A 55,170-nucleotide genomic window follows, 5' to 3' on the forward strand; every position below is an offset into this window, starting at 1 on the left:
GAAGCGGGTAGGACTCATGCCTTGGAGCCGTCCGTGAGGCGGCTCGATGTCCCCGCCTCTTTCCGGCGGGGCCCTCTCGGCCGGGTGATCTTCCGGAGCGCGTCCGACGAACCGGACCCCGCTCATGACGGAGTCGCCGGTCGGGTGACCTCACCGTCCCGGGTGACCTCACCGTCCGGATATGCGCTCCGGCTCGCCCCGCCCGCTCTCGCCTCCTGGGCGACCGCCTCGATACTGCTGGGCTGTACGGCCTCGGCCGGGGTCGTCGTGAGTGTCGTCGCGGTGGCCGGCGCGCTCTTCACCGCGGTGGCGGTCCGCCTCGCCGGCGGGCAACGGGCACCCCATGCCCATGCGATCCCGTCCGGGGAGCCGCGCGCGAGAGCGCGGCGTCTCCGGGCCTGGCGCGGGTGGTCGTTTCAGGTCGGAGGCGGGCGGTTCCTCGCGCTCTGGGGGAACGTCATGGTCGTCGTGCTGGGATGTGTGGCGGCGACGGGGGCCACCGTGGCGTTCCGGGTGCACGCCGTCGGCACCGGGCCCGTGGCGGACCTCGTGGAGAGGCAGGTCTCGGCCACGGCGGAGGCGGTGCTGACGGGCGACCCCCGGGAGATGAGGCAGCGCGGCGGGCCGTACCGCAGGGAGAGCTTCGTGGTGGCGGCGCGGATCGAGGTGATCGGGACACCGGCGGGCCGGGTGCGGGTGAGAGCCCCGGTGATGTTGCTCGCCTCGGGAGAGGAATGGCGGCCCCTGCTGCCCAGCCAGCGGGTCGAGATCAGGGGAAGGTTCGTTCCAGCCGAACCCGGCGAGCTCCTCGCCGCGACGGTTCTCGTGCGGGGTTCGCCGCGCGTCCTGAGCGGGCCCTCCTGGATGCAGGGCGTCGCGGGCGAGCTCAGGGCCGGACTGAGAGAGGCGGCGGAGGTGCTGCCCCCGGCCCAGCGCGGTCTGCTGCCCGGCCTGGTCGCCGGCGACCTGTCCCGGATGGACGAGCAGGTCAGGTCCGATTTCAAAGAGGCGGGACTCAGCCATCTGCTGGCCGTGAGCGGAACCAACCTGACGATCGTGGCCGGGGCCGCGGTGGTGCTGGCACGGACGGCCGGGCTGCCGCTCGCGGTCAGGGCGGTGTTCGCGGTGTTCGCGATGGTCGCTTTCGCCGTCGTCGCCCGCCCGTCGCCCAGCGTGCTCCGCGCCCTTCTCATGGGCACCGTCGCCGCCGTGGCGCTCGGCACCGGACGCTCCCGTGACGGCGTGGCGGCCCTGTCGGCGACCGTCCTCGGGCTGATCCTGTTCGACCCCGAGCTCGCGCGTTCCCCCGGCTTCACCCTTTCGGCGTGCGCCACCGGAGGCATCCTGCTGCTCGCCCCACGGTGGCGTGACCGGATGGCCGGGCGGATGCCCCGCTGGGCCGCCGAGGCGGTCGCCGTCCCGGCCGCCGCGCAGGCCGCCGTCACCCCCGTCCTGGTCTTCATGTCCGGGCAGCTCAACCCGGTGGCGGTTCCCGCCAATCTCCTCGCGGGTCCCGCCGTCGCCCCGGCGACCGTCCTCGGATTCGCCGCCGCCCTGGTCGCGCCGGTGCTGATGCCGGCGGCCCGGCTTCTGGTCCGTCCGGCGGGCCTGGCCACCGGCTGGATCATCGAGGTCGCGCGGCACGCGGCCGGGCTCCCGCTGGCGGTGCTCCCGTGGCCCGGCGGCGTCGCCGGTCTGGCCCTGCTGGCCGTCGCCGCGCCGGTCGCCTTCATGGCGCTGCGGCATCGGCGGGCGCGCTGGATTCTCGCCGCGGTGACGGCGGGAGTGCTGATCGCGGCCGTCCTCGCGGGGCCGGTCACGGCCCGCTGGCCGCCCCGGGGGTGGCTGATGGTGGCCTGCGACGTCGGGCAGGGGGACGCGTTGCTGGTGGCGGCGGGGGAGGGGCGGGCGGTGGTGGTGGACACCGGGCCCGATCCCGTGCTGATGGATCGGTGTCTGCGGTCCATGGAGATCAGGGAGGTGCCGCTGGTCGTCCTGACCCATCCGCACTTCGACCACGTCGGCGGTCTGGAGGGTGTCTTCCGGGACCGTCCGGTGGGCGCCGTACTGGTCAGCCCGGGACTCAGGGCGGAGAGGGAGGCCGTCAAGCTGGCCGGCGACCTCGCCCGCCGCCGGGTCACCGAGTGGGCGGCACGCCCGGGGATGCGGTGGCGGTTCGGCCCTTCCGAGCTCACGGTCATCAGCCCGCCCGACGGGGTTCCGCCCGAGGGCGGGGGAGGGGAGGGCACGGAGATCAACAATGTCAGCGTCGTGGTGCACGTGCGCTGGGCGGCCGGGACCGCCCTGCTCAGCGGTGACATTGAGACGGAGGCGCAGGCACGGCTGCTGCGGCAGGGTTTCCCCACCGCCGACGTGCTCAAGGTCCCGCATCACGGATCAGCCCGGTTCGATCCGGAGTTCTTCGCCGGGGTCGGGGCCCGTGCCGCGCTGATCAGCGTCGGAAGGGAGAACGACTACGGCCATCCGGCCCAGTCGGTCCTGTCCCAGCTGAACCGGCTGGGAGTGCGGACCTATCGGACCGACCTGTCGGGAGATCTGGCTGTGGTGACCCGAGACGGAAGCCTGGCCGTCGTCGCCCGGGGCATCAGCTGACTCTCGGAGGCTCCGTTCGCTGTCCCTGTCCCTGCGTCTACTTCTGTCCTTGCGCCCGCTCCGGCGTGGCGGGCAGGCTCGTCCGCCGTGCGGCGCAGCTTGGGCGGGCGACACCCGGCCGGCCACGGACGTGCTCCACGGGTGGGCCGGGCGGCCGGTACGCGTCGCCGTACGACTCTTCGCTTCCGGGACTCACTCGTCTGATGGGGCTGTCCCGGGAGCAGGGCTGATCTTCGGTGGTCTCTCGGGGGGACGGCCGTACCGGTCCCAGTCCACCGATCCGGCGGGAGCCGCTCTCCTGACCGTGTGCGACGTCGCCCCGTGCGACGTCGCCCCGTGCGACGTCGCCCCGTGCGACGTCGTGAGTAGCCGGGCCCGCGTCGGGCCTTCCCCGTCTCGTCTGCCCCGGTGGTGGGTCAGGCGGCGGCAGGCTGACGGAACTCGGTGTCCACGTCGGCGGCGTAGACCGAACGGCTGCAGTGCGCGCAGCGGTACACGATGGGGCCCTCGTCGAGGGTCGTGCCGCAGTGCGGGCAGGCGTGGCGGTAAGTCACGGACTTCATGTGGATGTCACCTCCTCTGCTTGTTCCAAGAGTGCCCCGTGCCGCCTGCAGTCGGATTGCGAATGACTTGATTGGGCTCTTCGGGCGGCACGTGGCATGCTGCTCGGCATGGCGGCAAGCGACCCGGCACCGGTGACCCTGATACTCGGCGACGAGGAGTTGCTGGCCGATCGCGCGGTGGGCGAAGTGGTCGCGGCGGCGCGGGCGGCCGACCCGGCGGCGGAGGTGCACGACCTGCTCGGCGGGAAGGTGGAGACGGGTGAGCTGACCCGGCTGGCCTCGCCGTCGCTGTTCGGCGACAGGTCGGTGGTCGTCATCCGCTCGGCCCAGGACCTCGTCAAGGAGGTCATCACCGAGATCGTCTCCTACGCGGCCCATCCGGCGGAGGAGACCGTGCTGGTCCTCGTGCACCCCGGAGGGGTGAAGGGCAAGGCGCTGGTCGACGGGGTGAAGAAGGCCGGGGCCCGGGTGGTCACCGTCACCAAGCTGACCAAGCCGGCCGAGCGGCTCGCCTTCGTCAAGGCCGAGCTGAAGCGGCTGGGGCGGACCGTCAGCGCAGACGCGGCCGCCGCCCTGCTCGACGCCGTCGGCAGTGACCTGAGAGAGCTCGCCGCCGCGTGCAGCCAGCTCGCCTTCGACACCCCGGGCAAGGCCATCGACGAGGCCGCGGTGGCCCGTTACCACCGGGGGCGGGCCGAGGTCAGCGGGTTCACCATCGCCGACTCGGTCGTCGAGGGGCGCCTGGGCGACGCCCTGGAACAGCTCCGCTGGGCGCTGTCGACGGGAACGGCGCCGGTCCTGCTGGTGAGCGCGCTGGCCAGGAGCCTGCGGTCGCTGGCCAAGGTGGGCGGCGCGCCGCGCAACCTGCGCGGAGGACAGCTCGCCAGCCATCTCGGCATGCCTCCCTGGCAGGTCACCCGGGTTCAGAACCAGCTCAACGGCTGGGGACCCGACGGCATCGCCCGCGCGCTCCAGGCGGTCGCCTCGGCCGACGAGCAGGTCAAGGGAGGCGGTGCGGATCCGGCCTACGCCCTGGAGCGCACGATCCAGACCATCGTCGCCAGCCGTACCGGCCGTTAGGGCCTGTGTCCGGTCCGGATCTTCAGACAGGCCGAGGGCCTCACATCCACAGGACGGCGCCGTGCGGATGGAGTCCGACCGGGCGGCGCGTCCCCCACCTCCACGCGCAGGAGCCGGACGGCCCCAAGGTGAGCATCCCCCTGTGGTCCGGAGGGTTCCTGCCCCCGCGCGAACTGGTGGCCCTCGCCGACGCGATCGAGGCGGGCGACCGTACCGGCCCGGAGGCGGAGGAGGCCGTCCAGACGGCCGGGCTGCTGCGCCGCCTCGGCACCGACCCGATCACCAGGATCCTCTGAGCGGTGGTCCACCGGCGGGCGAGCACCCCGGAAGCCGCGCCCGGAGATGGCGGCTCCGGCGCTGCCGAGGACGGTCTTGTTCGAGGTGACCCTGAGCATCCCGGAGCAGGAGATCGTCCCGGAGCCCCGGATCACCGACGCCCTGCTTGGTCGCCGCCGAGTCGCAGGAGTTCTGCTGGACCAGGGCGCCGGCGGCGGTGGGGTTGTCCTTGATGTTGAGGCACTTGCCGCTGCCGCCGTTCACGAGCGTGTAGGCACCGGGGCCGGAGCGGCGGCCGCCGCGGCTGACATCCCCGCCACCGGACCCGAGGTCACCAGCGCGCCGGAGACGGTGGCGATGGCCGCCTTCCTGCCGATCGCGCGTCTCGCAGTCGAGCTCCTCGCTGGTCCAGCGGGTCCTGGGACCCGCGTTCCGGTCCCCTCGGCGAGCACTCACCGTTCACATAGGTGTGGAGCAGCTGAGGGCCGCGGAGCCCGGCCGATCACGGAGTCCGGCGGCGGGCCGGGAGCTGGCCGGTGATGGTGGCGGCCAGCGCCAGGACGAACCCGGTGATCTGGACGGGGCCGAGGGACTGGCCCAGGACGGCCCAGCCGAGGGCGGCGGCGGTGAGCGGGCTCAGGGCGCCCAGCAGCGAGACCTGGAACGAGGGCAGGCGACCGATGCCACGGAACCACAGCGTGTAGGCGGCGGCGGTGCCGATGAGCCCCAGCCACACGTAACCGCCGACGGCCGCCGCGTCCATGGGCGGGAACCACCCCTCCACGGCGAAGGCGACCGGAGCGATCATCAGCCCGCCCGCCGCGAGCTGCCAGCCGGTGAGCGCCAGGTCGCCGACCCCTTCGGGCCTGCCCCACGCGCGGGTGAGGACGAGCCCGGTGGCCATGCCGGCCGCGGCGGCGAGCCCGGCGACGAGACCCGTGACGTCGAGCGCGGCCTCGGCGCGCAGGACCACGAGGGACACGCCGACCGTGGCCGCGACCCCGGCCGTGACGCGCCGGAGCGGAACGGTCTCGTGCAGGACGGCGCGGGTGAGCCCGGCGACGACGAGCGGCTGGACGGAGCCGAGCACCGCGGCGACGCCACCCGGGAGCCGGTAGGCCGACAGGAACAGCAGGGGGAAGAACATGCCGATGTTCAGCCCTCCCAGGACCGCGGCCCGCCACCACCACTCGCCCCGGGGAAGCGTGCGGGTCACGGCGATCAGGAGCAGCCCGGCGGGGAGCGCGCGCAGCAGGGCGGTCAGCAGCGGCCGGTCCGGCGGCAGGAACTCGGTGGTCACCAGGTAGGTGCTGCCCCAGACCGCAGGGGCCAGGGCCGTGACGAGGATCAGCAGGACGGCGCTGCGGCCTGCGGGAACGGGGGCCTGGACGGCAGGGGGAGTGTCCCTCCGGGAGGCGCCGCCCCCAGGCGCGCGGGAGAGGGTGGCGGAGGAGGATCCGGCTTCGGACATGTGGGGGGAAGCGGCGCGGGAAGGGCCGCTTCCGGTCGCGTGGCCGCCGGAGGGGGAGATTCGTTCTGCCGCGGGGGAGACGCACGAGGAGGACACGATGACTCCTTCAATAAGCTTGATAGAAAGTAACTTAGCACTAAGTTATTTGCCGTCAAGCTAAGATCGAGGCATGGCAGAGGACCCGGTTGACCGGATCGTGGCGCAGTGGCGCAGGGAGCGGCCCGATCTGGAGGCGTCGCCGATGGGGATCTTCGGGCGGATCTACCGGATCTCCCGCCTCATGGGAGACCGCGTCCAGGAGATCTACGAGAGGTACGGCATCGGCAGGGGCGAGTTCGACGTGCTGGCCACGCTCCGCCGCTCCGGGGAGCCGTACACACTCTCACCGAAGGCCCTGACCGCCACGCTCATGCTGACCTCCGGCGGGATGACCGGGCGGCTGGACCGGCTGGAGAGCGCCGGTCTCATCGCGCGCACACCCGATCCCGGCGACCGCCGCGCGCTGCGCGTCAGCCTCACCGAGGACGGCCTGCGGCTCATCGACGAGGTCGTCGGCGCCGGGCTGCACCCTCAGCACGAGGCGCTGGCGGCCCTGTCGGAAGAGGACCGCGAACGTCTGGCCGGCCTGCTGAGGCAACTGCTCGCCGCTCTGGAATGACCTGGGGCGGCCTGGAGCGACCTTGTCTCTGGGCAGGGGGAAGGGGCCGTGAACGCCGAAACGCCGCATCCCTGGTGGGATGCGGCGTCGGTGAAGAACCGGGTTACTTGGCGGCCGTCAGGGCGGCGGCGCGCTGGGCGATCGCCGACTTGCGGTTGGCGGCCTGGTTCTTGTGGATGACGCCCTTGCTGGCAGCCTTGTCCAGCTGGCGGGAGGCGGCGCGCTGGAGCGCGATGGCCTCGTCGACGTTGCCCTGCTCGGCGGCCTCGCGGAACTTGCGGATCGCCGTCTTCAGGGACGACTTGACAGCCTTGTTGCGCAGCCGGGCCTTCTCGTTCTGCCGGTTGCGCTTGATCTGGGACTTGATGTTCGCCACGAAGAAGCCTCGGTGATGTCGTCGGATGGGGCGCGCGGGCAGAGAGGGCGCGCCACACGCAGTTGAACAGGCTACCAACTGCCCAGGTGGTCGCTCAAATCGACGGGCGGGGCAGAAGGATGCCCTTCCAGTCTACCGTGCCGATCTCGGAGGCGCTGCCGTACGGCGCGCGTTCAGTGTACGAATCGCCGCCGGAGACCGCAGAGGGCAGGGCGCTGGGAGGCGGCGGGGAGCCGGGGCGGTTCCAGAAACGGTGGTACTCGGCCCAGTCCTCCTCGGTGGCCGCGAAGTCCACGTACAGGGCCAGCCCGAACCTCTCGCGCGGCGACCCGTGCCCGCCCAGCGCGAGCCTGGCGCCCTCGGCGGCGACGGCGACGCTCTCGGAGGCGTCGCGCCACGGGACGCCGTGGTCGTGGTAGGCCGGGGCGCCCACCAGCAGGGTCTTGTCCTCGGGCACGGTGTCCAGGGCGAGCGTGGCCTGCCGTACGACATGGCCGCCGTACAGCGAGCCGAGCGGCAGGAACGAGTCGTAGGTCATGATCGCGACCTGGTCGGTGCGGGCGACGACCTCGCGGAAGTAGTCGCGCAGCCAGTACTTGTCGTGGCCGGCGGCGAGCCGGGCGGCCGGGCGCATGAAGGGCAGCGGCTCGATCTGCGGGGTCGAGCTCGACAGCGGGCCGTCGCCGACGAGCGGGCGGGTCCGGTCCAGCAGGTCGAGGAAACCCGGGTCGCCACTGGTGATCGGCTCGAAGTTGTAGTGCACGCCGTCGAACCCGGCGGCCATGATGTCCCGCACGCCGTCGAGCACGCGCCGCCGGGAGGCGGGGTCGCCGAGGTCGAGGCCGTGGTCGACCTTCTGGCCCAGCCAGGCGGAGACGCGGACCTGCGGCAGCTCGGCCTTCCACCACTTCAGGAAGTCTCTGGCGTTGGGATACTTCTCCGGGCGGAGCCTCCCGCTGAACTCGAACGGGCCGGCATGGACGTAGACGTCCCTGATCCCGGTCCCGCGCAGCCGTACGGCCATCGCCTTCACGTCGGCCTCGGTCTTGCGGCCGTCCACCCAGGCGTGGCCCAGCCACATCGCGTCGTGGCCGGTGCTCCCGGTCCGGGGTCCGGGCGTCCCGGTGAACTCCAGCAGGAAGAAGGCGGCGGTCATCGCGGGGATCGCGAGGAGTGCGGCCACCACCCCCGCGACTCCTCGCAGGGCGCGCCGGACCGTGATCCTCTTCGTCATCCGGACATGATTCACCGGGATCCGAGCGCTTTGTCAACGTCGCTCCGGGGCCGCCGTCCGCGGGGATGCCACCCCTTCCGGTTTCCCCGCCGGGATGAGGACATCGGCCCTCTCGGTAAACTTGCTAGGAAGACGGCTGGATTTACCAGCTCCTGATCACGTCAATCCCGTCGAAACGGACACCGGTGCGCATTCAGCCTGGCCAGACCGATCCCGCGGTGATCCGCAATTTCTGCATCATCGCGCACATCGACCACGGCAAGTCCACGCTTGCCGACCGCATGCTGCAGATCACCGGCGTGGTCGACGACCGTTCCATGCGTGCCCAGTACCTCGACCGCATGGACATCGAGCGCGAACGCGGCATCACGATCAAGTCGCAGGCGGTCCGGCTGCCGTGGAAGGTCGGCGAGACCGACTACGTGCTCAACATGATCGACACCCCCGGGCACGTCGACTTCACCTACGAGGTCTCCCGGTCGCTCCAGGCGTGTGAGGGCGCGATCCTGCTGGTCGACGCGGCCCAGGGCATCGAGGCGCAGACCCTGGCCAACCTCTATCTGGCGATGAACGCCGATCTGACGATCATCCCGGTGCTCAACAAGATCGACCTGCCCGCCGCCCAGCCGGAGAAGTACGCCGCCGAGCTCGCCCACCTCATCGGCTGCGAGCCCGAGGACGTGCTGAAGGTCTCCGGCAAGACCGGCGTCGGCGTCCGCGAGCTGCTGGACCACGTGGTCGCGAACATCCCGGCCCCGGTCGGCCAGGCCGAGGCCCCCGCCCGCGCGCTGATCTTCGACTCGGTCTACGACACCTACCGAGGTGTGATCACCTACGTCCGGGTCATGGACGGCCACCTGGGCAAGCGCGAGCGCATCCTGATGATGTCCACCGGCGCGGCCCACGAGACGCTGGAGATCGGCGTCATCTCGCCGGAGCCGAAGATCGCCGACAAGGGCCTCGGCGTCGGCGAGGTGGGTTACCTGATCACCGGCGTGAAGGACGTGCGCCAGTCGCGGGTCGGTGACACCGTCACCTCCGTCGCGCGCTCGGCCACCGAGCCGCTGGGCGGCTACGAGCACCCCAAGCCGATGGTCTTCTCCGGCCTGTACCCCGTCGACGGCGACGACTACCCCGAGCTCCGCGAGGCTCTGGACAAGCTCCAGCTCAACGACGCCGCCCTGGTCTACGAGCCGGAGACCTCCGCGGCCCTGGGCTTCGGCTTCCGCTGCGGCTTCCTCGGCCTGCTCCACATGGAGATCGTCCGCGAGCGCCTGGAGCGCGAGTTCAACCTCTCGCTGATCTCCACCGCGCCGAACGTGGTCTACCGGGTCATCATGGAGGACGGCAAGGAGGTCACCGTCACCAACCCCTCGGAGTTCCCCACCGGCAAGGTGGACAAGGTCTTCGAGCCGGTGACGAAGGCGACCGTGCTGGTCCCGTCGGAGTTCATCGGCGCGATCATGGAACTGTGCCAGAACCGCCGCGGCAACCTGCAGGGCATGGACTACCTGTCGGAGGACCGCGTCGAGATCCGCTACACCATGCCGCTCGGCGAGATCATCTTCGACTTCTTCGACCAGCTCAAGTCCCGCACGCGCGGCTACGCCTCGCTCGACTACGAGCCCTTCGGGGAGCAGGAGGCCGACCTGGTCAAGGTCGACATCCTGCTCCAGGGCGAGGCGGTCGACGCCTTCAGCGCCATCGTGCACAAGGACAAGGCGTACGGCTACGGCGTCGAGATGGCCAAGAAGCTCCGCGAGCTGATCCCCAGGCAGCAGTTCGAGGTGCCGATCCAGGCCGCCATCGGCGCCCGGGTCATCGCCCGCGAGAACATCCGCGCCATCCGCAAGGACGTCCTGGCCAAGTGCTACGGCGGTGACATCTCCCGTAAGCGCAAGCTGCTGGAGAAGCAGAAGGAGGGCAAGAAGCGGATGAAGATGGTCGGCCGGGTGGAGGTCCCCCAGGAGGCCTTCGTCGCCGCGCTGTCCACCGAGTCCTCCACGGACAAGGCGAAGAAGTAAACGGGGCGGAGCAGACGAGGCGGAGCAGACGAGGCGGAGCAGACGGGGCGGAGAGACGGCCGCCGCGAACACGTCAGGCCCGGTACGGCGCGCGCCGTACCGGGCCTTCGTCGTGGAACCGGGCGACCCCGTCGCGTCAGCGCAGGACGCGGTAGAGCGCCGAGGTGAGCGAGCCCTTGGCGTCGTCCTGGTCGAGCGACCACATCATGGAGCCGCCCAGGCCCTTCAGGCGGATGTAGGCCGCCTTCTGGGTGACGGTCGCCGGGTCGTCGTAGGACCAGAACTCGTTGCCGTCATAGAGCCACGTGGTGCCGGTGCGCAGGTCGCGGTAGCGCTTGCCCGGCTTGTTCACCAGGTCCTTGTAGTCCTCGGTGCCGGCGGCCCACTTGCCCTGGGCGGGGCCGGTGCTGGTGCCGTACAGGCCGTTCCTGCCGCCGGTCACGCCCGTCCAGCCCTGGCCGTAGGCGGGCACGCCGACCACGATCTTCCTGGCCGGGGCGCCGCGCTTGAGGTAGTCGCGGACGGTCTGGTCCACGCTGTAGGTGAACTCGTGCGGGTCCTTCGGGTCGGTGAACAGGTTGCCGTTGTGACCGGTGACCTTCTCCCACGAGCCCTGCAGGTCGTAGCCCTGGATGTTGCCGAAGGTCAGGTTCTTGAAGACCGCGCGGACGTCGAAGCCGGCGTCGATCTTCGCCGCCGAGGCGGGGATGTAGGCGGTGATCTCGCTCTTGCGGTCGTACTCGTTCATCTGGTGGCGGAGCTCGGCGAGGAACAGCGTGAAGTTCTGCTTGTCCTCGGGCCGGATCACGTTGCCGTCGTTGCCCGCGGAGCCGGGCCACTCCCAGTCGAGGTCGATGCCGTCGAAGACGCCCGCGCCGGTCCCGGCCGGCAGGTCGGGCAGGTTGCCCTTGAGCCAGAGGTCGATGCAGGAGGCGGCCAGCTTGCTGCGGCTCTCGGGGGTGAGGACGGCGTCGGAGAAGTACTTCGAGCCGGTCCACCCGCCGAGCGAGATCAGCACCTTGAGGCCGGGGTGCTTGGCCTTCAGCTCCTTGAGCTGGTTCAGGTTGCCCTTGAGCGGCTGCTCGGCGGTGTCGGCCACGCCGTCCACGCTGTGCGCGGCGTCCATGGGCGTCTGCCAGTCGGCCCAGGGGTCGGCGGACACGCAGGAACCGTCCTGGCTGACGTTGCTGAAGGCGTAGTTGATGTGGGTCAGCTTGGCGGCGGCGCCGCTGGTGTCGACGTCCTTGACGAAGAACTGGCGGCCGTAGATGCCCCACTGGATGAAGTATCCGACCCGCTTGTAGCGGTCGCCGTGGCCGGTCTGGGCCTCGGCGTGGGCGGTGGCCGGGGCGGCCGCGGCGGCGAGGCCGGTGGCGAGGACCGCCGCGACCATCGGCCGGAGGAATCGCTTCACGGGATTCTCCACACGTTCGGGGGGATAACTTATAGGAAACTTTCCTTTAAGTTTTCACGGATCGTAGGCCGGTGCGATCTGCCCGTCAACGGTCCCGCGGCGATGTGCTGCATGGCGGTATCGGGCACCGTGCCGGGGACGGCAGACTGGATGCCGTGCCATCCACACTTCCCGACGGCGACCCCGCGCCCGCCTCGGGCGAGCTCCCCGAGAGCGCGCTCGAAGGCCTCGGGGAACGGCCGTTCGGCTTCTACGTCCACGTGCCCTTCTGCGTGACCCGCTGCGGTTACTGCGACTTCAACACCTACACCGCCTCCGAGCTGGGCCCCGGCGCCTCGCACGCGGACTACGCCGCCACGGCCGTGACGGAGGTCAGGCGTGCGCGCGCCCTCCTCGGCGACGCCGCGCCGCAGGTCGAGACGGTGTTCTTCGGCGGAGGCACCCCGACCCTGCTGCCCGCCCGGGACCTGGTGCGGATCCTGGAGGCGATCGACGGGGAGTTCGGCCTGGCCCCCGGCGCCGAGGTCACCACCGAGGCCAACCCCGAGTCCGTCGACCCGGCCGGCCTGGAGGAGCTGCGGCGCGGCGGGTTCACCCGGATGAGCTTCGGCATGCAGAGCGCCCGCCAGCACGTGCTGAAGGTGCTGGAGCGGCACCACACGCCGGGCCGCGCGGCGCAGGCCGTACAGGAGGCCAGGCAGGCGGGGTTCGAGCACGTCAACCTGGACCTGATCTACAGCACCCCCGGCGAGAGCGACGACGACTGGCGGGCCTCGCTCGCGGCGGCCGTCGAGGCCGGTCCCGACCATGTGTCGGCGTACTCGCTGATCGTGGAGGAGGGCACCCGGCTGGCCGCCCGCATCCGCCGGGGCGAGCTGCCGATGCCCGACGACGACGTGGCGGCCGACCGCTATCTCATCGCCGACTCCATGCTCGCCGAGGCGGGTTTCGGCTGGTACGAGGTCTCCAACTGGGCGGTCTCCGACAAGAGCCGCTGCCGCCACAACATGCTCTACTGGACCGGCGGCGACTGGTGGGGCGTCGGCCCCGGCGCGCACAGCCACGTCGGCGGGACCCGGTGGTGGAACGTCAAGCACCCGGCGGCCTACGCCCAGCGCCTGGCCCAGGGGGTCTCCCCGGCGCACGCGCGCGAGGTGCTGACGCCGCAGGACCGCGCGGTGGAGCGGGTCATGCTGGAGCTGCGGCTGTCCGACGGGTTCCCGGTGGCGGAGATCGGACGGCCGGTGGTGGCCGCCCGGGCGCTGGCCGACGGCCTGCTGGAGGTGGAGGCGTTCAAGCGCGGCCGCGCGGTGCTCACTCTGCGCGGCCGCCTGCTGGCCGACGGCCTGGTGCGCGACCTCGTCAGCTGACCGGCCGGGGTTCCGGCGCGCGGCTCAGCTGACGAAGCGGATGTTCATCGGATAGCGATAGTGCTCGCCGCGGTTGGCCGCGACGGCGGCCATGACCATGAAGATCAGCGACCCGATCCAGATGACCGGGAACAGCAGGAAGCCGATGAACACGAACGCCAGCACCATGGCGATGACATAGGCGACGAACAGGGTGAGCTGGAAGTTGAGCGCCTCGGCCGCCTGCTCGCGCACGTAGCGCGACTGGTCCCTCTTGACCAGATAGATCACCAGCGGGCCGATGAACCCGGTCAGCAGGCCCAGCAGGTGGGAGAGCATGGCCATGGTGGTGTCGTCGCTGCCCGGACGCGGGCCGGGCACCCCGGGCGGGCCGTAGGGGTTGTACGCCCCGGGCGGGCCGTACGGGTCGTAGGGACCGGGGGCGTGGCCGCCCTGCTGGTAGTACGGGGCCGACGGGTTCTGGTAGGGGCTCGCGCCGTAGGGGCTCTGGTGGCCGCCCTCGTACGGACTGCCGTAGCCTCCCTGGTTTCCGTAACCGCTCTGGTTTCCGTAACCGCTCTGGCTTCCGTAACCGCTCTGGCTTCCGTAACCGCTCTGGTTCCCGTAGCCGTTCTGGGGGCCCATGCCGTACGGGCTCTGGTGACCGCCGGTCCCCGCGCCGTAGGGACCCTGCTGCCCCGGCCGGCCGTCGTGGGAGTACGGCGGGGCGGGCGGCGGGTCGTTGTGGCCCGACCAGGAACCGGCCTGACCCGGACGGGTGTCGTCCGGCCGGTCGGTGGGACGGGTCCGGTCGTCGTTCGCGGGCCACGTCCCCTCGGGGTTGTCGCTCATGCCGCCTCCTCGCCTCGGTCCGGGGTCCGCGGGCGCGCGGTGCGTTCGGACCCCTGCTGGTGGCCCGCCGGATCAGTCGTCCTGATCGGGGGCGGTGACAAAATCGATCAGCTCCTCGACCGGGCCGAGCAACTCCGGCTCCAGGTCAGCATATGTCCTGACCGAGCCGAGGATGCGCTGCCAGGCCTCGGCGGGATCCAGCCTCCACCCCAGGGCGGAGACGACCCCTTCCTTCCAGGGCACGCCGCGCGGCACGGACGGCCAGGCGGGGATCCCCAGCACCGGCGGTTTGACCGCCTGCCAGATGTCCACGAACGGATGGCCGACCACCAGCACGTGCGGGGAGGAGACCCGCGCGGCGATCCTGCTCTCCTTGGAGCCGTCGACCAGGTGGTCGACGAGGACTCCCAGGCGGCGCCCGGGGCCGGGCGCGAACTCCTCGACGATCTCGGGCAGGTGGTCGACGCCTTCGAGGTACTCCACGACCACGCCCTCGACCCGCAGGTCGTGGCCCCAGATCTTCTCCACGAGGGCCGCGTCGTGCACGCCCTCCACGTAGATCCGGCTCTCCCTGGCCACCCTGGCCCGCAGTCCCTCCACCGCGATGGAGCCGGAGGCGCTGCGCCTGGGCCCCTTCAGGGGGGAGGCGGGCCGTACCAGGGTCACCACCTTGCCCTCCAGGAGGAACGCGGCGGGCTCGAGCGGGAACACCCGCCGCCGCCCGAAGCGGTCCTCCAGCGTGACGGCCTCCTTGTCGCAGGCGACCACGGCTCCGCAGAAGCCGCCAGAGGCGTCCTCCACGACCAGGTCGAGCTCCGCGGGAACCTGGGGGATCGTGCCCTTGAGAGGCCGCCGCCAGTTTCCCGCCAGCACGTCACGCTCGTACATCAACGACCGTCCGTCCTTCCTCGCCAGAGATCAGTTGGACGGTAGCAAACGGGGCGGTCAGCCGCCGTAGGGTCCGCCCCACGCACCGGCGGCCGCCAGGCGCTTGCGGGCGCGGCTCCGCTTGACCAGCACGACGATCGTCACGACGACGGCCAGCAGGAAGCCCGCCAGGGGAACCACGACCAACAGGACGATCCCGCCCGCGAACTGGCCGGCGGCCAGCTCCTGGCCCACGCCGAAGCGGGCGTCGCCGCCCTCGGGGAGAGAGCAGACGATCTTGTACTCGCCGGCCTGCGAGGCGCCGACCCGCAGGCCCAGCTCCCACGGGACCCCGTCGGTGCCGGTGACGGTCGTCTGCACGCTCGGCTGGGCGAGCTGGCCCTGCGGGCCGCCCTCCTGGAAGGCGCACTCGAAGCGGACGGCCTGGGTCGCGGAGACGTAGATGGCCGGCTTGTCCGAGGCGTCGGCCGGGTCGATCTTCACCGTCAGGACCTCGCCGGGGCCGACCGAGGAGCTCGGGGCCGCGTCGGTGACCGTGTTGAAGACGCTGCCGACGGAACCGGCGACGCCGCCGACGATGGCGAGCACCGCGACGATCCAGGCGCCGACGATCCAGCCGACGCTCGGCTTCACCTTCTGGGGGCCCTGGGGGCCCTGAGGGGCGGCGCCGGGAGGCGCGTAACCGTAGGAGGGGACGCCGGCCTGCTGGCCGTACTGCTGCTGCTGGCCGTACTGCTGGCCTCCGTACGGCTGGTTGCCGTACTGCTGGCCGTGGGGCTGCTGGGGGGCGCCGTAGCCGGCGCCGCCCGAGGGGGGTCCGAAATTGTGTGACATGTGGCCAAGTGTGCATTCCGCGACTTGTCTGTCGATAGCAGTTCGCTTAACGGTCACTTGGATCCTTCCCGACCGTGTTATCGCACCCTGCGGGCGGGAGCCGTACACTTGGCACTCGGGAACACAGAGTGCCAGATCTGATGTTTTCCCTTCGTGTGGTCGCAGGGTCGGCGGGGAGGTGAGCACGGTGGTCGACGACCGAAAGCTCGCGGTGCTTCGTGCCATCGTGGAGGACTACGTCTCCACCAACGAGCCGGTGGGCTCCAAGGCGCTCGCCGAGCGCCACAACCTCGGGGTGTCCCCGGCGACGATCCGCAACGACATGGCGGTGCTGGAGGAGCAGGGTTACATCGCCCAGCCGCACACCAGCGCGGGCCGGGTGCCCACGGACAAGGGCTACCGGCTGTTCGTCGACCGCCTGTCGCAGGTCAAGCCGCTGTCGGGCGCCGAGCGCCGGGCCATCGAGTCGTTCCTGGCCGGCGCGGTCGACATCGACGACGTGGTGACGCGGACCGTCCGGCTGCTGGCCCAGCTCACCCGCCAGGTCGCCGTGGTGCAGTACCCCACGCTGACCAGCTCCACGGTCCGGCACGTCGAGCTCGTCCCGCTGACCGAGCGCCGGCTGATGTTCGTGCTCATCACCAACACCGGCCGCGTCGAGCAGCGCGTGGTCGAGCTGCCCGAGGTCGTCGACGAGGGCCGCGTCGCCCACCTGCGCGCCACGCTCAACGCCTGCCTGGACGGCCGCGGGCTCGGCAGCGTCCCGGACCTGGTCGCCGACCTGCCGGAGCGGCTCCCGGTCGAGGACCGGCCGCTGGCGGCCACCGTCCTGTCGGTGCTGCTGGAGAGCCTGGTGGAGCGTCAGGACGAGAAGATCGTTTTTGCCGGGACCGCCAACCTCGCGGGAGCCGACTTCAGCGTCGGGCTCCGCGAGGTGCTGGAGGCCCTGGAGGAGCAGGTCGTGCTCATGCGCCTGCTCGGAGAGACCTCCGACCTGTCCGCGCTGACCGTGCGGATCGGTTCGGAGAACCCCTACACCGGCCTGCAGGGCACCTCGATCGTGGCCGCGGGATACGGTTCAGGGGACAAACAACTGGCCCGGCTCGGTGTGCTCGGGCCGACACGAATGGACTACCCGGTCACGATGGGCGCGGTGCGCGCGGTGGCACGCTACGTCAGCCAGATCCTGGCTGCATCCTAAGAGGGCATCTAAGTGGCTAAGAGCGACTACTACGGCACCCTCGGGGTGCGCCGTGACGCCAGTGCGGAAGAGATCAAGAAGGCCTACCGCCGCCTGGCGCGGGAGTTGCACCCCGACGTGAACCCCGATCCTGAGACCCAGGAGCGGTTCAAGGAGATCACTCAGGCCTACGAGGTGCTGTCGGACGCCGGCAAGCGCCAGATGTACGACATGGGCGCCGACCCGTTCGCCGCGGGCGCCGGCGCGGGGGCCGGGGGCTTCGGCGCGGGCTTCCCGTTCAGCGACATCATGGACGCCTTCTTCGGCGCGGCCGGCGCCGGGGGCGGGCGGGGCCCGCGCACCCGGGCCCGCCGGGGCCGCAACGCCACCATCCGGGTCGACCTCGACCTGCGGGAGGCGGCCTTCGGCACCACGCGCGAGCTGGTCGTGGACACCGCCGTGGTCTGCGACGTCTGCACCGGCTCCGGGGCCGCCCCGGGCACCCACCCCGACACCTGCGACATGTGCCACGGCCGCGGCGAGGTCTCCCAGGTCACCCGCTCGTTCCTGGGGCAGGTCATGACCTCCCGGCCGTGCCCCCAGTGCGGCGGCTTCGGCTCGATCATCCGCCACCCCTGCCAGGAGTGCTCCGGCGACGGCCGGGTCCGCACCCGGCGCACCATCAAGGTGCGCATCCCGGCCGGTGTGGAGGACGGCACCCACATCCAGCTCGCCGGCGAGGGCGAGGTCGGCCCCGGCGGAGGCCCGCCCGGCGACCTGTTCCTGGAGATCGTCGAGCGTCCGCACGAGATCTTCGAGCGGCGCGGCGACGACCTGCACTGCACCGTGCAGATCCCGATGACCGCGGCCGCGCTGGGCACCGTGCTGACCGTGGAGACGCTCGACGGCGTCGAGGAGCTCGACGTGCGGCCGGGCTCGCAGTCCGGCCAGACCATCCCGCTGTACGGCCGCGGCGTCCAGCGCCTCAACGAGACCGGCCGGGGCGACCTGCTCATCCACATCAACGTGGAGACGCCGACCCGCCTCGACCCGGCCCAGGAGGAACTGCTGCGCGAGCTGGCCAAGCTGCGCGGCGAGGAGCGCCCGCCCGGCAAGTTCGCCCCCGGTCAGCAGGGCTTCTTCTCCCGCCTGCGGGACGCCTTCAACGGCCGATGACGGTCCCCGTCTTCCTGGCCGACCCGGCCGACCTGGCCCGGGCGCGCTTCACCTTCGGCGGCCCCGAGGGCCGTCACGCGGCGGCCGTACGGCGCCTGCGCACCGGCGAGCGGCTCGACCTGACCGACGGCGCCGGGACCGTGGCCGAGTGCGTGGTCCTGGAGGCCGGCAAGGACAGCCTCCGGGTGGAGGTGCTGAGCCGCCACGAGGTGCCCGCGCCCCGGCCGCGCCTGGTCGTGGTGCAGGGGCTGCCCAAGGGCGACCGGGGCGAGCTGGCCGTGGAGATGATGACCGAGGCCGGGGTCGACGTCATCGTGCCCTGGGCCGCCGCCCGGTGCGTCACCCAGTGGAAGGGCGAGCGGGCCGCCAAGGCGCTGGCCCGCTGGCGCTCCACGGCGCGGGAGGCGGGCAAGCAGTCACGCCGCTTCCACTTGCCCGAGGTGAGCGAACTGGCGGACACGGCCGGGGTCGCCGCGCTGCTGTCGGCCGCGGCCCTGGGGGTCGTGCTGCACGAGGAGGCCGACGCGCCGCTGTCCGGGCTGGAGCTTCCCGGCGAGGGCGACATCGTCGTGGTCGTCGGCCCCGAGGGCGGGATCTCCGGGGAGGAGCTGGCCGCCTTCCGGGAGGCGAAGGCCGTACCGGCGCTGCTCGGGCCGACGGTCCTGCGGACCTCGACGGCCGGAGTCGCCGCGGCGGCGGTGCTCCAGGCCCGCACCGGCCGCTGGTGAACGTCCCGCGGGCCCGCACCGGCCGCCGGTGAGCGTCATGCAGGCCCCCACCGGCCGCGGCTGAGAACGGGCACCCGAGCCTGCGAACCGGTGCCGGCCGCCGGCGGGGACCGCGGACGGGTACGGCGGACGACAGACGGCCGGACCCCGCCCGGGACGGGGACCGGCCGGTCGTCTCAGTTGTTGATGGGGGCCGGGGTGCCCGCCTCCGTCGGGAGCGGCGGCAGGGTGTCGTCCGGCGGCGGGCACTCCTCGACCGGGCAGGGGACGTCCGGGGTCGGCTCGGCCTCCGACGGCGTCGGGGTCGGCGTCGCCGTCTTCTCGCACTCCTCGCGCTGCTCCTCCGACTCGACCAGCGTGTCGTCGGCGGGGGTGGTCGGGCACGGGGTGGAGGTCGGGGCGGTGGGCGTCGGGGTCGGCTGCGGGACCGAACTCGGCGCGGGTGTCCTGCCCTTGGTGGGCATCGGAGGCTCGGGCGTGCCGGGCCTGGTGGCGGGCGGGGCGACCTTGCCGTCCTTCGACGGAGGCCGGGAGGTGGCCAGCAGCTCCGGAGGGGTCGTCGTGGCCGGCTGCACGTCACCGGCGGAGGTGATCTGCTGGGTGACCTGCTGGCGGAGCTCGGGGACCACCATGACGACGGTGGCGGCCACGAGCACCGCTCCCGCGACTGAGGCTCCGGCGCGCCACCACATGAGCCCGCGGAGCCCGCGTCGTTCTATGCGGGCGCGGATGATCTCCAGTCCGTCCGGGGAGGGAACGACCGAGTCTGCCTCCGCGCTGAGCGCACGGCGGAGCAGCTCGCCGTACTCGTCGGGGGAGTCGGTCATGACAGTTGCTCCAGAATGGTTCGTAGGGCGGCCATGCCGCGAGCCGTGTGACTCTTGACCGCGCCCTTGCTGATGCCCATCGCGTGGGCGATCTGCGCTTCGGACAGGTCTCCGTAGTAACGCAGCACCAGCGCCTCGCGCTGGCGCGCCGGCAACCCGCGCAGAGCCTCGATGACGGCGGACCTCTCCAGCTCACCGATCGCGCCGTTCTCGGCGCTCGGTGCGTCGGGCAGGCCCTTGGGGGCGTATTTCTCGACGACCGCGCGGTGCCGCAGCACGGAGCGCGATCGGTTGACGACCGACTGACGCAGGTAGGCAAGTGCCTTGTCGGGATCGCGCAGTCTGCGCCAGGCGCCGTGGATGGCGACGAACGCGTCCTGTACGACCTCCTCCGCGGTTGCCATGTCGCGGACGAGTAACACGGCGAGGCGCACGAGAGACCGATAGTGAGCGCTGTAGAGCGCGGTAACGGCCATGTCGGCATCCCACCCGACGGGCACCGCCCCGAGCGACCTGTCGGCCACGAGGGTCTCGGTGGTCACATCAATGGGACGCTCAGCCTTCCCAGAGGGTTTACGCTCTTCCGGTTCATTAGGGGGCATGACCCAGTCGTGTCCTCGCCAGGCGGACTTTTGGGCAAACTCGCAATTGTCTGCCGACGCAAGTTTCGCACACACACCCTATCCATGCAGATCTCTCTTTACCGCAGAGGGACCATCACCGATTGGCAACGCCCGCCGGGATAGGGTGCACCCATGGTAAGCGAAGCCGACTGCCTGTTCTGCAGAATCGTGGCCAAGGAGATTCCCGCGGACGTCGTCCACGAGACCGAGCGGACGCTGGCCTTCCGGGACATCGACCCCAAGGCGCCGACCCACGTGCTGGTCATCCCCAAGGACCACTATCGCGACGCCGCCGCGCTCGCGGCCGCCGACCACGGACTGGCAGACGAGGTCATCAAGGCGGCGCACGCGGTCGCCGAGCAGGAGGGCGTCGCCGGCTCCGGCTATCGCCTGGTCTTCAACACCGGGCCCGAGGCGGGCCAGACGGTCTTCCACGTGCACGGACACGTTCTCGGCGGACGTGGTCTGACCTGGCCGCCCGGGTAAAAACGATTGGGCGCGATCCCCTCGATCATAGATACGATGGCGGAGAAAGTGCTCCGCAGTGCACTTACGGGTTCACTCGTCGAAGTCTGGAGGCGAACAGGCCGCTAGAGGCCCGCCCATGTCCGAGCCAAACGATTCCAGCAGAACACCACAGACGCGGTCGAAGGGTCCGAGCCGGACTCAGGCGAAGGTGGTGATCCCGGACGACCACTCGATGGTCAGCCTTCTTGGCTCGCGCGACGAGCTGCTGCGGGTCATCGAGGGCGCCTTCCGCGCCGACATCCACGTCCGGGGCAACGAGATCACCATCACCGGCAGCCCCGAGGAGAGCAGCATCGTGGTGCGCCTCTTCGAGGAGCTGACCGAGCTGGTCAGCGGAGGGGCCGAGCTGACGACGGACGCGGTGGAGCGCAGCATCGCCATGCTGCGGATGACCTCCGACCGTCCCGCCGAGGTGCTCTCCCTCGACATCATCTCCTCCCGCGGCCGCACCATCCGGCCGAAGACCGTGAACCAGAAGCGCTACGTCGACGCGATCGACAAGCACACCATCGTCTTCGGCATCGGTCCCGCCGGCACCGGCAAGACCTATCTGGCGATGGCCAAGGCCGTGCGGGCCCTGCAGGAGAAGAAGGTCAACCGGATCATCCTCACCCGCCCCGCGGTCGAGGCGGGCGAGCGCCTGGGCTTTCTGCCCGGCACGCTGTACGAGAAGATCGATCCCTACCTGCGCCCGCTCTACGACGCGCTGCACGACATGATCGACCCCGACTCGATCCCCCGGCTGATGGCCGCGGGCACGATCGAGGTCGCCCCGCTGGCCTACATGCGCGGCCGTACGCTCAACGACGCCTACATCATCCTCGACGAGGCGCAGAACACCTCGCCCGAGCAGATGAAGATGTTCCTGACCCGGCTGGGCTTCAACTCGAAGATCGTCGTGACCGGCGACGTCACCCAGGTCGACCTGCCGGGCGGCGTGCAGAGCGGCCTGCGGGTCGTCCAGGACATCCTGGACGGCATCCCCGACATCCACTTCTGCAGGCTGACCAGCGCCGACGTGGTACGGCACAAGCTGGTGAGCGACATCGTCGACGCCTACGGACGCTACGACGAGACCGTGCGGCAGAGCCCGCCGCAGGTGATCAAGGGCGCGGACAAGCGCCATCGGGGACGGTCATGAGCATCGAGGTCAACAACGAGTCCGGCGTCGAGGTCGACGAGGAGCTCCTCGTCGAGCTGGCGGGACACGTGCTGGAACGGATGGGCATCAACCCGCTGGCGGAGCTGTCGATCCTCGTCGTCGACGAGGAGGCCATGTCCGACCTGCACGAGCGGTGGATGGGCGAGCCCGGCCCGACGGACGTGCTCGCCTTCCCGATGGACGAGCTGCGTCCCGGGCACGGCGCCGGCGCGCGGCAGGAGGGCGACGCCCCGGCCGACCCGGCCCTCCTGGGCGACGTGGTGCTCTGCCCGCAGGTGGCCGCCAAGCAGGGCGCCGAGGCCGGGCACGGCACCGAGGCGGAGCTGGAGCTGCTGTGCACGCACGGCATCCTCCACCTGCTGGGCTACGACCACGCCGAGCCCGAGGAGCACAAGGAGATGTTCGGGCTGCAGGGCGAGCTTCTCGAAGCGTGGCGGGAGGTGCGCCCCCAGCGGTGAACTTCGCCAACGGGTGGTTGTTCTCGGCCGTCGTCCTCGTCGTGGTCGGCGGCCTGATCGCCAGCGCGGAGACCGCGCTGACGCGCATCTCCCGGGTGCGCGCGGAGGAGTTCGTCCGTGAGGGGCGGCGGGGGGCCGAGCGCCTGCAGGCGATCGTCGCCGACCCGCCGCGCTATCTGAACCTGCTGCTCCTGCTCCGGCTGACCTGCGAGCTGGTCGCCACGGTGATCGCCACGCTGCTGTTCATCGACTGGCTGGGCGACCAGGGCTGGGCCTACGCCGCCGCGGCGGCGGTCATGGTCGTGATCAGCTATGTGATCGTCGGCGTCTCCCCGCGGACGCTGGGCCGCCAGCACGCCGAGCCGATCGCGCTGGCCGCGTCCCCCCTGGTGTACGGCCTCACGCGGATCTTCGGCCCGCTGCCCACGCTGCTCATCCTGCTGGGCAACGCGCTGACCCCGGGCAAGGGCTTCCGGGAGGGGCCGTTCACCTCCGAGGCCGAGCTGCGCGACCTGGTCGACCTGGCCGAGGAGCGCCGGGTCATCGAGCCGGACGAGCGGGAGATGATCCACTCCGTCTTCGAGCTCGGCGACACCATCGTGCGCGAGGTGATGGTGCCCCGCACCGACATGGTGTTCATCGAGCGCGGCAAGACGCTGAACCAGGCCCTGTCGCTCGCGCTGCGCAGCGGTTTCTCCCGCATCCCCGTGGTGGGCGAGAACGAGGACGACGTCATAGGCATCGTCTACCTCAAGGACGTCGTGCGCAGGGTGCAGGACACCGGGGACGACGGCCGGGTCGAGCCGGTCGAGTCGATCATGCGCCCGGCCACCTACGTGCCCGAGAGCAAGCCCATCGACCAGCTCCTGCGCGAGATGCAGGCCCGCCAGATCCACCAGGCCATCGTCATCGACGAGTACGGCGGGACGGCCGGCCTGGTCACCATCGAGGACGTCCTGGAGGAGATCGTCGGTGAGATCACCGACGAATACGACCAGGAGGCCCCCCGCGTGGAGCCGCTGGAGGACGGGGCGGTCCGGGTGACGGCCCGGCTGCCCGTGGGGGAACTGGAGGACATGTTCGGCGTCGAGCTGGACGTGGACGACGTGGAGACGGTCGGCGGCCTGCTGGCGCACGCGCTGGGCCGCGTGCCGATCGCGGGCTCCGAGGCCGTGGTGGAGGGCCTGAGCCTGACGGCGGAGAGCCTGGAGGGACGGCGCAACCGGATCGGCACGGTCCTGGTCCGGCGCAAAGTCGTCCTCGGCGAGAACGGCGACTCTCCCTCCGCCGACCACGACTGATCTTCCATCGGGCCCGTACGGCCGCCGCGGGCCCCGTACGCCGTGGAAACCGGAAGAGGCGCCGTGGAAACCGGAAGAGGGCGCGGCCGGTCAAGCGCCCCGCAAGCGATCTGCAAGCAGCCCGCGTGAAGCTTCTCCCGTGGCTCCCGGTGACGTGGGAGCCGGGGAGAGGTCCGAGCGCCGGGAGGGGTTCGCGGCGCGGAGGCCTCTTCCGGGGGAAGGACGGATGCGGCCTGCTGGCCGGCCGCATCCCGCCCGCTCGAAGGTGCTCCCGTCCGGTACGACCGGGCGGGGGCACCTTCGGCGTTTTCCGGCCGGTGCGCGGGGACGCGCGGGGGCTGAATACGCTTGTGCCGTGAGTGAGACGACCCTCGACCCCGAGGACAACAAGATCATTGTTCTTGCCCGCTCGGCCCGCGCCCGCAACGGCGCCGCCGAGGGCGCCGCCGTACGCGACGAGACCGGCCGGACCTACGCCTCGACCAACGTGGCCCTGCCCTCTCTGACGCTGTCGGCGCTGCAGGTCGCGGTCGCCATGGCCGTCTCCAGCGGCGCCCGGTCGCTCGAGGCGGCCGCGCTGGTCACGGCGGGCGAGGGGCCGGGCGAGGCGGACGCCGCAGTGGTGCGCGACATGGGCGCCTCGACCCTGCTCGTGGCCGGCCCGGACGGCACGTTGCGTCAGAGTTGAGCCCGGCATCGGGGACAATGGACGGCGTGAGTTCCTCAGCTGCTGATTTCCACGCGGGTTTCGCCTGCTTCGTCGGCCGGCCCAACGTCGGCAAATCCACGCTGATGAACGCGTTGGTCGGCACCAAGGTGGCGATCACCTCGTCCAAGCCGCAGACCACCCGGCGCGTCATCCGCGGCATCGTGCACCGCCCGGACGCCCAGCTCATCATCGTGGACACGCCCGGCCTGCACCGCCCCCGCACGCTGCTCGGCGAGCGGCTGGACAGCCTGGTGCTGTCCACCCTCTCCGAGGTCGACGTGATCGGGTTCTGCGTCCCGGCCAACGAGCCCATCGGCAAGGGCGACAGGTTCATCGCCGACAAGCTGGCGGCGGTCAAGAAGACCCCGGTGATCGCCGTGGTCACCAAGTGCGACCTGGCCACCCGCGAGCAGATCGCCGAACAGCTGCTCGCGGTCTCCCGGCTGGCCGAGTTCGCGGAGATCGTCCCGGTCTCCGCGCAGTCCGGGGAGCAGCTCGACGTGCTGGCCGACCAGCTGATCGCGCGGCTCCCCGAGAGCCCTCCGCTGTACGAGGGCGGGCAGCTCACCGACGAGCCCGAGCAGGTCCTGGTCGGCGAGCTGATCCGGGAGGCGGCCCTGGAGGGCGTCCGCGACGAGCTGCCGCACTCGATCGCGGTCGTCGTCGACGAGATGATGCCCCGCGAGGGCCGCGACGACCTGCTCGACATCTACGCGCACATGTTCGTCGAGCGCCCGTCCCAGAAGGCCATCGTGATCGGCCACAAGGGCGCGCGCCTGAAGGAGGTCGGCAGCCGCGCCCGCAAGCAGATCGAGGGTCTGCTCGGCACCCGGGTCTACCTCGACCTGCGCATCAGCGTCGCCAAGGACTGGCAGCGCGACCCCAAGCAGCTGCGCCGCCTCGGCTTCTACGACTGATCGGCACGGCCGGGCACCCGGGCCGGCCGCTTTTCGGACCACCGGATCCGTGACGGTCCGGTGTCTGAAAGTAGCTGTCAAGGCGCCCCGGTTAACGTCGGCTCGCACGCGATTCCGACACGACCGGGTAGTTCCCATGAACAGTGCCGTATCTGTGATCGACGCTCCGCAGGCGGTGGCCCCGCCGAGGACGGAGCGGCCGCAGCCCGCCGGGCGGCAGCGCGAACCGTATCTGGACAACGTCAAGTTCGTCCTGATCTGCCTGGTGGTGGCCGGTCACTCGCTGGTACCCACACTGGCCGCGGGCTCGTCACGGGCCGCGTACCTGTTCGTCTACGTGTTCCACATGCCGCTGTTCGTCATCCTCAGCGGATATCTGTCGCGCAGGTTCTGGGACTCCGGCGCCAGGACGAGCAAGCTCGTCGACACCCTGCTGGTGCCGTACGTCATCGTGGAGGCCGGTTACGCCGCCGTGCGGTCCGCGCTGGGGGACGGGTGGTCCCTGAGCATCATGGACCCGGCCTGGCTGAACTGGTACCTGATGGCGCTGCTGCTGTGGCGGCTCTCCATACCGGTGTGGAAGCGCGTCCGCCATCCGCTGCCGATCGCCGTCGCCGTCTACGTGCTCGCCGGCTTCTGCGAACTGCCCGGTGACTTCAGCCTGGACCGGTTCTTCGGGCTCATGCCGTTCTTCGTGATCGGCCTGCTGCTCGCCCCCGGGCACTTCGAACTGCTCAACCGCGCCTGGATCAAGATCGCCTCTGCCTGCGCGCTGCTGGGCGCCGCCGCGGTGGCGATCGTGGTGGCGCCCCGGGTCGACCTGGGGCCGGTCTACTACAGGCACGACTTCGAGCACCTGGACATGACCTGGTGGACGGGCATCGCCGTACGTCTCGGGCTGCTCGTCGCCGCGCTGGTCATGTCCGCGGCGGTCCTGGCCCTGGTCCCGCGGCGCGAGACCTGGTTCTCCGGCCTGGGGACCAGGACGCTGTACTGCTACCTGCTGCACGGCGTCCCGGTGCTCGTCGCCAAGGAGATGGGCTGGCTCAGCCAGCCGTGGATGTTCAGCCCGTGGGGCGTGCTCGCCATCGCGGGCGGCTGCTTCGCGCTGTCGGTCGTCCTGTGCCTCCCGCAGACGAGGGCCCTCTTCAGGGGACTGTTCGAGCCGCGGCTCAGCTGGCTTTACCGCTCGTCGTCGAGATGACGCCCGACGGCCCGCGGCTCAATCGGGCGGCCGGACGCCGGGCGGCCGGTCAGTGCGGGAACGCCGCCGCCTCGCCCCGCTCCAGGCGGTGACGGAGCCCGGCCGCGTCCGGAGCGAGGGCTGAGACCAGGATCCCCGGTCCGGCCAGCGGCAGCATGGCCCAGCCGTCCCCGATGACCGCCTCGCCGGGCCGGAGGCTCCCGGTGGGCGCGGTATCCGGAGGCGGGCCGTCGTTCCGGTCCCGGTCCGGGAGGTCCCCGGGGACGGCTCCGGGTGGCCCGGCGATCAGGGTGCTGCCCACGCAGCGGGCGCCGCCGTACACGGCCGGGCTCGCGTCGACGGCCGGATCGCCCACCGTGAACTCCTGCCGGAGCAGCGGGCGGCCCTCGACCGTGGCGTCGAAGCGGGAGTGACAGCGCCCGGGGGTCTCGCCGTGACGGCCGAAGACGATCTCCTCGCGCCAGAACACCCGGGCGTCGCCGGCCAGCTCCAGCCGTACCGCCATCCGGTGCCGGCAGCCCGCCGCGAGCACGGTCGGCTCCGGGGCGAACCGGAGCGAGGCCCCGGCGCCGACCCGCGCGGTGACGGTCATGAGCGACTCGGCCGTGCCGGAGCCGGGCAGGACCAGGGTGCTCGCGATGGACAGGACGTCGAGCGAGGTGCCGGGCGCCACGTCGATGTCGAGCGCCAGGTCGTCGCCGCCGAGCGGCCCGGCGGCGGTGGAGACCAGGTGGACCCGTCCCGGTCCGGTACGGCGCAGCGTGATCGGCGGGGCGGAGCGCATCACGGCCAGCACGGTCCGGCCGTCCGGCCCGGGCGCGGTGGCGAGCACCGCCCGCGCCGTCATCGACCGCCGCCGCGCCGCCGGGTCAGCGGCCCGGGGACGGCCGGGAGGGAGTGACGCGGTGCGGACGGCGGGATCCGCGGCGGGCGGGGCGGGCGGTGGGGAGACCGGGAGCCGGGCGGGCGTCATCGCGTTCAGGTGGCGGCCGGGGCGGTGGAGCCGTGGGCGTGCTCGTAGGTCCACGCGTGGATGAGCCCCATGACCCACTCGGCCACCGCGTGCGCCTCCGGCTCCTGCCTGACCGAGGTGAAAAGCACGGGCCTGCCGTCCCGTACGGCCGCCGCGTCGCGGGACATGACCGTGAGGTCGGCGCCGACCATGGGGGCCAGGTCGGTCTTGTTGATCACGAGCAGGTCGGCCGTGGTGACGCCGGGACCGCCCTTGCGGGGGACCTTGTCGCCGCCGGAGACGTCCAGCACGAAGATCTGCCGGTCGGCCAGTCCCCGGCTGAACGTCGCGGTGAGGTTGTCGCCGCCGCTCTCCACGATCACCAGGTCGAGCGGGCCGAAGCGCTCCTCCAGGGTCTCCACCGCGTCGAGGTTGGCCGCGATGTCGTCGCGGATGGCGGTGTGCGGGCAGCACCCGGTCTGCACGGCGGCGATCCGCTCCGGGTCGAGCACGCCCGCCTTCCGCAGGAAGTCGGCGTCCTCGGTGGTGTAGATGTCGTTGGTGACCACGGCCAGGCGCAGCGTCGGGCCGAGAGTGCGGCACAGCGCGGCGGTCAGCGCGGTCTTGCCGCTGCCGACGGGCCCGCCGATGCCCAGCCGCAGCGCCCTGCCGCGCGGGTCCGGGGCGTGGTGGTGGTCGTCGTGATCGGCGCCCATGGGTCACCGTCCTTTCATGAGTGGGATCAGGAGACGAACAGCCGTAGTCCGGCGCGCAGGTGCCGTTCGGCGAGCAGGTCGAGCGCGGGTGCCGCATGGGCGGGCAGCCCCGCCCACGGGGAGTCGCCGGGGGGTTCCGGCGACGGAGGGGCGGCCGGGGCGGATCCGGAGCCGGGGCCCGGGGACGCGGAAGCGGAGAGAGGCGGCACGCGGGCGGCGGCGGTGGCCGCGACCCGTTCCAGGTCGGGGGCGAGGTCGGCGAGGAGCCGGTGGACCGCGACGGGGTCGAGGCCGAGCAGCCGGACGGCGGCCGTCGCGGGCCCGGTGACCGCCGTGTAGGCCGCGGCCAGCGCCGCCTCCTGCGGCGCGCATCCGGTCACCCCCGCCGCCGCGCCGAGCGCCACCGGGTGGTGGGCCCCGTGCGGCACGGCGAGCGCCAGGCCGTCGAGGACCGGCGAGGGCCAGATCCGCCGGGCCGTGCGCAACAGCAGCCTGCCCTGGGTACGGCTCGCCTCCCGCTGGGCGGGCGAGGCGGTCCTGGCGTCGGCCTCCCCGTCCAGTCCCGCCCAGCCGCCACGCCGATCTCCGCCGGAACGGCTCGGCGGGTCCGCCTGTCCGCCGGAGAGATCTCCGCTCGCCGGACCCGGCATGCCCGGCTTCGCTCGTCCGCCGGAGCGGCTTCCGTCCGCCGGGACCGGCATGTCCGCCTCCGCCCGGCCGCCTCCGCCTTCCCCGGCGCGGGCGTCCGCCGTACCGGACGCGGCGATCGAGGCGCCCAGCGCGCAGGCCGCGGCGGCGAGGGAGGCGGTGACCAGGCCGGTGGTCGCCAGGCGTCCGTGCAGGAACGCGGCCAGGGTGGGCAGGTCGCGCACGGCGCCCGAGGCGATGGCCGCCTCGGCGCCGCCGGAGTGGCCGTGGCCTCCGGCGGGCAGCCGCGAGTCGGCGAGCAGCAGCAGGGCGGCGTTCGGGGAGGGGGCGCTCATCGCGGGCTCACGGCATCTCACCGGGCCGTCTCTCACCGGGCCGTCTCACGCCGGGACATCTCACGCCGGGACATCTCACAACGCCTCGCTAGAACAGGAAGTACCGCTGGGCCATGGGCAGGGACTCGGCGGGGGCCGGTTCGATCAGCTCGCCGTCGACGCGGACGGCGAAGGTGTCGGGGTCCACGTCGATGTGCGGGAGCGCGTCGTTGAGCGGCATGCTCTCCTTGCCCCGGCGGCGGACGTCGGCCACGGGCAGCAGGCGGCGCCGTACGGCCAGGCGGTCGGCCAGGCCGTCCTCGACGGCCAGGGGCGCGACGAAGTGGACCGAGGTGGCGGCGGCGGTGACCGGGGCGGCGCCGAACATGGGGCGGGGCATGACCGGCTGGGGGGTCGGGATGGAGGCGTTGGCGTCGCCCATCTGGGCGTAGGCGATGACTCCGCCCTTGATCACCAGATCCGGCTTGACCCCGAAGAAGGCCGGGGACCACAGGACGAGGTCGGCCAGCTTGCCGGGCTCGACCGAGCCGACCTCGGCCTCCAGGCCGTGGGCCGTCGCCGGGCAGATCGTGTACTTGGCGACGTAGCGCCGCGCGCGGAGGTTGTCGGTCCCGCCGTCGCCGGGCAGCGCGCCCCGGCGGCGCTTCATCACGTGCGCGGTCTGCCAGGTGCGGATGATCGTCTCGCCGACCCGGCCCATCGCCTGGGAGTCCGAGCCGATCATGGAGATCGCGCCCATGTCGTGCAGCACGTCCTCGGCGGCCATGGTCGACGGCCGGATCCGGGACTCGGCGAAGGCCAGGTCCTCGGGGATCGAGGGGTTGAGATGGTGGCAGACCATCAGCATGTCGAGGTGCTCGTCGAGGGTGTTGACGGTGTGCGGGCGGGTCGGGTTGGTCGAGGAGGGCAGCACGTTGCCGTAGGCGGCCACCTTGATGATGTCCGGCGCGTGCCCGCCGCCCGCGCCCTCGGTGTGGTAGGCGTGGATCATCCGGTCGCCGATCGCCTTCAGCGTCGACTCCACGAACCCGGCCTCGTTGAGCGTGTCGGTGTGGATGGTCACCTGGGTGCCGGTGGCGTCGGCGACCGACAGGCAGGCGTCGATCGCGGCCGGCGTCGTCCCCCAGTCCTCGTGCAGCTTGAAGCCCGAGGCCCCGGCCCGCAGCTGCTCCAGCAGCCCCTCGGTGCTGACCGTGTTGCCCTTGCCGAGCAGCGCGACGTTGACCGGGTAGGCGTCGAGGGACTCCAGCATGCGGGCGAGATACCAGGTGCCGGTGACCGTGGTGGCCTTGGTGCCCTCGGCCGGGCCGGTGCCGCCGCCGACGATCGTGGTCACCCCGGCGGCCAGCGCCTCGTCGAGGATCTGCGGGCAGATCAGGTGGACGTGGGAGTCGATCGCGCCCGCGGTCAGGATCTTCCCGTTGCCCGCGACGATCTCGGTGGACGGGCCGATCACCAGGTCGGGGTGGACGCCGTCCATGGTGTCGGGGTTGCCGGCCTTGCCGATCGCGGTGATCCTGCCGTTCCTGACCCCGATGTCGGCCTTGACCACGCCCCAGTGGTCCAGGATCACCGCCCCGGTGATCACCAGGTCCGGGGCGCCCTCGGCCCGGGTGGTCCTGGCCTGGCCCATCGACTCGCGGATGACCTTGCCGCCGCCGAACACCGCCTCGTCGCCCGCGCCCGCCGGGCCCATCGACAGGTCCTCGGTCACGGTGACGAACAGGTCGGTGTCGGCGAGCCTGACCCGGTCGCCGGTGGTGGGGCCGTACAGGGCGGCGTAACGCGGCCGTTCAACGAACATCGGGGCTCCCGTCGAGAGGGGCGGCACCGGGAGACGCGGTGTCGGGAGGTACGGCATCGGCAGGCGCGGTGGCGGTGGGTGCGGTGGCGGCGGGCGCGGCGTCGAGCGGGCCCGCCCACTCGGGGCGCAGTCCCGGGACGATCCGGCGCCCGGCGATCGGGACGAGCGTCACGTCGCGTTCGACGCCCGGCTCGAACCGCACCGCCGTACCGGCCGGGACGTCGAGCCGCATGCCCCAGGCGGCCTCGCGGTCGAAGCTCAGGCCGGGGTTGGCGGCGGCGAAGTGATAGTGCGAGCCGACCTGGACCGGCCGGTCGGCGGTGTTGACGACCCGGACGGTGACGCGCTCCCGGCCGGGGTTGAGCGGGATCGGGCCCCCGCCGTGGCGGATCTCACCGGGGATCACGGGATCGGCCAGTGGACGGTGACGAGCTTGGTCCCGTCCGGGAAGGTGGCCTCGACCTGCACCGACTCCAGCATCTCGGGCACGCCGTCCATGACGTCCTCGCGGGAGAGCACCGTACGGCCGGCGTCCATCAGCTCGGCGACGGTACGGCCGTCCCTGGCGCCCTCCATCAGGAAGGAGGCGATGATCGCGGTGGCCTCGGGATGGTTGAGCCGGAGGCCCCGGGACCTGCGGTCGCGGGCGACACCGGCGGCGACGTGGATGAGCAGGCGTTCCTGCTCGTGTGGTGTGAGCCGCATCCCCGGACCATAGGAACCGGCCGTTTCGGCGGCATTGCATGCCCATGTCGGGCGGGTTTCCGGATCGGCGCCGCGGGGCGGGCCCATCCTGTCACGGCGGTGAGCCCCCCGTAAGGGGGTGTTAACAAACGCGATCTCCACCGGAAACGCGGCGCGTTCACCTTTACGGCAAGCAACGGTGCGGGGGCCGGACCGGCAAGGAGGAAGTCATTGCGGAACTCAGTGTGGCGCTCCGGGGCCGCCCTCGCGGCACTGGCCATCGCCCTCGCCGCATGCGGCGGCGAGGCCCCCGCGAACGAGAGCGGCGCCGCGGCCGGCGGTGACGACACGATCAAGGTCGGCATCCTGCACTCGCTGAGCGGCACGATGGCCATCAGCGAGGTGACCGTCCGCGACGCCGAGCTGCTCGCCATCGAGGAGATCAACAAGGCCGGCGGCGTGCTCGGCAAGCAACTGGTCCCGGTGGTGGAGGACGGTGCCTCGGACTGGCCGACCTTCGCCGAGAAGGCGACCAAGCTCATCCGGCAGGACAAGGTCGCCACGACCTTCGGCGGCTGGACCTCGGCCAGCCGCAAGGCGATGCTCCCGGTCTTCGAGCGGAGCAAGGCGCTGCTGTGGTACCCGGTGCAGTACGAGGGCCTGGAGAGCTCGCCGTACATCTTCTACACCGGCGCGACCACCAACCAGCAGATCATCCCGGGCCTGGACTATCTGAAGGAGCAGGGCAAGAAGAAGCTCTTCCTGGTCGGCAGCGACTACGTCTTCCCGCGCACCGCCAACAAGATCATCAAGGCGTACGCGGCGGCGAACGGCATGGAGATCCTCGGCGAGGAGTACACCCCGCTGGGCCACACCGAGTACGGCACGCTGACCAACAAGGTCGTGCAGGCCAAGCCGGACGCGGTCTTCAACACCCTCAACGGCGACAGCAACGTGGCGTTCTTCAAGCAGCTCAAGAGCGCCGGGGTCACCGCCGAGGAGATGCCCGTGCTCTCGGTGAGCGTCGCCGAGGAGGAGGTCACCGGCATCGGCGTGGACAACATCGCCGGTCACCCGGTGGCCTGGAACTACTACCAGACGACCGACACCCCGGCCAACAAGAAGTTCGTCGAGGCCTTCAAGGCCAGGTACGGCGCCGCCAAGGTGACCTCCGACCCGATGGAGGCCGGCTACAACGCGGTCTACCTGTGGGCCGAGGCCGTCAAGAAGGCCGGGACCGTCGAGGTCGAGGCCGTCAGGAAGGCCGCCGGCGGCATCGCCCTGGAACGCCCCGAGGGCCTGGTCACCATCGACGGCGAGAACCAGCACATGTACAAGACTGCCCGGATCGGCATCATCCAGCCGGACGGCCTGATCAAGGAGGTCTGGAACTCCGGTGAGCCGATCAAGCCGGATCCCTACCTGAAGGGCTACCCCTGGGCGAGCGGCCTGGCCGCCGGCTGACCCCGGCGGGCCCCGGTCCGGCCTGCCCCGGCCGGACCGGGGCCGCCCCCGCAGACCGGTCCCGGAACCGGGCCGTGACCTGATCACGGACAGCACCGTGGCGCGACCCACACCGCGGCGCGGCCCGGCTCCGGGACCAATCCCCTTCAGCGAAAGGAAACCGGTGGAGGCGTTCGTCAACCAGCTGCCGATCGGGATCTCGATCGGCGCCGTGCTCCTGCTGATCGCCCTGGGCCTGACGTTCACGTTCGGCCAGATGGGTGTGATCAACATGGCGCACGGCGAGTTCATCATGGCCGGGGCGTACACGGCCTACCTGCTGCAGGACCTGACCGGCCGGATGGCGGTGATCGTGGCGCTGCCGGTGGCCTTCGCCGTCGCCGGGCTGATGGGCCTGATCCTGGAGCGGACCGCGATCCGCCACTTCTACGGCCGCCCGCTGGACACCCTGCTGCTCACCTGGGGCGTCAGCCTCGTGCTCCAGCAGCTGGCCCGCGACCTGTTCGGGGCGCCGAACGTCCAGGTCCAGGCACCGGCCTGGCTGCAGGGCGGGATCGGCACGCTGCCGTACAACCGGCTGTTCATCTTCGTCCTGGCGCTGCTCACCGTCGCCGGGGTCTGGGCCTACCTGAACCGGACCGGGCAGGGCCGCCGCATGCAGGCCGTGATGCAGAACCGCGGGCTCGCCGCGGTCAGCGGCATCGACACCGGCAGAGTGGACCAGCGCACCTTCTTCATCGGCTCCGGCCTGGCCGGGGTCGCCGGGGTGGCGCTGACCCTGATCGGCCCGGTCGGGCCGACGCTGGGCACCTACTACATCGTCGACGCGTTCCTGGTGGTCGTGGCCGGCGGCCTGGGCAGCCTGCTCGGCGCGGTCGTGGCCGCCGCGGGCCTGGGGTTGCTCAACTCCTACGCGGAGTTCTGGAGCGACGCCAGCCTGGCGAAGGTCATCGTGTTCGCTGTGATCGTGGCGTTCCTGCAGGTCCGGCCGCAGGGCCTGTTCGTCCTCCGATCGAGGGCGCTGTCATGAACGGATCGGGGCGCTGTCACGAGCGGATCGAGGGTGCTGTCACGAACCGATCGGGGGCACTGCCATGAACGCCGTCACGAATCTCGCACGGCTCAGGGGACCGGGGATCTTCGCGGTCGTGGCCGCGCTCGCCCTGGTCGTCGCACCCCTGGCGCTGGAGCCCTTCCGGCTCGGGCTGCTGGCCAAGTATCTGTGCTTCGCGATCGTCGCCCTCGGCATCGGCCTGGCCTGGGGCCAGGGCGGCATGCTCACCCTGGGCCAGGGCGTCTTCTTCGGGCTGGGCGGCTACGCGATGGGCATGCACCTGAAGCTGGTCGAGGCCTCGTCCCTTCCTTCTTCCGGTTCGTCCTCGGGCGGCGGGCCCGCGCTGCCGGACTTCATGGTGTGGAGCGGGGTCGAGGAGCTGCCCGCCCTGTGGGCGCCCTTCGCCGACCCGGTGTTCGCGCTGGCCATGGTGGTGGCCGGGCCGGTGCTCATCGCCACGGTCCTGGGCCTGCTGGTCTTCCGGCAGCGGGTGCGCGGCGCCTACTTCGCCATCCTCACCCAGGCGCTCGCCGCCGCCTTCGTCATCCTGCTCGTCGGGCAGCAGGGCCTGACCGGCGGGACCAACGGGTTGACCAACTTCTTCGAGCTGTTCGGCCGGGACCTGGCCGACGACTCCACCCAGCGCGGGCTCTACATCGTGGTGGCGCTCGTGCTCGGGGTGCTCTACCTGGGCGCCCGGCAGCTGGTGAACAGCCGCTTCGGCCGGTTGCTGGTCGCGGTCAGGGACGGCGAGGACCGGGTGCGTTTCCTCGGCTACGACCCGGCCGTCGTCAAGACGATCGTCTTCGCGATCTCCGCGGGCATGGCCGGGCTGGCGGGCGCGCTGTTCGTCCCGGTGGTCGGGATCATCTCCCCGGCGCTGCTGGGCGTGGTGCCGTCGCTGGAGCTGGTCGTCGCGGTCGCGGTGGGCGGCCGGTTCGCGCTGGCCGGGGCGGTGCTCGGCGCGGTGGTCATGGGATACGCCAAGACCTCCTTCAGCGAGCAGTTCGCCGACGGCTGGCTCTATCTGCAGGGCGCGCTGTTCATCCTCGTCATGACCCTGGCGCCGAAGGGCCTGGTCGGGCTGGCCGCCTCCGCCCGCGAGGCCCTCGCCGCCCGGCGCCGCCCGGCGGTGCCCGCCTCCCGAACCGTGAAGGAGATCGCGTGAGCCCGATCATCGAGGTGCGCGGACTGTCGGTGGTGTTCGACGGCTTCCGGGCGCTCGACGGGGTCGACCTGACCGTCGAGCGGGGCGAGCTGCGGTTCCTGATCGGCCCCAACGGCGCCGGCAAGACGACGCTCATCGACGTCGTCACCGGCCTGACCCGGCCGGCCTCCGGCGAGGTCCTCCTCGCCGGCCGGAGTCTGACGGGCCTGCGCGAGCACCAGATCGTCCGGCTCGGCGTCGGGCGGACCTTCCAGACCTCGGTCGTCTTCGAGGAGCTGACCGTCCTGGAGAACCTCGACCTGGCCGCGGCCTTCCGCCGCCCGCTGCTGTCGCTGGCACGCCGCAGGCGCGGCGTCTCCGAGACCGTGGCCGAGGCCCTGGAGACCACCGGCCTGGCCGGGCTGGCGGACCGGCCCGCCGGGGTGCTCTCCCACGGCCAGCGGCAGTGGCTGGAGATCGGCATGCTGCTGGCCCAGAGACCCGAGGTGCTCCTGCTCGACGAGCCGGTCGCCGGGATGTCGCGGGCCGAGCGCGAGCGCACCGGCGAGCTGCTGACGTCGGTCGCCCGCGACCGCACGGTGATCGTCGTCGAACACGACATGGAGTTCCTGCGCCGGTACGCCTCCCAGGTCACCGTGCTGCACGAGGGCAGGGTGCTGGCCGAGGGGTCGGTCGAGGAGGTACGCGGTGATCCCCGCGTGCAGGAGGTCTACATCGGAAGGAGGAAGGACGATGCTGTCAGTGCAGGGTCTTGAGTCCGGGTACGGCAGGGCCCGGGTGCTGTTCGGGATCTCGCTGAGCGTGGAGCCCGGGGAGCTGGTCTGCGTGATGGGCCGCAACGGGGTCGGCAAGACCACCCTGCTCGACACCGTGATGGGCGTGCTCCCGGCCACCGCCGGGATGGTCGCCTTCGCGGGGGAGGACGTGACGCGCCTGCCGTCCCATCGCCGGGTCGCGCTCGGCATGGCCTACGTCCCGCAGGGCCACGCGACCTTCCCCCAGCTCAGCGTGCTGGGCAACCTGCTGGTCACCCTGGAGGCCTGCCGCGGACCCCGGGAGGCGCTGGAGGAGGCCCTGGAGACCTTCCCCCGCCTCAAGCCGCTGCTCAAGCGCAGCGCCGGGTTCCTGTCGGGCGGCCAGCAGCAGCAGCTCGCCATCGCCCGGGCCCTGGTCACCCGGCCCCGGCTGCTCATCCTCGACGAGCCCACCGAGGGCATCCAGCCGTCCATCGTCATCGAGATCGAGGAGGCGATCGAGCGCCTGCACGCCTCCGGCATGGCCGTTCTCCTCGTGGAGCAGTACCTGGAGCTGGCCCTGCGTCTGGCCGACCGCTTCCTGATCCTCGACGCCGGTCACGTCGTGCACTCGGGCACGGCTGCGGACCTCAGACAGGAGGAGACGCGACGCCTGCTCGCCGTTTGATCACTTCTTGGTGACGTTGCCGCCGGGTAGTGCGTCACTGCGGGCCGCTGCCGTACCCTGCCCGAGAATCCGTGCAAAGAAGGGACCCGGACCCGGGGGGCGTCGTGGACAGCGTGGAGTCGGGACGGGAGAGCGGCGCGGAGCCGGGACGTGACAGGACTCCCGGATCGGGGGTCCGCAAGCTGCTGTCGATGCGTTCCAGAACCGGCAGGCCGGAGGAGGAACGGGAGCCGCAGGCCGTCGCGCCGCCGGACGATCCGCCGGCCCCGCCGGTCGCGCCGGTCATCGGCCGGCCCGCGGGCGGCTCCGGCGGTCGCGGGCTGCGGCTCGCCGGGTGGCTGGCCGCGGTCGTGGCGGCGGCGATCGTCGCGGTCTGGGCGGTGGGACGGACGGGGCCGCCCACGGAGGCCGAGCTGATGGAGCAGGCCGGGCTGAACGGCAAGCAGAGGCTCCTGGTCGGCGTGAAGGACGACACCCCCGGCATCGCCATGCGCCTGCCGGACGGCACCTACGAGGGATTCGACATCCAGATCGCCCTCATGATCGCCGCGGACCTCGGCTTCCGCGCGAGCGAGGTCGAGTTCCTGTCCATCGAGACCGAGGACCGGGCCCGGATGACCGCCAGGAACGCGGCCGGCCAGCACGTCAAGGTCGACCTCGTGGTGGCCACCTTCAGCGTGACGCCCGCCCGGCGCAGCAACACCGCGATCGGCTTCTCCACGCCCTACCTGGAGACCCAGCAGTCGGTCATCACGCGCACCGGCCATCCCGACATCACCTCGTTGTCGCAGCTGCGGGGCAAGAAGGTCTGCACCCTGGCCACCTCCACCTCCGAGACCGAGGTGGACAAGGTCGGGGCCGACGTCACGCGCAAGAACCGGATCAGCGAGTGCGTGGCGGGTCTCAAGGACGAGGAGTACGAGGCCGTCACGACCGACACCGCGCTCCTGGCCGGGTTCGTCCGCAACGAGCCGGACCTGCTGGAGCACCACGACATCGGCCTGGAGGCGTCCGAGCAGTGGGCCGTGAACGTCGGCGGCAACGAGGCGCTGCGCACCCTCGTCAACCTCTCGCTGCACCGCTCGTCCACCGACCCGCAGGACATGCGCTGGGAGGACGCCTACGAGCGGTTCATCGCGCCCATGCAGAAGCACAGCCCCAAGGAGCAGGTCGCCGGCCGGACGCAGCCTCCCGCCCCGGAGCCCGAGGTACGGCGCTGGCCGTGGGAGCGGGGGATCCCTCAGCGGAACGCCGGATGAGCGCTTCCGGGGACACGGGTCGGGGGGACCGCCGGTGAAGGACCGGATGAGCGAGGACGCGGGACCGGAGGGACCGTCCGGGGACGGCCGCGGCCGGGACCGGGGTGCGGGCGGGCTCACGCCGGACGGGCGGGTGGACGGGTTCCGCAGGCGGGCCGCGCAGTACGGCGGCAACCAGCAGTGGATGTTCGCGATACTGCCGGCGTTCCCCCTGGTGCTGCTGGTGGTGCGGCTGTGGTACGCCAGCCGGCAGGACACCCAGACGCTGCTCCTGCTGGTCCAGCACGTCAGCGCCCTGGGCCTGCTGACCGCGGTGCTGCTGACCACCCTGTGGGTGCTGCCCGCCCTCGTGCTGACCGCCCGCGCGCTCGGCACCCTCTACCGGGTCAGCACCGGCAGGTCCTCCTGGCTTTCGGCGGCGGCCGACCGCATCCCCGACTGGGTAGTGGTGCCCTCCGTCGTCGTCGGCCTGCTGAGCTGGCAGCTGCGCTTCCTGCCCACGCTCGCCGCGCTCTCGCTGGCGGTGCTCGGCCTGAGCGTCCACGACCGCGTGCCCGGGCGGCGCGACCTGATCGTCGTCTGCACGCTGGTGTTGCCCCTGATCGCAGGGGCGGGCCTGTACGTGTGGCTCGCCCCGGCCATCGGCCAGGCCTTCGCCGAGGGGGACGTGGTCACCACGGTGCTGCTGGCCCTGCCGCCGGGGCTGGCCGTCCTGCTGACCGGTCCGGTCCCTGCCAGGGCCGCGGCGGCGCTGACGACCTCGGTGGCCGTCGCCGTACTCGCGCTGGCGCCCGTGTTCACCGCGGCGGTCGTGGTCGAGGCGCCCATCCTCCCCCTGGTCGGGCTGGAGATCTCCAAGGAGGGCGCCGACGAGGAGATAGCGGGGAAAGTCCTGCTCGGCCACGTCATCGCCACCGACGACCGCGTCTCCACCTTCCTCGACCGCGACGGCACCGTGCGCTTCATCGCCAACGGCGCGGTGGCCTCGCAGTTCCTCTGTCCCGACCTCGGTCAGATCCCGAGCAGCCGTATCGCTCTGCACCGGTGGTACGTCGAGCACAGCATGCTGTCCTGGTTCGCCCCCGACCCGCTGGAGAAGCCGAGTGATCCCCGTTGCCCGGGCCGCCCGGCCGGCGCGGTGACCTCCCCCGGCCGTTCCTGAGCCCGGCCTCCGCCGGGGTCCTCGCCGCGGCCGCTACTGGTGGTAGTCCTCGACCTCGTCGATCGGGCGGGGCGCTGCCGCGGCGGGGTCCTCGCCGAACTCCCGGCGCGCCCGGCGCTGCCTGAGCAGGTCCCAGGCCTGGTCGAGGGCCTCCTCGATGTTCTTGATCCGGTGGTTCTCCTCGTGGGAGGAGATCGAGCCCGCCGCCAGCGACGTGCGGAGGTCGTGCTCCTCGGCGATGAGCCGGCTGATATGAGTGAGGATGTCGCCGTCTTTCATGTCGAGCCCCCTCTGCTCTCTCTTCCGGACTGTATCCGACGGCGGAACGGGCGCGGTGTAGGGGTGGTTATGGGTTCTTGCCCGTCTTGCCAGGTTTCTTACGAATAACTGCCACTATTCAGGGCAGAGAGAAAGATAGCGGAAAGTGTTCGTCTGATAACGAAGAGTGGTTGCCATGGGTAGTCCGCACGAGCTGGTGCACGTCGCCACCCGCGCCAACGGCGCCGAAGAGTGGGCTTGCAGCAGTTGCGCCCGTCGCATCCTGCTGCGCTGGCCGCCGAGCTTCGAGCGGCTGGTGCTGGTCGCGGGCGACGAGAACGTCCAGCACTTCGGAACCAAGGGACCGATCACCGTGCTGGGCGCGGAGGTCTCCCTGGACCTCGACCAGAACGACCACGACTGGCTCAACGACAACGGCATCGCCTGGTCCGCCTGACGCCGGCGGCCCGACTCGGGGGAGGGCGGGGCGGAGAGTGGAACGGGAAGTGCGGGCGTGCCCGCGGGACGGGGCGGGAATGCGCCGGGGGCGCTTCGCCGTTTCGCCATGTGAGACCGCGGCCCGGCGATGTGCAACCGTCTGATAACGTGCTACGCATGCTGCGCGGGCTGCTTCTTAGCTGCCGCGACGAGGGCCTGTAGAAGGCCGGCTCCCTCGTCGCGGAGCGAGCCACGTGCGTCGGCCGTGATCCTTTTCCAGCCGAGGAGCCCTTCCCATGTATCCGCAGCAGCCCAGTCCCATGCCGTTCCAGCGCTATGAGACCTTCACTCCCGTCAAGCTGACCGACCGGACCTGGCCCGACAAGGTCATCGAGAAGGCGCCGCGATGGTGCGCGGTGGACCTGCGCGACGGCAACCAGGCACTGATCGACCCGATGGACTCCTCCCGCAAGCTCAAGATGTTCGAGCTGCTGGTACGGATGGGCTACAAGGAGATCGAGGTCGGCTTCCCGGCCGCCTCGCAGACCGACTTCGACTTCATCCGCATGATCATCGAAGAGGGCCGGATCCCCGAGGACGTGGTGATCCAGGTTCTGACCCAGGCCCGTCCCGAGCTGATCGAGCGGACCTTCGAGGCGATCCGGGGCGCCAAGAGCGCGATCGTCCACCTGTACAACTCGACCTCCACCCTCCAGCGCCGCGTCGTCTTCGGACAGGACCGCGAGGGCATCACCGCCATCGCCGTCGAGGGCGCCAAGCTCTGCAAGAAGCTGGGCGAGGCCTCCGACGTCGACGTCTACTTCCAGTACTCCCCGGAGTCCTTCACCGGCACCGAGCTGGAGTACGCCGTGGAGGTCTGCAACGCGGTCAACGAGGTGTGGCAGCCGACCCCCGAGCGCAAGGTCATCATCAACCTGCCCGCCACGGTGGAGATGTCCACGCCGAACATCTACGCCGACCAGATCGAGTGGATGCACCGCAACCTCGCCCACCGCGACTCGATCATCCTGTCCCTGCACCCGCACAACGACCGGGGCACCGCCGTGGCCGCCGCCGAGCTGGGCTACATGGCCGGGGCCGACCGCATCGAGGGCTGCCTGTTCGGCAACGGCGAGCGCACCGGCAACGTCTGCCTGGTCACCCTGGGCATGAACCTGTTCTCCCAGGGGATCGACCCCGAGGTCGACATCTCCGACATCGATGAGATCCGCCGCATCGTCGAATACTGCAACCAGCTGCCCGTGCACCCGCGTCACCCCTGGGGCGGCGAGCTCGTCTACACCGCCTTCTCCGGCTCCCACCAGGACGCCATCAAGAAGGGCTTCGAGCACCTGGAGCGCGACGCCGCCGTGGCGGGCGTGCCGGTCGACGACTTCCGCTGGGCGGTGCCGTACCTGCCGATCGACCCCAAGGACATCGGCCGCACCTACGAGGCCGTGATCCGGGTCAACAGCCAGTCGGGCAAGGGCGGCGTCGCCTACATCATGAAGGCCGACCACCACCTGGACCTGCCGCGCCGCCTGCAGATCGAGTTCTCCCGGGTCGTGCAGGCCCGCACCGACAGCGAGGGCGGCGAGATCACCCCGGCCGCGATGTGGGAGGCCTTCACCGACGAGTACCTCCCCAACCCCGCCAGCCCGTGGGGCCGCCTGGGCCTGCTGGCCCACCGAAACTCCTCCGCCGTCGACGGCAAGGACGCCATCAACGCCGACGTCCGCGTCGACGGGGAGATCCGCGAGATCGAGGGCGTCGGCAACGGCCCCATCTCCGCCTTCTGCGACGCGCTGGCCCGCATCGGCATCGAGGTGCGCGTGCTCGACTACGCCGAGCACGCGATGAGCGCCGGCAGCGACGCCAAGGCCGCCTCCTACGTCGAGTGCGACGTCGCGGGCACGACCCTGTGGGGCGTCGGCATCGACGCCAACACCACCACCGCCTCCCTGAAGGCCATCGTCTCCGCCGTCAACCGCGCCTCACGCTGAGGCCGTACGCCCCCGTCGGCCGCGCCTCGCGCCGACGCCCGTACGGCCGCCTCGCGCTGAGGCCGTACGGACCCCGCCGGCCCGGCACGACCTGCCGGGCCGGCGCCCGACGAGTGCCCACAAGGCCCCGCCGTCCTCGCCCGACCGCGTCCGCCGCACCCATGCGGGGACGCGGTCGAGTCGTGCGGGTCGCCGACCGCCGGATCAGGTGAAGTTACGCAGCCGCGCCGTGATCACGCAGTTCTGGGACACCGCATCAAGCCTGTAGTAGTGGCCGGCGTTGAGACCGTGCACCTTGAACGTCGTGGTGCCGACGAAGTACCTGTTCCCTCCGGTCACCCACTCCCCGTTGTTCGTGGTGTTGTACAGCGACCAGCTGACGCGGCAGGCCCCGCCGCCGAACCGGACCTCGAGCCATCTCTCCGAACTGTGCGGCTCCAGGGAACCCGTCGAGCATGAGATCAGGGGGACGGTGGTGCACGTCCGCGTGCCGTACGGCTCCGCCGCCGCGGGCCCGCTGAACGCCAGCGGCCCCGCAAGCGCGATCACCGCGGCCCCCGCGACCGCCGTGAGCGACCTCATTCCACGCATCGTCATGACCTTCCTCCTGGTTTTCCCGACCTTCCGGAACCGTTCTCGCCGAGCCGGCCGGACCTCTCGCCCTCGGAGGGCCCGACTTTCCGGTGCGGCTGACTCGTGCACTGACATGTGTAGTGGTCCGCATGTTGTGCGGCTTCGGGATGAATGGTGCACAATCAACACCGCACAACCGTTCCGGATCTTCGGAGGTAGGGCATGCCGCGTCCCGAGCGTCCGCTGGACCCGGAGGCGGACGCTCTGCAGCGGTTCGCCTGGGAACTGCGCCGCCTGCGGCAGCAGGCGGGCAATCCGGGGTACCGGGAGCTGGCGCGCAAGGCGCACTACTCGGCCACCACCCTCGCCCAGGCCGCCCGGGGCGAGAAACTGCCCAGCCTCGCCGTCACTCTCGCCTACGTCCAGGCGTGCGGCGGCGACCCGGTGCGGTGGGAGGAACGCTGGCACCGCACCGCCGAGGAACTGAACATCCCCTCCCCGGAGAGGCCGGGCGGCACCGGCACCGCAGAAGACGAAGCGCCCTACCGGGGGCTGGCCCCCTTCCGGCCCGAAGACGCGCGGTTCTTCCACGGCCGGGAGAAGCTGGTCGACGAACTCATCGAACGGCTGGACCAACGTCCCTTCCTCGCACTCTTCGGTCCCTCCGGAGCCGGGAAATCCTCACTGCTGCGTGCGGGGCTCCTCCCCGGCGCCCGAGATCCCGTACGGACGGGCGGACGAGCCTGGCGGGCACTGCTGATGACTCCCGGGGCGAACCCGCTCCGGGAGTACGAGGCCCGGATCGCCGCCACGACCGGTGAACCACCGGACGGGACTCCCGTCTCTCCGGACACCGCCGGGCGCATCCCGCCGGGCGGCACGCTCCTGGTGATCGACCAGTTCGAAGAGGTCTTCACCCTGTGCCGGGATCCCGGGGAGCGAACCCGCTTCATCGCCACCCTGCTGGCCGCCACCCGCGCACCGCAGGACCCCATGCGGGTCGTCCTCGGCGTGCGCGCCGACTTCTACGCCCACTGCGCCGACCACCCCGAACTCGCGGACGCGCTCACCGACGCCCAGATCCTCCTCGGGCCCATGACGACCGAGGAACTGCGTCAGGCCATCACCCGGCCCGCGCGCGACTGCGGCTGCACCGTCGAAGGCTCCCTCCTCGCCACGATCATCGCCGACACCGCGGGCCAGCCGGGCGCGCTGCCGCTCATCTCCCACGCCCTCCTGGAGACCTGGCGGCGCCGCCGCGGCAACGCCCTCACCCTCGCCGGATACCAGGCGGTCGGAGGCATCCACGGGGCCCTGGCCAAAACGGCGGAGACTCTCTACACGACGCTCACCCCGCAACGGCGAGCGTGCGCCGCGAGCCTGTTCCTCCGGCTGACCGCACCGGGAGAAGGCACCGGCGACACCGGCCGCCGCGTCACCCACGACGAACTCGATCTCGACGACCCCGACACCCGTGCCGTCCTCGACCTGTTCGCCGGAGCCCGGCTGATCACCCTCGGCGACAACACCGTCGAGATCGCACACGAGGCGCTCATCCGGGCATGGCCGAGGTTGCACCGGTGGCTGACCGCCGACCGCGAGAGCCTGCGCATCCGCCATCACCTCACCCAGGCCGCCCGGATGTGGATCTCGCTCGACCGCGACCCCGGAGCGCTGTACCGCGGAGCGCGGCTGGCCGTCGCCCGCGAGTGGGCCGCCCACCGCGACCGGCGAGACGTCCTCAACGAGGATGAACGCGCGTTTCTGGAGGCCTCCGTCCGGCTGGAGGACGCCGAACGCGCCGGAATCGTCCGGCGCAGCCGCCAGCTGCGCCGTCTGGCCGCCGCCCTGGTGCTCCTGCTTGTGGTCACCACCGGAACCGGCGTCTTCGCGATCGGGCAGTGGCGCGACGCCGAACACGCCCACCGGACCGCGCTCTCCCGCCAGCTCGCCGCCCAGGCGCTGACGCTGGCCGACTCCGAACCCGAGACCGCCATGCTGCTCGCCGCGGAGGCGTTCGCCACCGAACCGACGACCGAGGCGCGCGGCACCCTGCTCAGCACCTCCCCGCTCCACGATCACCACGGCACGCTGAGCGGGCACACCGGCGCCGTCTCCCAGGTCCTCTTCGGTCCTGACGGCCGCACCCTCTACAGCGTCGGCCGCGACAGGGCCGTGGCGGTGTGGGACACCCGCCGCAGAACCCGGTCGGCCACCCTCACCGGGCACGACACCTGGCTGAAGACCGCGGCGCTCAGCCCGGACGGCCGTACCCTCGTCACCGGCGGAGAGGACGGTGCTCCCGTGCTCTGGGACGTCGCCGCCCGCACGAGGGCGGCCGTACTCACCGGGCACGCCGCGCAGATCAGGGAGATCGCTTTCAGCCCCGACGGACGTACGGTGGCCACCGCCTCCGACGACATGACCGTGATCTTGTGGGACGTCGCCTCCCGCACCCGGCTGGCCACTCTCACCGGGCACACCGACAAGGCCCGCGGAGTGGCGTTCAGTCCCGACGGGCGCCTCCTCGCCACCTCCGGCGACGACGCCGCCGTGATCTTGTGGGACGTCGCGTCCCGCACCCGGCTGACCACTCTCACCGGGCACACCGAGACCGCCGGCGCCGTGCTGTTCAGCCCCGACGGGCGCGTCCTCGCCAGCGCCGGAGCCGACACGACCGTGATCCTGTGGGACGTCGCCTCCCGCACCCGCCTGACTACCTTCACCCACCACCGGGACGGCCAGATCATCGCCATGGCCTTCAGCCCGGACGGCCGCACTCTTGCCACCACCGGGCACGATCCGGCCATCCTGCTCTGGGACGTCGGACACCGCGTCCTGCGCGGCCGTCTCACCGGGCACCGGGCCAACGTCTACACCCTCGCCTTCAGCCCCCGCGAGCCCCTGCTGGCCTCGGCGGGAGAGGACGGGAACGTCCTCCTGTGGGACGTCACCCGCCCGCGCCTGGCCTCCCACGACGACGAGGCGGACGACGCGGTCTTCAGCCCCGACGGCCGTACCCTCGCCACCACCTCCGCGGGCAAGACGATGGTGTGGAACGCCGCCGACCGGACTCTGCGCACGGTCCACACCGATCCGTCCGCTCGGGTCAACGCCCTGGCCTTCAGCCCCGACGGCCGTATCCTCGCCACCGCGACCGAGTTCACCCTCCAGACCCGGGGCAATACCGTCACGCTCTGGATCTCCGGGCGGAAGGAACCTGTCGTGCTCGCCGGGCACACCGGGCACGTACTCGACGTCGCGTTCAGTCCTGACGGACGCGTTCTCGCCACCGCGAGCGCCGACGCGACCGTGATGCTGTGGGACATGACCGGTTATCGGCGCCTGGCGACACTCACCGGTCACAGCCTGCCCGTCAACGGGGTCGCCTTCAGCCCTGACGGCCGGGTCCTGGCCACCGCCGGGCACGATCCGGCCGTGATGCTGTGGGACGTCGCCACCCGAAGGCCGCTGGCCGCGCCGCTGCTCGGCCACTCCGGATGGGTCAGGACCGTCTCCTTCAGTCCCGACGGCCGGACCCTGGCCAGTTCCGGGGCCGACGAGAAGGTCATCTTGTGGGATGTGGCCCGCCGCACCCGTCTGGCGGTCATCTCCGAGCACACCGACGCCATCACCACGGGCACGGCCTTCAGTCCCGACGGGCGCACGCTGGCCTTCACCGGCGGCGACAACTCCGTCATCCTGTGGGACGTCCGCCGGGGCGCCGGCGCCGCCCGCCTCACCGGCCACACCCAGCCGATCAAGGCGCTCGCCTTCGCCCCCGACGGGCGCACGCTGGTCACCGCGGGGGCGGACCGCGAGGTACTGCTGTGGGACACCGAGCCGCAGCGGGTCATCACCCGCATCTGCGCCGCGCTCGCACGCGACCTCACCCGGCAGGAGTGGCGACGGCACATCTCGGAACGGCCCTACCGCAGGACGTGCCCGGCGCACCGTACGGAGGTCACCCACGGCTGACGGGGACGGCGGGACGCGAAGGGCACCGTGCGGCGTGAAACTTCCAGGGGTTGGGGAAGCGTTTCCCCCGGTCGTGGACGAACCTCCGCAGTTCACCGGGCGGTCGTCCGGGACGCGGCGCCACTGTTTGCGCGCCCCGTCCCCGACCGCCAGGACGATCATGAGGCTTCCCCGGTTCGCACGGCGCTCCCTCGGTGCGGCATCCGTGTTCGTGCTCGGCCCGGCCCTGTGGGTCGCCACCGCTCCGGCGCCGACCCCCGCACCCACCCCGACCGGGAACGCGTGGAACCCGCCGGCCGCCCTCGCCGCTCCGCCGGACGCGGTCTGGCGCCACCAGGAGAGCACCTGCTCCGACCTCTTTCGACAGGTGGACGCTGCGTGACTGGTGGCGACGCCTGAAGAACCGCTACGGCCTCTGACCGCGCCGCGCCCGCCCCGATGACGATACGGCGGGCCGGTCAGCCGGTCTCCCCGCCCGCGAAGGCGGGGTAGACCGGCAGCGGGGGCGTGTCCCGCCATCTCCCGGCGATCTCCCGCAGCAGCAGCCGCATCGTCTCGGCGAACGCCGGATACTCCTCGATCGCGGCCGCCGTCTCCCAGCGGTACCGCAGCACCTGCCGTCTCGTCGGGACCGGCCGCCGGGTCCGGTGCATCGGCCCGTCCTGCGCGGTGCGCGGCAGCAGGTGCACCGTCATGAACACCGTCCAGACCGCGATCGCCCGTCGCATCCCAGCCTGCCACACCGCGTCCCCGGCCAGCGCCGGGTACGCCGTGACGACCTCCGCGCGGAAGGCGTCCTCGACCTCCTCCGCCGGTCCGGCCGGGATCCGGAAGACGCACCAGCAGGTGGCGAACGGCATCCGGCAGTAGGCGGCGGTCAGGAAGACCGACTGGAAGCAGGCGGCCTCGAAGTCGATCAGCCGCAGCCCCTCCGGGGTGAGCAGGTTGTTGTCGGCGCAGGTGTCACCGGGGGTGAACGCCGGATACTCCTTGCCGACCACCGTTCTGATCTCCTCCAGCTCCCCGGCCAGCCCGGACGGCGCCGCGATCCCGGCCTCGGCCAGCTGCGCGAGCAGGGCGGCGGCGCTCTCCTGCATCCACGGCTCGTCCTCCGGGGCTCGCATGCCCCCGCCGTACCGGGCCCAGAGCCGGGCGAGGTCGGCGCGCCTGCGCACCGACCCGGCGGCCAGCCGCCCGAGCCCGCGCGCCCAGGTGAGCAGACCCTCCGCGGCGGCCCGCGGGTCCCGTCCGAGGAGCACGTCGGCCAGGGACGGCGCGTCCCCCAGATCGGCCATCACCACCAGCGGCACGGTGGAGTCCACGCCCAGCAGCCTGGGACCGGCCAGCCCCAGGGAGAGACCGGCCGCCTCGGAGGCGAAGCACCGCAGCGCCTCGGGCTCGCCGGAGAACGACTTGACGATCACGCTGTCACCCTCGGCCGTCCTGCAGCGCAGTACGGTGCTGCGCCGGCTGCCGCCCAGGTCGACCGGGGCGGACAGCTCGGTGGCCAGCAGGTCGGCCGCGGCGCGCATGATCGGGTCCATCCCGGCATCCTGCCACCGTCGCCCCGGGGTCGCATCCGTTCATCCACCCGTCCGCCGGAGGAGCCCGGAGGAGCCCGGAGGAGCCCGGAGGAGCCCGGAGGAGCCCGGAGGAGCCCGGAGGAGCGCAGAGGGGCTCGGAGGAACGCGGTCAGTGCGCCCGCCGCATGACGGCCAGGCACCGGAGGACCGCTCTGCCCGCCGTCGCGGGCACGGTCAGCAGCCTCGCCAGGGCGGGCCGCAGGCGCCCGGCCCCTCCGACGGCCGCCGGGGAAGCAGCGGCCATCGGGGGAGAGGGCGCGGTGACCGCCGGTGGGGCGGGAGACGCCGGGGAGGCCGGGGCCGGAGGCGGGGAGTCCCCGGAGTCCGAGCCCGAGGCAGGCGGAGGGCCGGGCGGCTCGGGTGCCCTGGCGAACTCCTCGTCCAGGATCTGGTGGAAGCGCCGCTCTCGCCGGGTCGAGGCGCTTTCGAGACGGAGATCGCGCACGTTGCGCCAGTAGCGGCGGCCGGCCGGGCCGGAGAACAGCGTGAAGGCGATCGAGCGCAGGTGCTGCTCGGTGATCGTCTCCAGCTCGTACTCCATCGCCCACTGCGACACGATCAGGTTCACGTACATGTGCTCGCGCGGGGTGTCGTGATCGTCGGAGTCGAAGAACGGCCCCCAGGCCCGGCGGTAGAGCGGGTCCTCCATGGCCATCTTCATCAGGTCGGTGTGGAGCATGCGCAGCGCCTGCTCCCGGTCGGACTTGGCCTCCCGGGCCTGCAGCACCAGGGACACCGCGACGCCCAGGAGGGCGAGGACCGACAGCAGGGTGGAGGCGGCGCCGTACGTCTGGCCGATGAGGCTGAGCCGTTCCCAGTCACCCGCCTGGTCGCCCAGCAGGCTCAGCGCGAGCGGTGAGATCGCGACGAGGCCGGACACCAGCCCGACCACGACCAGCAGAAGGATGGTGATCAGGGCCCTGCGGGCGAAACCGCGGACCAGCAGCCGCTCGGACAGACGACGTGACGGCACGGGCGGCGCCCTCCGCTCAGGTGGACTTGGGGGGAGACAGGGGGGCGATCTCGCGCTCGAAGTAGCCCAGGAGGTCTTCGCCCTGGTCGTACAGCTGCGCCAGCTCGGCCCGGCAGTCCGACAGCAGAACGGGGTCGTCGATGCGGCGGGCCCCGCTGAGGGTGCCCGTCCCGTCGTAGAGGACCTCGTACATGGTGAGGGAACCGAGCAGGACCACCTCCGGCAGCTCCGCCACGGCCTCCAGGTGGGCGACGGCCTTGGCGGGCAGGACCCGGATCCGCTCACCCTCCTCGGCGCGGATCCGCAGGATCTGCATCTCCCACTGCAGGTACGGCGTGACCGGCTGCTCCACGATGCGCAGCCTGTGCAGCTCGGGTCCCGAGCCCGAGCCCGAGGCGACGCCGGCGCGCATCTCCTCGACCAGCACGAGCGAGCGGTCCCAGTCGCCCTCGACCATGGCGGTCCAGCTCGGGACGTCGGGTTCGCGGAAGTGCTGGGCCCGCTCCAGCTTCCAGAACGGCTCGTCGCCGATCCGCTGGAAGCGGGGCCAGAAGTCGTCGAGATAGGCCGTCGCGTCCAGCGGCAGCCCCGGCGCCGTGCGCACCCGCTCAAGCATGGGGGATGTCCCGTTTGGCGGCGATGAGCGTGGTCCGCGGGATGACGACGATGCGCTCGTCGGAGGAGACGGACACGTCGGCGGGCAGGCGGCCGTCGTAGGCCGAGGTGAGGTCGCGCCCCACGACGGCGAAGTCGCCGTTGTCGAGTTCCCATATATCGGGACAGGACGGACTGCTGTTGGTCGTGCCCAGCTCGATCGCTGACTTTCCGAGACGGCGTCTGAATTCGGCCGATGGGTTGGCTTCCCACGGTCGGGACACGGCGACCTCCATAGCAGGGATCCTGCTTGAAGTTTGGCATCGGCCCTGGCCTGCGACAACGACTTCTCTAGTTACGTTCCGCTTACTGTCTCCTACTTTGCGTGTATCTCTGGCGATCGTTTGAAGTCACCCGCTCCTCAGGCCGAGCAGCATGCCGTGGCAGCGCATGGTGTGGTCGAAGGCCGTGGCGGGGTCGAGGATCACGCTGTTGAACTGGCCGAACAGCTCGAAGCTCACCCAGCCGAACAGGCCGGTCCAGGCCGCCAGGGCGCGGGCGACCAGGTCGTCGGGCAGGCCCGGCATGACCTCGCGCACGCGCAGGGCGTCCGTGGAGAAGGACGCCGGCGGGGGCGGCAGGACGTCCGGCGGTGTCAGTGCCCCGGCCTCGTGGGCGTCGGCCAGGATCCGGCCGTAGACGACGGTGTCGCGGACGGCCGCGGCGACGGTGTCGTCGGGCGCCTTGTAGCCGGGCACGGGTGAGCCGTACAGCAGGGCGTACTCGTGGGGGTGGGCCAGCGCCCAGTCGCGTACGGCGTGGCAGACCGCCATCCAGCGCCCGGCGTGGTCCTCGCGCGGGCGGGCCGCGTCGGCGTTCTCCACCGCCTCGCCGACGGCGTTGTAGCCGTCGATGATCAGGGCCGTCAGCAGGTCGTCCCTGGAGGGGAAGTAGCGGTAGATCGCCGAGGAGACCATGCCCATCTCCCGGGCGACCGCGCGCAGTGACAGTCCCGCCGCCCCTTCGACGGCCAGGTGCCTGCGGGCGATGTCGGTGATCTCGCGGGTCAGCTCGGCCCGGACCCGTTCGCGTGCTGTACGGCCTGCGCTCATGGGGTCACCGTATCAGAGCGGTGAGAGAAAACGAGAGCAGTGCTCTTGACGACTGCCGCTCCTTTAAGAGAGCATTGCTCTCAGAACGGAACGGCAATCTCTAAAAATTGACGAGAGGAAGAACGATCATGGGCAAGCACGTCGTCGCCGGAGCGGGACAGGTCGGCTCCCACGTCGCCGCGATGCTGGCGGAGCAGGGCCACGAGGTCGTCCTGGTCAGCCGGTCCGGATCGGGCCCCGACCTGCCGGGAGTGCGCAAGGCCGCCGCCGACGTCGCCGACCGGGAGCGGATGGCCGACCTGGTCCGCGGGGCCGAGACCCTCTACAACTGCGTCAACCCGCCCTACCACCGCTGGGCGCGGGACTGGCCGCCGATGGCCGGCTCGATGCTGGCGGCCGCCGAGGCGGCCGGGGCCGGTTACGTCATTCTGGGCAACCTCTACGTCTACGCCGCGCCCGAGCGGCCGATGCGGGAGGACGACCCGCTGACCCCGCCCTCCGCCAAGGGGGCCATCCGGGTCCGCATGTGGCGCGAGGCCCTGGCCGCGCACGAGGCGGGACGGGTCCGGGTGACCGAGGTGCGCGGGTCGGACTACTTCGGCCCCGGCTGCCGGGACCAGTCGCACATGGGGGACAGGCTCGTCCCGCGCCTGCTCACGGGTAAGACGATCCGCTACATCGGCGACCCGGACCTGCCGCACAGCTGGACCTACGTGCCCGACGTGGCCCGGGCCCTGGTGGCCGCCGGGACCGGGGACCGGGCCTGGGGCCGTGCCTGGCACGTCCCGACGGGGCCGGCGATGACCTATCGCGCCGTGGCGGAGCGGCTGTGCGAGCTGGCCGGGGTCCCCGACCCGGGGGTCAGGACGATGCCGCACTGGCTGCTGCGCACGGCCGGGACCTTCTCGCCCATGCTCGGCGAGCTGGAGGAACTGCGCTATCAGTTCGTGCGGCCGTTCGTCCTCGACTCCACCGACTCCCAGGCGGCCTTCGGCATGGAGCCGACCCCGATGGACGAGGCGCTGGCCGAGACGATCGCGTGGTGGCGCGGGATCATGGCCCGGGCGGCCTGAGCCGGGCCTGTGGCGCGGGCGGCGTGAACCCGGCCGGGCGCGCAGGCCGTAGGGTCGCCGCATGAAGATTGCCATGATCGGTCTCGGGGACATCGCGGAGAAGGCCTACCTGCCGGTCCTCGCCACGCTGCCCGGCCTGGACCTCCACCTGTGCACCCGGGACCGCGCCACCCTCGACCGCCTCGGCGACGCCCACCGGGTCGCGGCCCGCTTCACCTCGGTGGACGAGGTCGTGAGGGCGGGGGTCGAGGCGGCCTTCGTGCACGCGGCGACGAGCGCGCACGCGGAGATCACCGAGAAGCTGCTGGACGCGGGCGTCCACGTCTATCTGGACAAGCCGATCGCCTACACCCTCGCCGAGTCGGAGCGCCTGGTACGGCTGGCGCGCGAGCGGGAGCGCTCCCTGCTGGTGGGGTTCAACCGGCGCAGGGCGCCGTCGTACGCGGCCCTGCTCGACCTGCCCCGCCACCTGGTCGTGATGCAGAAGAACCGCAGGGGCCTGGCCGAGGACCCGCGGACCGCGATCTTCGACGACTTCGTCCACGTCGCGGACACGCTCAGGTTCCTGGTCCCCGGCGAGGTCGCCCGCACCGCCGTCCGGACCCGCGTCAGGGACGGCCTGCTGGAGCACGTGACGCTGGAGCTGTCCGGCGACGGCTTCACCGCCTTCGGCATCATGAGCAGGGTCAGCGGCGCGGCCGAGGAGACCCTGGAGGTCATGGGCGACGGCGTCAAGCGCCGGGTGGTCAACCTGGCCGAGGTGACCGACTACGCCGGATCCGAGACCCTGACCCGTCGCGGCGACTGGACCCCGGTCTCCCGCCAGCGCGGCATCGAGCAGGTCTGCCTGGAGTTCCTCGACGCCGTCCGCGCGGGCGAGGTCGTAGACGCCGGCGACGCCCTGGCCACCCACGCCCTCTGCGAGGACATCGTCCGGGCCGCGGTGTAGCTCCCCGCGGGGTCCCGCCGGCCCGCCGTACCGGAGTGGAGAGAGGGTCCGGTACGGCGGGGCGGCTCCGGGAGGGTCTCAGCGCTCGGACAGGTACCGGCGGCCGAGCTCGCGCAGCCGGCTGTGGGCCGACTCGTAGACGGCGGGACCGCCGAGATAGTCCTTGGGCAGCTTGGCGACCATCGTGTAGTTGGTGTCGCAGACGTTGCCGACGGGGGCCTGCCCGGCCTGGCTGACGAGCTGGTAGGCGTCCAGGGTGTCCAGGCCGGTGAGCTCGGAGGTCCAGGTGACCAGGTCGTGCTGGCTGATCCGGTAGGCGTCCTCCAGCGGGCGGGCCGAGCCGGTGGACATCAGGTGCCCGTCGTCCTCCAGGCGCGGCCAGGGGGTGCTCACCCCCTTGATCAGCTCGACGGCCACCACGGTGTTCATCGCGGCCTCGACCGCGGTGCCGCAGACCTCGCCGTGTCCCTGCCTGGCGTGCCCGTCACCGATCGCGAACAGGCCCCCCTCCACGTTCACCCCGAGGTACACGGTCACTCCCGCACGCAGCTCGGGAGTGTCCATGTTGCCGCCGTGGGCGTCCGGGGTGATCGTCATGCGGGCCTCGGAGGCGCCCGGGGCGACGCCGACGGTGCCGTGCATGGGGTCCAGCGGGAGCTCGACGGTGAAGTCGCTGCGGCGGGCGTGATAGCGGACCACGCCCTTGTCCACGTCGACGTCGTAGAGCCACACCACCTCGTCCAGGGGCGGCTGGAGCATCGCCGTGGTGTGCGTGCCGGTCAGTGCTCCGAAGTGCGGGAAGGTGGTGGACACCGCCCAGTCCCTGGCCGGCTCGATGGCGACGAAGTGCAGCGCCAGGGTGTCGCCCGGCTCGGCCCCCTCGACGTGGAAGGGGCCGGTGACCGGGTTCAGGTAGGGGAACTCGCAGACCCGCGAGGGCAGGTCCTCCACCGAGCGCACCCGGCCGCCGAAGCAGTCCTCGGTGGACATCTCGATGATCGTGCCCGGCTGCACCCGGCCGACCGCGGGACGGCCGCCGAAGGTGTAGCTGAGCTCTGCGGGGGTGGGCTGGTAGGAGACGACGTTCATCGGGCGCCCTCCGCGGGCAGGGAGTCCTCGGACGCCGGGGGGACCTCGAATGTGTCGGGCACGTGATCTGTCCTTGCGGTTCGGGTGGATGCGGTCGTGGGGGAGGACGTCACCTGGCGGGCACGTCCGGGGAGTCGTTCATGCCCGCCAGGGTGGGGCGGCGGCCCGTGACGTAGGACAGGATGAGCAGCACGGCGCCGACGCCCAGCCAGATGAGGCCGAGGGCCTGGGCCGCGATGCTGGCGTTGATCACGACGTAGACCAGGATCGCGAAGCCGATCACCGGGGCGATCAGGTGCCGCCACCAGTCGCGGCTGCCCCGCCGGACCACGTAGTGCACGACGACCGAGACGTGCAGCGCCAGGAAGGCGGTCATCGCGCCGAAGTTGACCAGTCCGCTGATCAGGGTGATGCCGTCGTCGCGGGTGGTCAGGTAGAGGCCGACGGCCAGCGAGATCGCGGCCACCAGGAGGGTGGCGTTGACCGGCACCTTGTGGGTGGGGTGGACCTTGGCCAGGAAGCGGGGGAGCTGGCGGTCGCGGGCCATCGCGAACAGCAGGCGGGAGGTGGCCGCCTGGGCGACCAGGGAGTTGGCGAAGCCCCAGGCGATCGCCGTGGCGACGGCGGTGAGCACGCCGAGCCAGTGGCCTCCGGCGAACTCGGCCATGTCGTAGAAGGCGGTGCCCTCCGGGTCGCCCTCGGTCAGCAGCTTGGCCCGGTCCGGGGTGAGCAGCGCGCCCACCCAGGTCTGCGCGATGAACAGCACGCCGGCCAGGCCGAGCGCGGCGACCATCGACTTGCCGAGCTGCCGGCTGTCCTCCTGGTTCTCCTCGGCCAGCATCGAGATGCCGTCGAAGCCGAGGAAGGACAGGACGGCGATCGAGACCGCGCCGAAGACCAGCGGCCAGGAGAACGTGGAGGAGTCGAACAGCGGGGTGAGGGCGCCGGTCTGCGCCTTGCCCTGGGCCAGGGCGACCAGGCCGATGACGATGAAGATCGCCAGGACGATGAGTTCGCCGATCAGCATGATCTTCGAGATCCGGGCGGTCATCTGGATGCCGGCGTAGTTCACGGCCGTGTTCAGCAGCACGAATATGATCAGCCAGCCCCAGACCGGGACGGCGGGCACGAACGAGGTCATCGCGTAGCTCGCGATGAGATAGAGCAGGGCGGGCACCAGCACGTAGTCGAGCAGGATCACCCATCCGGACATGAATCCCACCGGCGGCGCGATGCCCCGGCCGGCGTAGGTGTAGACCGATCCGGCCATCGGGAACGCGCGGGCCATCTGGGCGTAGGACAGCGCGGTGAAGGCCATCGCGACCATGCCGATGATGTAGGCGAGGGCGACCATGCCGCCGGAGCCCTGGAAGACGCTGCCGAAGATGCCGAACGGGGCGATCGGCACCATGAAGATCAGCCCGTAGACGAGCA

General features: G+C 71.7%; 55 protein-coding genes (1 of these 55 only partly in view). 29 read left to right on the forward strand and 26 right to left on the reverse strand.

What is annotated here, in order from left to right:
• The first annotated feature begins 144 nt into the window (after positions 1-144).
• Positions 145-2,613, forward strand: coding sequence for a ComEC/Rec2 family competence protein (locus Psi01_RS13630; protein WP_239127619.1), 2,469 nt, complete (start codon positions 145-147; stop codon positions 2,611-2,613).
• Positions 2,614-3,029: 416 nt separating this feature from the next.
• On the opposite strand, the gene Psi01_RS13635 is transcribed toward Psi01_RS13630, so the two are convergent.
• Positions 3,030-3,176, reverse strand: a complete 147-nt coding sequence (locus tag Psi01_RS13635) for a hypothetical protein (protein WP_204064367.1) — start codon at positions 3,174-3,176, stop codon at positions 3,030-3,032.
• Positions 3,177-3,284: 108 nt separating this feature from the next.
• Between Psi01_RS13635 and holA the strand changes: the two genes are divergently transcribed.
• Both holA and Psi01_RS43310 read left to right on the forward strand, forming a co-directional pair.
• A complete protein-coding gene (holA, locus tag Psi01_RS13640; protein ID WP_239127621.1) occupies positions 3,285-4,256 on the forward strand; it encodes a DNA polymerase III subunit delta in 972 nt (323 codons plus the stop codon).
• Between the two features lie 128 nt (positions 4,257-4,384).
• A complete protein-coding gene (locus Psi01_RS43310) occupies positions 4,385-4,552 on the forward strand; it encodes a hypothetical protein (protein ID WP_239127623.1) in 168 nt (55 codons plus the stop codon).
• Here Psi01_RS43310 and Psi01_RS44560 read toward each other — a convergent pair.
• Together Psi01_RS44560 and Psi01_RS13650 are read right to left on the reverse strand one after the other, a co-directional pair.
• The gene (locus Psi01_RS44560) at positions 4,536-4,988 is read right to left on the reverse strand and encodes an RICIN domain-containing protein (protein WP_373872489.1); all 453 of its coding nucleotides are present in this window, start codon (positions 4,986-4,988) and stop codon (positions 4,536-4,538) included. The genes Psi01_RS43310 and Psi01_RS44560 overlap by 17 nt on opposite strands.
• A 46-nt stretch (positions 4,989-5,034) precedes the next feature.
• On the reverse strand, positions 5,035-6,003 hold the full coding sequence (locus tag Psi01_RS13650) for an EamA family transporter (protein ID WP_204064369.1): 969 nt from the start codon (positions 6,001-6,003) through the stop codon (positions 5,035-5,037).
• Positions 6,004-6,172: 169 nt separating this feature from the next.
• Between Psi01_RS13650 and Psi01_RS13655 the strand changes: the two genes are divergently transcribed.
• A complete protein-coding gene (locus tag Psi01_RS13655) occupies positions 6,173-6,661 on the forward strand; it encodes a MarR family winged helix-turn-helix transcriptional regulator (protein WP_204064370.1) in 489 nt (162 codons plus the stop codon).
• A 103-nt stretch (positions 6,662-6,764) separates the two neighbouring features.
• On the opposite strand, the gene rpsT is transcribed toward Psi01_RS13655, so the two are convergent.
• Entirely contained in the window at positions 6,765-7,037 is a 273-nt protein-coding gene (gene rpsT / locus Psi01_RS13660) for a 30S ribosomal protein S20 (RefSeq protein WP_204064371.1), read from the reverse strand.
• A gap of 94 nt (positions 7,038-7,131) precedes the next feature.
• Positions 7,132-8,271, reverse strand: coding sequence for a glycoside hydrolase family 18 protein (locus tag Psi01_RS13665; RefSeq protein ID WP_204064372.1), 1,140 nt, complete (start codon positions 8,269-8,271; stop codon positions 7,132-7,134).
• Positions 8,272-8,456: 185 nt separating this feature from the next.
• Here Psi01_RS13665 and lepA point away from each other — a divergent pair, with 185 nt between their 5' ends.
• Complete coding sequence (lepA, locus tag Psi01_RS13670; protein WP_204064373.1) at positions 8,457-10,295, forward strand: translation elongation factor 4; 1,839 nt, start codon at positions 8,457-8,459, stop codon at positions 10,293-10,295.
• 136 nt (positions 10,296-10,431) lie between these two features.
• On the opposite strand, the gene Psi01_RS13675 is transcribed toward lepA, so the two are convergent.
• Complete coding sequence (locus tag Psi01_RS13675) at positions 10,432-11,709, reverse strand: glycoside hydrolase family 18 protein (protein ID WP_204064374.1); 1,278 nt, start codon at positions 11,707-11,709, stop codon at positions 10,432-10,434.
• 155 nt (positions 11,710-11,864) lie between these two features.
• Between Psi01_RS13675 and hemW the strand changes: the two genes are divergently transcribed.
• Positions 11,865-13,079: a radical SAM family heme chaperone HemW gene (hemW, locus tag Psi01_RS13680; protein ID WP_204064375.1), complete on the forward strand. Its 1,215-nt coding sequence runs from the start codon at positions 11,865-11,867 to the stop codon at positions 13,077-13,079.
• Between the two features lie 24 nt (positions 13,080-13,103).
• Here the strand turns inward: hemW and Psi01_RS13685 are convergent, their stop codons facing one another.
• The 3 genes from Psi01_RS13685 to Psi01_RS13695 form a co-directional block, all read right to left on the reverse strand.
• Positions 13,104-13,910 carry a DUF4870 domain-containing protein gene (locus Psi01_RS13685; RefSeq protein WP_204064376.1) on the reverse strand — a complete coding sequence of 269 codons (807 nt, stop codon included), beginning with the start codon at positions 13,908-13,910 and terminating at the stop codon, positions 13,104-13,106.
• A 72-nt stretch (positions 13,911-13,982) separates the two neighbouring features.
• A complete protein-coding gene (locus Psi01_RS13690) occupies positions 13,983-14,798 on the reverse strand; it encodes a DUF3097 domain-containing protein (protein ID WP_204064377.1) in 816 nt (271 codons plus the stop codon).
• 57 nt (positions 14,799-14,855) lie between these two features.
• Positions 14,856-15,632 carry a hypothetical protein gene (locus tag Psi01_RS13695; protein WP_204064378.1) on the reverse strand — a complete coding sequence of 259 codons (777 nt, stop codon included), beginning with the start codon at positions 15,630-15,632 and terminating at the stop codon, positions 14,856-14,858.
• Positions 15,633-15,819: 187 nt separating this feature from the next.
• On the opposite strand from Psi01_RS13695, the gene hrcA reads away from it, so the two are divergent.
• Genes hrcA through Psi01_RS13710 form a run of 3 tightly spaced genes read left to right on the forward strand, consistent with a single transcriptional unit; the run spans position 15,820 to position 18,716 of the window.
• Positions 15,820-16,833 (forward strand): heat-inducible transcriptional repressor HrcA, encoded by a 1,014-nt coding sequence (gene hrcA, locus Psi01_RS13700; protein ID WP_204064379.1) that lies wholly within the window; start codon positions 15,820-15,822, stop codon positions 16,831-16,833.
• Positions 16,834-16,845: 12 nt separating this feature from the next.
• Complete coding sequence (gene dnaJ / locus Psi01_RS13705; protein ID WP_204064380.1) at positions 16,846-17,988, forward strand: molecular chaperone DnaJ; 1,143 nt, start codon at positions 16,846-16,848, stop codon at positions 17,986-17,988.
• Positions 17,985-18,716: a 16S rRNA (uracil(1498)-N(3))-methyltransferase gene (locus tag Psi01_RS13710; RefSeq protein ID WP_204064381.1), complete on the forward strand. Its 732-nt coding sequence runs from the start codon at positions 17,985-17,987 to the stop codon at positions 18,714-18,716. Before dnaJ ends, Psi01_RS13710 begins: the two co-directional genes overlap by 4 nt.
• 176 nt (positions 18,717-18,892) lie before the next feature.
• On the opposite strand, the gene Psi01_RS13715 is transcribed toward Psi01_RS13710, so the two are convergent.
• The gene (locus Psi01_RS13715) at positions 18,893-19,543 is read right to left on the reverse strand and encodes a hypothetical protein (RefSeq protein WP_204064382.1); all 651 of its coding nucleotides are present in this window, start codon (positions 19,541-19,543) and stop codon (positions 18,893-18,895) included.
• Entirely contained in the window at positions 19,540-20,019 is a 480-nt protein-coding gene (locus Psi01_RS13720) for a SigE family RNA polymerase sigma factor (protein WP_203873318.1), read from the reverse strand. Before Psi01_RS13720 ends, Psi01_RS13715 begins: the two co-directional genes overlap by 4 nt.
• A gap of 279 nt (positions 20,020-20,298) precedes the next feature.
• Between Psi01_RS13720 and Psi01_RS13725 the strand changes: the two genes are divergently transcribed.
• From Psi01_RS13725 to Psi01_RS13755, 7 genes are all read left to right on the forward strand, one after another.
• A complete protein-coding gene (locus Psi01_RS13725) occupies positions 20,299-20,652 on the forward strand; it encodes a histidine triad nucleotide-binding protein (protein ID WP_203873048.1) in 354 nt (117 codons plus the stop codon).
• A 118-nt stretch (positions 20,653-20,770) separates the two neighbouring features.
• Positions 20,771-21,835, forward strand: a complete 1,065-nt coding sequence (locus Psi01_RS13730; protein WP_204064383.1) for a PhoH family protein — start codon at positions 20,771-20,773, stop codon at positions 21,833-21,835.
• Positions 21,832-22,314, forward strand: coding sequence for an rRNA maturation RNase YbeY (ybeY, locus tag Psi01_RS13735; RefSeq protein WP_204064384.1), 483 nt, complete (start codon positions 21,832-21,834; stop codon positions 22,312-22,314). Before Psi01_RS13730 ends, ybeY begins: the two co-directional genes overlap by 4 nt.
• Positions 22,311-23,615 carry a hemolysin family protein gene (locus Psi01_RS13740; RefSeq protein WP_204064385.1) on the forward strand — a complete coding sequence of 435 codons (1,305 nt, stop codon included), beginning with the start codon at positions 22,311-22,313 and terminating at the stop codon, positions 23,613-23,615. The genes ybeY and Psi01_RS13740 overlap by 4 nt, the downstream gene beginning before the upstream one ends.
• Before the next feature lie 355 nt (positions 23,616-23,970).
• Positions 23,971-24,303, forward strand: coding sequence for a cytidine deaminase-like protein (locus Psi01_RS13745; RefSeq protein ID WP_204064386.1), 333 nt, complete (start codon positions 23,971-23,973; stop codon positions 24,301-24,303).
• A gap of 17 nt (positions 24,304-24,320) precedes the next feature.
• Complete coding sequence (gene era, locus Psi01_RS13750) at positions 24,321-25,241, forward strand: GTPase Era (RefSeq protein ID WP_204064387.1); 921 nt, start codon at positions 24,321-24,323, stop codon at positions 25,239-25,241.
• Between the two features lie 136 nt (positions 25,242-25,377).
• A complete protein-coding gene (locus Psi01_RS13755; RefSeq protein WP_204064388.1) occupies positions 25,378-26,445 on the forward strand; it encodes an acyltransferase family protein in 1,068 nt (355 codons plus the stop codon).
• A gap of 49 nt (positions 26,446-26,494) precedes the next feature.
• Here the strand turns inward: Psi01_RS13755 and Psi01_RS13760 are convergent, their stop codons facing one another.
• From Psi01_RS13760 to Psi01_RS13785, 6 genes are all read right to left on the reverse strand, one after another.
• On the reverse strand, positions 26,495-27,292 hold the full coding sequence (locus Psi01_RS13760; RefSeq protein ID WP_204064389.1) for an urease accessory protein UreD: 798 nt from the start codon (positions 27,290-27,292) through the stop codon (positions 26,495-26,497).
• Between the two features lie 131 nt (positions 27,293-27,423).
• Positions 27,424-28,113 carry an urease accessory protein UreG gene (gene ureG, locus Psi01_RS13765; protein ID WP_204064390.1) on the reverse strand — a complete coding sequence of 230 codons (690 nt, stop codon included), beginning with the start codon at positions 28,111-28,113 and terminating at the stop codon, positions 27,424-27,426.
• Positions 28,114-28,139: 26 nt separating this feature from the next.
• On the reverse strand, positions 28,140-29,096 hold the full coding sequence (locus Psi01_RS13770) for an urease accessory protein UreF (RefSeq protein ID WP_204064391.1): 957 nt from the start codon (positions 29,094-29,096) through the stop codon (positions 28,140-28,142).
• Positions 29,097-29,184: 88 nt separating this feature from the next.
• Positions 29,185-30,900 carry an urease subunit alpha gene (locus tag Psi01_RS13775; protein WP_204064392.1) on the reverse strand — a complete coding sequence of 572 codons (1,716 nt, stop codon included), beginning with the start codon at positions 30,898-30,900 and terminating at the stop codon, positions 29,185-29,187.
• Positions 30,890-31,306 carry an urease subunit beta gene (locus Psi01_RS13780; protein WP_307819234.1) on the reverse strand — a complete coding sequence of 139 codons (417 nt, stop codon included), beginning with the start codon at positions 31,304-31,306 and terminating at the stop codon, positions 30,890-30,892. Before Psi01_RS13780 ends, Psi01_RS13775 begins: the two co-directional genes overlap by 11 nt.
• Positions 31,303-31,605 carry an urease subunit gamma gene (locus Psi01_RS13785; RefSeq protein WP_203873038.1) on the reverse strand — a complete coding sequence of 101 codons (303 nt, stop codon included), beginning with the start codon at positions 31,603-31,605 and terminating at the stop codon, positions 31,303-31,305. The genes Psi01_RS13780 and Psi01_RS13785 overlap by 4 nt, the downstream gene beginning before the upstream one ends.
• 210 nt (positions 31,606-31,815) lie before the next feature.
• On the opposite strand from Psi01_RS13785, the gene urtA reads away from it, so the two are divergent.
• The 7 genes from urtA (at position 31,816) to Psi01_RS13820 (ending at position 39,113) form a co-directional block, all read left to right on the forward strand.
• A complete protein-coding gene (gene urtA / locus Psi01_RS13790) occupies positions 31,816-33,048 on the forward strand; it encodes an urea ABC transporter substrate-binding protein (protein ID WP_204064393.1) in 1,233 nt (410 codons plus the stop codon).
• A gap of 163 nt (positions 33,049-33,211) precedes the next feature.
• Positions 33,212-34,078 carry an urea ABC transporter permease subunit UrtB gene (urtB, locus tag Psi01_RS13795; protein ID WP_204064394.1) on the forward strand — a complete coding sequence of 289 codons (867 nt, stop codon included), beginning with the start codon at positions 33,212-33,214 and terminating at the stop codon, positions 34,076-34,078.
• A 64-nt stretch (positions 34,079-34,142) separates the two neighbouring features.
• Positions 34,143-35,270 carry an urea ABC transporter permease subunit UrtC gene (gene urtC, locus Psi01_RS13800; RefSeq protein WP_204064395.1) on the forward strand — a complete coding sequence of 376 codons (1,128 nt, stop codon included), beginning with the start codon at positions 34,143-34,145 and terminating at the stop codon, positions 35,268-35,270.
• Positions 35,267-36,025 carry an urea ABC transporter ATP-binding protein UrtD gene (gene urtD, locus Psi01_RS13805; RefSeq protein ID WP_373872490.1) on the forward strand — a complete coding sequence of 253 codons (759 nt, stop codon included), beginning with the start codon at positions 35,267-35,269 and terminating at the stop codon, positions 36,023-36,025. Before urtC ends, urtD begins: the two co-directional genes overlap by 4 nt.
• Positions 36,003-36,692, forward strand: coding sequence for an urea ABC transporter ATP-binding subunit UrtE (urtE, locus tag Psi01_RS13810; protein WP_204064396.1), 690 nt, complete (start codon positions 36,003-36,005; stop codon positions 36,690-36,692). Before urtD ends, urtE begins: the two co-directional genes overlap by 23 nt.
• Positions 36,693-36,883: 191 nt before the next feature.
• Positions 36,884-37,951, forward strand: a complete 1,068-nt coding sequence (locus Psi01_RS13815; RefSeq protein WP_204064397.1) for a transporter substrate-binding domain-containing protein — start codon at positions 36,884-36,886, stop codon at positions 37,949-37,951.
• 46 nt (positions 37,952-37,997) lie between these two features.
• On the forward strand, positions 37,998-39,113 hold the full coding sequence (locus Psi01_RS13820; RefSeq protein ID WP_204064398.1) for a hypothetical protein: 1,116 nt from the start codon (positions 37,998-38,000) through the stop codon (positions 39,111-39,113).
• A 33-nt stretch (positions 39,114-39,146) separates the two neighbouring features.
• Here the strand turns inward: Psi01_RS13820 and Psi01_RS13825 are convergent, their stop codons facing one another.
• Positions 39,147-39,392, reverse strand: a complete 246-nt coding sequence (locus Psi01_RS13825) for a DUF2630 family protein (protein ID WP_204064399.1) — start codon at positions 39,390-39,392, stop codon at positions 39,147-39,149.
• A 175-nt stretch (positions 39,393-39,567) separates the two neighbouring features.
• On the opposite strand from Psi01_RS13825, the gene Psi01_RS13830 reads away from it, so the two are divergent.
• Entirely contained in the window at positions 39,568-39,828 is a 261-nt protein-coding gene (locus tag Psi01_RS13830; protein ID WP_204064400.1) for a hypothetical protein, read from the forward strand.
• Between the two features lie 277 nt (positions 39,829-40,105).
• A complete protein-coding gene (leuA, locus tag Psi01_RS13835) occupies positions 40,106-41,812 on the forward strand; it encodes a 2-isopropylmalate synthase (protein WP_204064401.1) in 1,707 nt (568 codons plus the stop codon).
• Positions 41,813-42,016: 204 nt separating this feature from the next.
• On the opposite strand, the gene Psi01_RS13840 is transcribed toward leuA, so the two are convergent.
• Positions 42,017-42,409 carry a hypothetical protein gene (locus tag Psi01_RS13840; RefSeq protein WP_204064402.1) on the reverse strand — a complete coding sequence of 131 codons (393 nt, stop codon included), beginning with the start codon at positions 42,407-42,409 and terminating at the stop codon, positions 42,017-42,019.
• Positions 42,410-42,607: 198 nt separating this feature from the next.
• Between Psi01_RS13840 and Psi01_RS13845 the strand changes: the two genes are divergently transcribed.
• Positions 42,608-46,363, forward strand: a complete 3,756-nt coding sequence (locus Psi01_RS13845) for an nSTAND1 domain-containing NTPase (protein ID WP_204064403.1) — start codon at positions 42,608-42,610, stop codon at positions 46,361-46,363.
• A gap of 160 nt (positions 46,364-46,523) precedes the next feature.
• On the forward strand, positions 46,524-46,745 hold the full coding sequence (locus Psi01_RS13850; RefSeq protein ID WP_204064404.1) for a hypothetical protein: 222 nt from the start codon (positions 46,524-46,526) through the stop codon (positions 46,743-46,745).
• A 76-nt stretch (positions 46,746-46,821) separates the two neighbouring features.
• Here Psi01_RS13850 and Psi01_RS13855 read toward each other — a convergent pair whose 3' ends face one another.
• The 5 genes from Psi01_RS13855 to Psi01_RS13875 all read right to left on the reverse strand — a co-directional run bounded on the left by Psi01_RS13855 (position 46,822) and on the right by Psi01_RS13875 (position 50,625).
• Positions 46,822-47,907 carry a hypothetical protein gene (locus Psi01_RS13855; RefSeq protein WP_204064405.1) on the reverse strand — a complete coding sequence of 362 codons (1,086 nt, stop codon included), beginning with the start codon at positions 47,905-47,907 and terminating at the stop codon, positions 46,822-46,824.
• Positions 47,908-48,055: 148 nt separating this feature from the next.
• Positions 48,056-48,919: a DUF6082 family protein gene (locus Psi01_RS13860; RefSeq protein WP_204064406.1), complete on the reverse strand. Its 864-nt coding sequence runs from the start codon at positions 48,917-48,919 to the stop codon at positions 48,056-48,058.
• Positions 48,920-48,935: 16 nt separating this feature from the next.
• A complete protein-coding gene (locus Psi01_RS13865) occupies positions 48,936-49,535 on the reverse strand; it encodes a DUF6879 family protein (protein ID WP_204064407.1) in 600 nt (199 codons plus the stop codon).
• Entirely contained in the window at positions 49,528-49,797 is a 270-nt protein-coding gene (locus tag Psi01_RS13870; RefSeq protein ID WP_204064408.1) for a hypothetical protein, read from the reverse strand. The genes Psi01_RS13865 and Psi01_RS13870 overlap by 8 nt, the downstream gene beginning before the upstream one ends.
• A gap of 126 nt (positions 49,798-49,923) precedes the next feature.
• Complete coding sequence (locus Psi01_RS13875) at positions 49,924-50,625, reverse strand: TetR/AcrR family transcriptional regulator (protein ID WP_204064409.1); 702 nt, start codon at positions 50,623-50,625, stop codon at positions 49,924-49,926.
• A 128-nt stretch (positions 50,626-50,753) separates the two neighbouring features.
• On the opposite strand from Psi01_RS13875, the gene Psi01_RS13880 reads away from it, so the two are divergent.
• Positions 50,754-51,698, forward strand: a complete 945-nt coding sequence (locus tag Psi01_RS13880; protein WP_204064410.1) for an NAD-dependent epimerase/dehydratase family protein — start codon at positions 50,754-50,756, stop codon at positions 51,696-51,698.
• Positions 51,699-51,759: 61 nt separating this feature from the next.
• Positions 51,760-52,647 carry a Gfo/Idh/MocA family protein gene (locus Psi01_RS13885; RefSeq protein WP_204064411.1) on the forward strand — a complete coding sequence of 296 codons (888 nt, stop codon included), beginning with the start codon at positions 51,760-51,762 and terminating at the stop codon, positions 52,645-52,647.
• A 78-nt stretch (positions 52,648-52,725) separates the two neighbouring features.
• On the opposite strand, the gene Psi01_RS13890 is transcribed toward Psi01_RS13885, so the two are convergent.
• Positions 52,726-53,736 (reverse strand): acetamidase/formamidase family protein, encoded by a 1,011-nt coding sequence (locus Psi01_RS13890; protein ID WP_204064412.1) that lies wholly within the window; start codon positions 53,734-53,736, stop codon positions 52,726-52,728.
• Between the two features lie 109 nt (positions 53,737-53,845).
• Positions 53,846-55,170 carry the 3' portion of an APC family permease gene (locus Psi01_RS13895; RefSeq protein ID WP_204064413.1) on the reverse strand. The gene runs 73 nt beyond the window's last position, so the window shows 1,325 of its 1,398 coding nt (coding positions 74-1,398); its start codon lies beyond the right edge, outside the window — the gene reads right to left on this strand; it ends in the stop codon at positions 53,846-53,848.

Origin of the sequence: Paraplanobispora siamensis (assembly GCF_016863175.1) — a bacterium.
GTDB classification, from domain to species: Bacteria; Actinomycetota; Actinomycetes; order Streptosporangiales; family Streptosporangiaceae; genus Planobispora; species Planobispora siamensis.

What these genes read in the sequence shown, in the direction of transcription:
- Psi01_RS13635 (WP_204064367.1), bottom strand. Translation starts at nt 3,176, where the DNA reads ATGAAGTCCGTGACTTACCGCCACGCCTGCCCGCACTGCGGCACGACC.
- holA (WP_239127621.1), top strand. Translation starts at nt 3,285, where the DNA reads ATGGCGGCAAGCGACCCGGCACCGGTGACCCTGATACTCGGCGACGAG.
- Psi01_RS13650 (WP_204064369.1), bottom strand. Translation starts at nt 6,003, where the DNA reads ATGTCCGAAGCCGGATCCTCCTCCGCCACCCTCTCCCGCGCGCCTGGG.
- Psi01_RS13655 (WP_204064370.1), top strand. Translation starts at nt 6,173, where the DNA reads ATGGCAGAGGACCCGGTTGACCGGATCGTGGCGCAGTGGCGCAGGGAG.
- Psi01_RS13665 (WP_204064372.1), bottom strand. Translation starts at nt 8,271, where the DNA reads ATGACGAAGAGGATCACGGTCCGGCGCGCCCTGCGAGGAGTCGCGGGG.
- Psi01_RS13685 (WP_204064376.1), bottom strand. Translation starts at nt 13,910, where the DNA reads ATGAGCGACAACCCCGAGGGGACGTGGCCCGCGAACGACGACCGGACC.
- Psi01_RS13690 (WP_204064377.1), bottom strand. Translation starts at nt 14,798, where the DNA reads ATGTACGAGCGTGACGTGCTGGCGGGAAACTGGCGGCGGCCTCTCAAG.
- Psi01_RS13695 (WP_204064378.1), bottom strand. Translation starts at nt 15,632, where the DNA reads ATGTCACACAATTTCGGACCCCCCTCGGGCGGCGCCGGCTACGGCGCC.
- Psi01_RS13710 (WP_204064381.1), top strand. Translation starts at nt 17,985, where the DNA reads ATGACGGTCCCCGTCTTCCTGGCCGACCCGGCCGACCTGGCCCGGGCG.
- Psi01_RS13715 (WP_204064382.1), bottom strand. Translation starts at nt 19,543, where the DNA reads ATGACCGACTCCCCCGACGAGTACGGCGAGCTGCTCCGCCGTGCGCTC.
- Psi01_RS13720 (WP_203873318.1), bottom strand. Translation starts at nt 20,019, where the DNA reads ATGGCCGTTACCGCGCTCTACAGCGCTCACTATCGGTCTCTCGTGCGC.
- Psi01_RS13725 (WP_203873048.1), top strand. Translation starts at nt 20,299, where the DNA reads ATGGTAAGCGAAGCCGACTGCCTGTTCTGCAGAATCGTGGCCAAGGAG.
- Psi01_RS13730 (WP_204064383.1), top strand. Translation starts at nt 20,771, where the DNA reads ATGTCCGAGCCAAACGATTCCAGCAGAACACCACAGACGCGGTCGAAG.
- ybeY (WP_204064384.1), top strand. Translation starts at nt 21,832, where the DNA reads ATGAGCATCGAGGTCAACAACGAGTCCGGCGTCGAGGTCGACGAGGAG.
- era (WP_204064387.1), top strand. Translation starts at nt 24,321, where the DNA reads ATGGACGGCGTGAGTTCCTCAGCTGCTGATTTCCACGCGGGTTTCGCC.
- Psi01_RS13755 (WP_204064388.1), top strand. Translation starts at nt 25,378, where the DNA reads ATGAACAGTGCCGTATCTGTGATCGACGCTCCGCAGGCGGTGGCCCCG.
- Psi01_RS13760 (WP_204064389.1), bottom strand. Translation starts at nt 27,292, where the DNA reads ATGACGGCGCGGGCGGTGCTCGCCACCGCGCCCGGGCCGGACGGCCGG.
- ureG (WP_204064390.1), bottom strand. Translation starts at nt 28,113, where the DNA reads ATGGGCGCCGATCACGACGACCACCACCACGCCCCGGACCCGCGCGGC.
- Psi01_RS13770 (WP_204064391.1), bottom strand. Translation starts at nt 29,096, where the DNA reads ATGAGCGCCCCCTCCCCGAACGCCGCCCTGCTGCTGCTCGCCGACTCG.
- Psi01_RS13775 (WP_204064392.1), bottom strand. Translation starts at nt 30,900, where the DNA reads ATGTTCGTTGAACGGCCGCGTTACGCCGCCCTGTACGGCCCCACCACC.
- Psi01_RS13785 (WP_203873038.1), bottom strand. Translation starts at nt 31,605, where the DNA reads ATGCGGCTCACACCACACGAGCAGGAACGCCTGCTCATCCACGTCGCC.
- urtC (WP_204064395.1), top strand. Translation starts at nt 34,143, where the DNA reads ATGAACGCCGTCACGAATCTCGCACGGCTCAGGGGACCGGGGATCTTC.
- urtE (WP_204064396.1), top strand. Translation starts at nt 36,003, where the DNA reads ATGCTGTCAGTGCAGGGTCTTGAGTCCGGGTACGGCAGGGCCCGGGTG.
- Psi01_RS13815 (WP_204064397.1), top strand. Translation starts at nt 36,884, where the DNA reads ATGCGTTCCAGAACCGGCAGGCCGGAGGAGGAACGGGAGCCGCAGGCC.
- Psi01_RS13820 (WP_204064398.1), top strand. Translation starts at nt 37,998, where the DNA reads ATGAGCGAGGACGCGGGACCGGAGGGACCGTCCGGGGACGGCCGCGGC.
- Psi01_RS13825 (WP_204064399.1), bottom strand. Translation starts at nt 39,392, where the DNA reads ATGAAAGACGGCGACATCCTCACTCATATCAGCCGGCTCATCGCCGAG.
- Psi01_RS13830 (WP_204064400.1), top strand. Translation starts at nt 39,568, where the DNA reads ATGGGTAGTCCGCACGAGCTGGTGCACGTCGCCACCCGCGCCAACGGC.
- leuA (WP_204064401.1), top strand. Translation starts at nt 40,106, where the DNA reads ATGTATCCGCAGCAGCCCAGTCCCATGCCGTTCCAGCGCTATGAGACC.
- Psi01_RS13840 (WP_204064402.1), bottom strand. Translation starts at nt 42,409, where the DNA reads ATGACGATGCGTGGAATGAGGTCGCTCACGGCGGTCGCGGGGGCCGCG.
- Psi01_RS13845 (WP_204064403.1), top strand. Translation starts at nt 42,608, where the DNA reads ATGCCGCGTCCCGAGCGTCCGCTGGACCCGGAGGCGGACGCTCTGCAG.
- Psi01_RS13850 (WP_204064404.1), top strand. Translation starts at nt 46,524, where the DNA reads ATGAGGCTTCCCCGGTTCGCACGGCGCTCCCTCGGTGCGGCATCCGTG.
- Psi01_RS13855 (WP_204064405.1), bottom strand. Translation starts at nt 47,907, where the DNA reads ATGGACCCGATCATGCGCGCCGCGGCCGACCTGCTGGCCACCGAGCTG.
- Psi01_RS13865 (WP_204064407.1), bottom strand. Translation starts at nt 49,535, where the DNA reads ATGCTTGAGCGGGTGCGCACGGCGCCGGGGCTGCCGCTGGACGCGACG.
- Psi01_RS13875 (WP_204064409.1), bottom strand. Translation starts at nt 50,625, where the DNA reads ATGAGCGCAGGCCGTACAGCACGCGAACGGGTCCGGGCCGAGCTGACC.
- Psi01_RS13880 (WP_204064410.1), top strand. Translation starts at nt 50,754, where the DNA reads ATGGGCAAGCACGTCGTCGCCGGAGCGGGACAGGTCGGCTCCCACGTC.
- Psi01_RS13885 (WP_204064411.1), top strand. Translation starts at nt 51,760, where the DNA reads ATGAAGATTGCCATGATCGGTCTCGGGGACATCGCGGAGAAGGCCTAC.
- Psi01_RS13890 (WP_204064412.1), bottom strand. Translation starts at nt 53,736, where the DNA reads ATGAACGTCGTCTCCTACCAGCCCACCCCCGCAGAGCTCAGCTACACC.